Annotated in this window: 43 protein-coding genes and 1 pseudogene (1 of these 44 only partly in view); 38 read left to right on the plus strand and 6 right to left on the minus strand. The window is 41.5% G+C overall.

The features are described from left to right. From H7T97_RS02960 to H7T97_RS02975, 4 genes are all read left to right on the plus strand, one after another. Positions 1-207, plus strand: the final stretch of a protein-coding gene (locus tag H7T97_RS02960) for a DUF4767 domain-containing protein (RefSeq protein ID WP_201089341.1). The gene continues 912 nt to the left of window position 1, outside the view; only the last 207 of its 1,119 coding nucleotides appear in the window; its start codon lies beyond the left edge, outside the window; it ends in the stop codon at positions 205-207. A gap of 213 nt (positions 208-420) precedes the next feature. Continuing rightward, on the plus strand, positions 421-984 hold the full coding sequence (locus tag H7T97_RS02965; protein ID WP_201089343.1) for a hypothetical protein: 564 nt from the start codon (positions 421-423) through the stop codon (positions 982-984). Between the two features lie 176 nt (positions 985-1,160). Beyond that, positions 1,161-1,928 (plus strand): ABC transporter ATP-binding protein, encoded by a 768-nt coding sequence (locus tag H7T97_RS02970; protein WP_031576714.1) that lies wholly within the window; start codon positions 1,161-1,163, stop codon positions 1,926-1,928. Continuing rightward, positions 1,921-3,924, plus strand: coding sequence for an FtsX-like permease family protein (locus tag H7T97_RS02975; protein WP_201089345.1), 2,004 nt, complete (start codon positions 1,921-1,923; stop codon positions 3,922-3,924). Before H7T97_RS02970 ends, H7T97_RS02975 begins: the two co-directional genes overlap by 8 nt. Positions 3,925-4,256: 332 nt before the next feature. On the opposite strand, the gene H7T97_RS02980 is transcribed toward H7T97_RS02975, so the two are convergent. Next, positions 4,257-6,221: a peptide ABC transporter substrate-binding protein gene (locus tag H7T97_RS02980; protein WP_201089347.1), complete on the minus strand. Its 1,965-nt coding sequence runs from the start codon at positions 6,219-6,221 to the stop codon at positions 4,257-4,259. A 260-nt stretch (positions 6,222-6,481) separates the two neighbouring features. Here H7T97_RS02980 and H7T97_RS02985 point away from each other — a divergent pair, with 260 nt between their 5' ends. The 17 genes from H7T97_RS02985 (at position 6,482) to H7T97_RS03065 (ending at position 20,750) form a co-directional block, all read left to right on the plus strand. Beyond that, the gene (locus tag H7T97_RS02985) at positions 6,482-6,811 is read left to right on the plus strand and encodes a PadR family transcriptional regulator (RefSeq protein ID WP_201089349.1); all 330 of its coding nucleotides are present in this window, start codon (positions 6,482-6,484) and stop codon (positions 6,809-6,811) included. Then, entirely contained in the window at positions 6,805-7,605 is an 801-nt protein-coding gene (locus H7T97_RS02990; protein ID WP_201089351.1) for a hypothetical protein, read from the plus strand. The genes H7T97_RS02985 and H7T97_RS02990 overlap by 7 nt, the downstream gene beginning before the upstream one ends. Continuing rightward, positions 7,602-8,432: a hypothetical protein gene (locus H7T97_RS02995; RefSeq protein WP_201089353.1), complete on the plus strand. Its 831-nt coding sequence runs from the start codon at positions 7,602-7,604 to the stop codon at positions 8,430-8,432. The genes H7T97_RS02990 and H7T97_RS02995 overlap by 4 nt, the downstream gene beginning before the upstream one ends. A gap of 284 nt (positions 8,433-8,716) precedes the next feature. Further along, positions 8,717-10,108: an APC family permease gene (locus tag H7T97_RS03000; protein WP_201089355.1), complete on the plus strand. Its 1,392-nt coding sequence runs from the start codon at positions 8,717-8,719 to the stop codon at positions 10,106-10,108. Between the two features lie 104 nt (positions 10,109-10,212). Continuing rightward, positions 10,213-10,449, plus strand: a complete 237-nt coding sequence (locus H7T97_RS03005) for a DUF2829 domain-containing protein (protein WP_000141913.1) — start codon at positions 10,213-10,215, stop codon at positions 10,447-10,449. Next, on the plus strand, positions 10,442-11,140 hold the full coding sequence (locus tag H7T97_RS03010) for a 3-oxoacyl-ACP reductase (RefSeq protein ID WP_201089357.1): 699 nt from the start codon (positions 10,442-10,444) through the stop codon (positions 11,138-11,140). The genes H7T97_RS03005 and H7T97_RS03010 overlap by 8 nt, the downstream gene beginning before the upstream one ends. 381 nt (positions 11,141-11,521) lie before the next feature. After that, complete coding sequence (locus H7T97_RS03015) at positions 11,522-11,839, plus strand: ATP-binding cassette domain-containing protein (RefSeq protein WP_260314054.1); 318 nt, start codon at positions 11,522-11,524, stop codon at positions 11,837-11,839. Between the two features lie 4 nt (positions 11,840-11,843). Then, positions 11,844-13,046, plus strand: coding sequence for an ABC transporter permease (locus H7T97_RS03020; protein WP_201089359.1), 1,203 nt, complete (start codon positions 11,844-11,846; stop codon positions 13,044-13,046). A gap of 98 nt (positions 13,047-13,144) precedes the next feature. Further along, the gene (locus tag H7T97_RS03025) at positions 13,145-13,642 is read left to right on the plus strand and encodes an NUDIX hydrolase (protein WP_201089361.1); all 498 of its coding nucleotides are present in this window, start codon (positions 13,145-13,147) and stop codon (positions 13,640-13,642) included. After that, positions 13,639-14,079, plus strand: a complete 441-nt coding sequence (locus tag H7T97_RS03030; protein ID WP_070505843.1) for an ASCH domain-containing protein — start codon at positions 13,639-13,641, stop codon at positions 14,077-14,079. The genes H7T97_RS03025 and H7T97_RS03030 overlap by 4 nt, the downstream gene beginning before the upstream one ends. Before the next feature lie 379 nt (positions 14,080-14,458). Further along, positions 14,459-15,838 (plus strand): bifunctional UDP-N-acetylglucosamine diphosphorylase/glucosamine-1-phosphate N-acetyltransferase GlmU, encoded by a 1,380-nt coding sequence (glmU, locus tag H7T97_RS03035; RefSeq protein WP_049491613.1) that lies wholly within the window; start codon positions 14,459-14,461, stop codon positions 15,836-15,838. Between the two features lie 9 nt (positions 15,839-15,847). Further along, the gene (locus tag H7T97_RS03040; RefSeq protein WP_003006238.1) at positions 15,848-16,393 is read left to right on the plus strand and encodes an NUDIX hydrolase; all 546 of its coding nucleotides are present in this window, start codon (positions 15,848-15,850) and stop codon (positions 16,391-16,393) included. Positions 16,394-16,404: 11 nt separating this feature from the next. Beyond that, a complete protein-coding gene (gene macP, locus H7T97_RS03045) occupies positions 16,405-16,740 on the plus strand; it encodes a cell wall synthase accessory phosphoprotein MacP (RefSeq protein WP_023917587.1) in 336 nt (111 codons plus the stop codon). A 24-nt stretch (positions 16,741-16,764) separates the two neighbouring features. After that, positions 16,765-17,457 carry a 5'-methylthioadenosine/adenosylhomocysteine nucleosidase gene (locus tag H7T97_RS03050; protein ID WP_201089363.1) on the plus strand — a complete coding sequence of 231 codons (693 nt, stop codon included), beginning with the start codon at positions 16,765-16,767 and terminating at the stop codon, positions 17,455-17,457. Positions 17,458-17,479: 22 nt separating this feature from the next. Further along, the gene (locus tag H7T97_RS03055) at positions 17,480-17,788 is read left to right on the plus strand and encodes a YjgN family protein (protein ID WP_049483430.1); all 309 of its coding nucleotides are present in this window, start codon (positions 17,480-17,482) and stop codon (positions 17,786-17,788) included. A gap of 104 nt (positions 17,789-17,892) precedes the next feature. Next, complete coding sequence (nth, locus tag H7T97_RS03060) at positions 17,893-18,516, plus strand: endonuclease III (protein ID WP_003006251.1); 624 nt, start codon at positions 17,893-17,895, stop codon at positions 18,514-18,516. A gap of 266 nt (positions 18,517-18,782) precedes the next feature. Continuing rightward, on the plus strand, positions 18,783-20,750 hold the full coding sequence (locus H7T97_RS03065) for a peptide ABC transporter substrate-binding protein (protein WP_070450444.1): 1,968 nt from the start codon (positions 18,783-18,785) through the stop codon (positions 20,748-20,750). A 205-nt stretch (positions 20,751-20,955) separates the two neighbouring features. On the opposite strand, the pseudogene H7T97_RS03070 reads toward H7T97_RS03065, so the two are convergent. After that, positions 20,956-21,048 (minus strand): annotated as a pseudogene (locus H7T97_RS03070) (bleomycin resistance protein); the annotation flags it as partial. 100 nt (positions 21,049-21,148) lie between these two features. Between H7T97_RS03070 and H7T97_RS03075 the strand changes: the two are divergent. Continuing rightward, on the plus strand, positions 21,149-21,802 hold the full coding sequence (locus H7T97_RS03075; protein WP_201089365.1) for a hypothetical protein: 654 nt from the start codon (positions 21,149-21,151) through the stop codon (positions 21,800-21,802). A gap of 84 nt (positions 21,803-21,886) precedes the next feature. Here the strand turns inward: H7T97_RS03075 and H7T97_RS03080 are convergent, their stop codons facing one another. Beyond that, positions 21,887-22,273, minus strand: coding sequence for a bleomycin resistance protein (locus H7T97_RS03080; protein WP_201089367.1), 387 nt, complete (start codon positions 22,271-22,273; stop codon positions 21,887-21,889). Positions 22,274-22,284: 11 nt separating this feature from the next. Further along, positions 22,285-23,112 (minus strand): exodeoxyribonuclease III, encoded by an 828-nt coding sequence (locus tag H7T97_RS03085; RefSeq protein WP_201089369.1) that lies wholly within the window; start codon positions 23,110-23,112, stop codon positions 22,285-22,287. 135 nt (positions 23,113-23,247) lie between these two features. On the opposite strand from H7T97_RS03085, the gene H7T97_RS03090 reads away from it, so the two are divergent. The 16 genes from H7T97_RS03090 (at position 23,248) to H7T97_RS03165 (ending at position 41,490) form a co-directional block, all read left to right on the plus strand. Next, entirely contained in the window at positions 23,248-23,700 is a 453-nt protein-coding gene (locus H7T97_RS03090; RefSeq protein ID WP_009732501.1) for a DUF3290 family protein, read from the plus strand. Continuing rightward, positions 23,697-24,329: a DUF421 domain-containing protein gene (locus tag H7T97_RS03095; RefSeq protein WP_201089371.1), complete on the plus strand. Its 633-nt coding sequence runs from the start codon at positions 23,697-23,699 to the stop codon at positions 24,327-24,329. Before H7T97_RS03090 ends, H7T97_RS03095 begins: the two co-directional genes overlap by 4 nt. A 421-nt stretch (positions 24,330-24,750) precedes the next feature. Next, positions 24,751-26,802, plus strand: a complete 2,052-nt coding sequence (gene pbp2b / locus H7T97_RS03100; protein ID WP_201089373.1) for a penicillin-binding protein PBP2B — start codon at positions 24,751-24,753, stop codon at positions 26,800-26,802. A gap of 10 nt (positions 26,803-26,812) precedes the next feature. Continuing rightward, entirely contained in the window at positions 26,813-27,409 is a 597-nt protein-coding gene (gene recR / locus H7T97_RS03105) for a recombination mediator RecR (protein WP_021152853.1), read from the plus strand. 76 nt (positions 27,410-27,485) lie between these two features. Then, on the plus strand, positions 27,486-28,532 hold the full coding sequence (locus H7T97_RS03110) for a D-alanine--D-alanine ligase (RefSeq protein WP_201089376.1): 1,047 nt from the start codon (positions 27,486-27,488) through the stop codon (positions 28,530-28,532). 115 nt (positions 28,533-28,647) lie between these two features. After that, entirely contained in the window at positions 28,648-30,018 is a 1,371-nt protein-coding gene (locus H7T97_RS03115; RefSeq protein ID WP_201089377.1) for a UDP-N-acetylmuramoyl-tripeptide--D-alanyl-D-alanine ligase, read from the plus strand. Beyond that, entirely contained in the window at positions 30,008-30,619 is a 612-nt protein-coding gene (locus H7T97_RS03120) for an NUDIX hydrolase (RefSeq protein WP_201089379.1), read from the plus strand. Before H7T97_RS03115 ends, H7T97_RS03120 begins: the two co-directional genes overlap by 11 nt. A 30-nt stretch (positions 30,620-30,649) precedes the next feature. Next, positions 30,650-31,351, plus strand: a complete 702-nt coding sequence (locus H7T97_RS03125; RefSeq protein WP_201089381.1) for a YwaF family protein — start codon at positions 30,650-30,652, stop codon at positions 31,349-31,351. Positions 31,352-31,375: 24 nt separating this feature from the next. Next, entirely contained in the window at positions 31,376-32,062 is a 687-nt protein-coding gene (locus tag H7T97_RS03130) for a YwaF family protein (protein ID WP_201089383.1), read from the plus strand. Between the two features lie 13 nt (positions 32,063-32,075). Further along, complete coding sequence (locus tag H7T97_RS03135) at positions 32,076-32,756, plus strand: YwaF family protein (RefSeq protein ID WP_195529399.1); 681 nt, start codon at positions 32,076-32,078, stop codon at positions 32,754-32,756. 58 nt (positions 32,757-32,814) lie between these two features. Next, the gene (locus H7T97_RS03140) at positions 32,815-34,740 is read left to right on the plus strand and encodes a DUF2207 domain-containing protein (protein WP_195529400.1); all 1,926 of its coding nucleotides are present in this window, start codon (positions 32,815-32,817) and stop codon (positions 34,738-34,740) included. A 185-nt stretch (positions 34,741-34,925) separates the two neighbouring features. Further along, entirely contained in the window at positions 34,926-36,473 is a 1,548-nt protein-coding gene (locus H7T97_RS03145; protein ID WP_023917622.1) for a peptide chain release factor 3, read from the plus strand. A 78-nt stretch (positions 36,474-36,551) separates the two neighbouring features. Next, positions 36,552-36,932, plus strand: a complete 381-nt coding sequence (locus tag H7T97_RS03150; protein ID WP_004219989.1) for a PH domain-containing protein — start codon at positions 36,552-36,554, stop codon at positions 36,930-36,932. A 41-nt stretch (positions 36,933-36,973) separates the two neighbouring features. Continuing rightward, positions 36,974-37,882 carry a magnesium transporter CorA family protein gene (locus tag H7T97_RS03155; RefSeq protein ID WP_003006305.1) on the plus strand — a complete coding sequence of 303 codons (909 nt, stop codon included), beginning with the start codon at positions 36,974-36,976 and terminating at the stop codon, positions 37,880-37,882. 788 nt (positions 37,883-38,670) lie between these two features. Next, entirely contained in the window at positions 38,671-40,242 is a 1,572-nt protein-coding gene (locus H7T97_RS03160) for a DEAD/DEAH box helicase (protein WP_201089385.1), read from the plus strand. A 354-nt stretch (positions 40,243-40,596) separates the two neighbouring features. Next, positions 40,597-41,490, plus strand: coding sequence for an aldose 1-epimerase family protein (locus H7T97_RS03165; protein WP_155199424.1), 894 nt, complete (start codon positions 40,597-40,599; stop codon positions 41,488-41,490). Between the two features lie 16 nt (positions 41,491-41,506). Here H7T97_RS03165 and H7T97_RS03170 read toward each other — a convergent pair whose 3' ends face one another. Continuing rightward, on the minus strand, positions 41,507-41,770 hold the full coding sequence (locus tag H7T97_RS03170) for a GIY-YIG nuclease family protein (RefSeq protein ID WP_045759230.1): 264 nt from the start codon (positions 41,768-41,770) through the stop codon (positions 41,507-41,509). Then, positions 41,760-42,506 carry a tRNA1(Val) (adenine(37)-N6)-methyltransferase gene (locus H7T97_RS03175; RefSeq protein WP_045759231.1) on the minus strand — a complete coding sequence of 249 codons (747 nt, stop codon included), beginning with the start codon at positions 42,504-42,506 and terminating at the stop codon, positions 41,760-41,762. Before H7T97_RS03175 ends, H7T97_RS03170 begins: the two co-directional genes overlap by 11 nt. Positions 42,507-42,686: the final 180 nt, after the last annotated feature.

A 42,686-nucleotide genomic window follows, 5' to 3' on the forward strand; every position in this document is an offset into this window, starting at 1 on the left:
GGTCAAGGAAATGCAAAATACCGCATCGTGGAACGCTATAGCAATTGGGACAAGTATCCAGATGTGCATAGTTATTTCTTTGCCATTACAGATACAGGAGAAGGCATTGTCTTTCATTCTCCAACGACTAATGGTGGAAAGATGTATCTAAAACCAACGGACAACAAGGAACTTCAAGAAGAATTTACGCAGTTGCTTCATCAATAAAAAGAAGAATAAACCAGAAAAGGACTGTTTTTCTGGTTTTGTTTATTCAAAGAATGAATAAAAACACAATAAAAGAAATAATTTTTAGGATATAAAATATGTTAAAAGCTAGTGATAATTAGCAGTATATAGGCATTTAAAAACAGAAAATGTTTGACAATTGAAGGAAAATCATTTAAAATATATTCATTCTTTATTTATAGGAGAAAAAATATGAAAAAACTTCTTACAGCCGGTGTGGCTCTCTTGTCAGTTGCAACGTTAGCAGCTTGTTCTGGTAAAACTGCTTCAGAATCATCAAGCAAAGATGCAAAAGCTTCTTCTAGCAAAGTAGAAAAATCATCTACTTCAGAAAGCAAATCAAAAAGCTCATCTAAATCATCTAAATCAGCAACCTCTTCTGTTAAAATTCCAGAAATTGTCTTGTTGACTGATGAAGAAATCGATAACGCCAAAACAATTGGTGATATGAAAACTCTTTATAGTAAATTAGTGGATAACTATAAAAAATATGCTCAAGATCTTGGCGATCAAATTCCAGAATCACATAGATCTATATATACTCAACAAGTAGAGCCAGCTCTCAAGACATTGGACGAATCAAAAACTCAATTTGATACAGCACTTTCAACTGGTGGTTCAGATGATACGGTTGTTCCTGAACAAGGGCGTACTGTTTTTGTACAACAATTGAAATCTGGACGTGACACTATGAAACAAGCTCTTGAAAGTGCATATAAATCAATTGCGCCATTGCTCTCTTCATCAGCTGAATAATCAATGAAAAAAATAGGGTAGGACCTCAAGTCCTAGCCTATTTTTGCTTTCTTACAAAAATGTAAGAAATAAAGGGTAAAATGTAAGGTTATGTTATGGTGAAAGCGTTTCAGTTTTAGTACAATAGATTTGTAAAAAACGATTGAAGCTTTTATCGAGCTAGAAAGGAATGGACCATGACCCTACTAGACGTTCAACATATCAAAAAAATTTACAAAACCCGCTTTCAAGGAACGCAGGTTGAAGCCTTAAAGGATATTCACTTCACCGTGGAAAAGGGTGAGTACGTGGCTATCATGGGGGAATCAGGATCCGGGAAATCCACCCTCCTCAATATCCTAGCCATGCTGGATCAGCCGACGGAAGGGCGGGTCTACCTCAATGGCACCGATACCTCAACCATCAAAAACAAGGACGCCTCCAGCTTCCGCCGGGAAAAACTAGGCTTTGTCTTTCAAGATTTCAACCTGCTCGACACCTTATCTGTCAAGGACAATATCCTCCTGCCCTTGGTCCTTTCCCGCAGACCAATCAAGGAAATGATGAGTAAGGTCGATAGCGTGAGTCGGGAGTTGGGCATTCACCAGCTCTTAGAAAAATACCCTTACGAAATCTCTGGTGGACAAAAGCAACGGGTAGCCGTAGCACGGGCCATCATCACCTCACCTGAAATCCTTCTTGCGGATGAGCCAACAGGGGCGCTGGATTCCAAGTCTTCGGCAGCTTTGCTAGATGTCTTTGAAGATATCAATACCATGGGGCAAACCATTCTCATGGTGACCCACTCAACCGCAGCAGCAGCTCGGGCCAAGCGCGTGCTCTTTATCAAGGACGGGATTCTTTACAACCAGATCTTTCGTGGGGAAAAGACAGAGCGTCAGATGTTCCAAGAAATCTCAGATACTCTGACGGTCATGGCGGGAAAGGAGGATCCTGATGTTTAAATTAACAAGTAAATTAGCACTTTCCAACCTCAAACAAAATCGCAAGTTGTATTATCCTTTCGCTATAGCTGTCATTTTAACGACCATGATCCTTTATAGTTTTATCGCCTTGTCATTGACCCCTCATTTAGAGGATTCTTACGGAGGGGGATCGGCGAGAACTGTTCTTGGTTTTGGCAGTTTCGTCGTCCAGCTGGTCGTCATCATTTTGGTGGCTTATGCCAATGGCTACGTCATGAAAAATCGTTCCAAAGAACTGGGACTCTACAGTGTTCTGGGAATGGAGAAGAAGCATCTCCTCATCATGACCTTATGGGAATTGCTCTTCTTCTATGTTCTCACAGTTGGAGTAGGACTGGGTTTGGGACTCTTGTTTGATCGCTTGATTTTCGCCTTGCTCCTAAAATGTATGGGGCTACCAGTCGTCATTCAATCAACCTTCCAGCTAGGAGCTGTCATTGACACTTTACTTGGGTTAGCCTTAGCTTTTGGCCTCATTCTCTTGTTGAATTCTTTCCGCCTCTTGCGCTACAGTTCCCTCCACCTCATGCAACAGAAAAAAGCAGGAGAGAAGAAGGGACGCTTCTTGCTGGTCCAAACTCTTTTAGGACTTGGGCTCTTAGGAATTGCGTTTTATATAGCGCTAACCGTTGAGCGTCCGGTAGCTGCTGTTCAAGGATTCTTTATTGCTGTCATTTTGGTCATTCTGGCGACTTATCTCTTATTCAACGCAGGCTCCATTACCTTCTTAAGATTTCTCAAAGGTAGGAAATCCTACTATTACAAGCCAGAGAATTTTATATCCGTCTCTAACTTAATCGCTCGGATGCGAAAAAATGCAGCGGGCCTTGCGACCATTAGTATTCTTTCCACCATGGTCTTGGTAACCTTAACCGGGTCGCTCAATATCTTTATTGGAGGGCAGAACTACCTAGATACTGTTTACCCTTCTGATTACATGATTAGTGTGGGGCATATGCCTTCAGATGCTGAGACAGAACCGGTTATCAAGGATGTTCAAGCTCAAATTAAGAAAACAGCCGATGCGACAAATCTATCAGATTATCAGGTGGCACAGACAACATACTGGTCGGCTGAAATTCGAAAGATTGATGGAAAGGTCTTAGAGGTGTATGAGCAGTCCACTCCATCAACTGGTCAGGAGTTGAAGTCAGAAGGAACAGTCTACTTTTTTGATCAGGCGACTTATGAGCAACTGACCGGGCAAAAAGTTGAGCTTGGTGAAAATGAAATCTTAGCCTATGGATATCAGTATCCTGGAAGATTAGACGCACAATTAGAAATCAATGGGAAGACCTTCACGATTAAAGAAAAGCTAAACTCCAATTTTATCCAAGGGAAACTCCCTCAATCCGACCTGTTTCAACACCAAATGGGCTTGTACCTGGTCCTCCCTGACTTGAACCAACTGGGACTAAAAGTTGATAAAAATTTGGAATTCTCTATTACTGCTAAAAATAAAGATAACCAAGATTTTATTTCTGGCTTGATCAAAGAGCTGTATTCGACAGACAAAATCAGTCAATATGATGCGACTTATTTTGGTGGATTTGATCGATACAGTATAGAGAAAGATTGGCGTGAAACAGCAGGGACTCTTCTATTTATCGGGATTTTTCTATCGGTGATCTTTCTATTAGCTACGGTTCTCGTGATTTACTACAAACAGATTTCAGAAGGCTATGAGGACCGGGAAAATTTTGTGATCTTGCAACAAGTAGGATTGGACCAAAAGCAAACGGCCACCACCATTCGCAAACAAATTCTCACCGTCTTTTTCCTCCCATTATTCTTCTCCTTCTTGTACCTAGGAGTAGCCTACAAGATGATCGCAAAAATCGTTGCCATCTTAGGAGCAACCAATACGGGCTTGGTTCTTCAAACGACTCTTTCTGTCTGCGCTGTCTTTTTCATCTCTTATGTTCTCGTCTTTCTTCTGACTTCTAGAAGTTATCGAAAGATTGTCGTGAGATAGCGTTCGAGTCTATAAAAGATTGGGAAATGAAAAAGCCGATAAGTAGACAAACTGTTTTTTTCATAGAACAAGCTAAGTGTTGCGGAAAGAATTATAATAATGTATGTTTTAAAGCTTATTTAAACAAATACTGAAACTTTCCGCCGTGAGAAAAGTGCTAGAAATAAAGTATTTCTAGCATTCGGGAGTTTTGAAACTTTAGGTTCAAAACTAAGTTATGGAACTTCGGAGAAGTTCGCTAACGTCCGTACTCACCTAAGGAAAGTTTCAAAGATAGTTTTATCCTTAACCAAAAACACCGAGGATTATATCCTCGGTGTTTTTTATCGCGATTATTTCACGTGTTTTGCAAGTTCTTCTTGCGCTTTTTTGTTTGATTCTTCTTTTTCTTTCAACCAATTCTTATAAGCTTTTTCATGTTCGGCAGTTGTAACTGTCTTATCTTGAAGTTTTTGGTATTTGAAGAAGGTTGTTTCACCTTTAATACCAATTGCAGAATTTGCTGCTGAGAATGGTGTTACCTTCGTGATAGATGGTACTCCACCCTTAGAGTAGATTGGAAGAACCATTGCGTTTTCAGTCAACCAAGCTTGGGCATCAGCGTATTTTTCATAACGTGCATTGGTATCCAATTTTTCAGCATTGGCAGCATCTAGCAATTCTTTGTATTGATTCAAACCAATTTTCTCGATGAGCGCTTGGTCTTTCTTAGGATCAAGTCCCATACCAGTCAAGGTTGAACCATCTGTTGGGTTCAAGATATTCAAGTAAGTAGATGGGTCTTGGAAGTCAGGTCCCCAACCAGTGATATCCATGTCAAAGTCTTTTTGATCTGGTGATTGGGCAAAGTAAGTAGCGTTGTCTGCATCATCTGTAGACAATTTTTGAACATCGATCACGACATTGTCTTTACCAAGAGCTGTTTCAATAGAGCTCTTCATAGAGTCTGCTTGTTGGACAAGAGCATTAGAAGATTGGTCTACAACATAGTCGATATGGATTGGGAATTGAACACCTTGTGATTGCAATTCAGATTTTGCTTTTTCAAGTTCTGCTTTTGCTTTATCCACATTGTGCAAGCTATCTTGAGCATCAGCAAAGCTCACACCTTTCCACTCATCTCCTGTTGCGGCAAGTTTTTCTTCAACGAGCGTACCGAAGTCTTTCCCGTCTGCTTGCACAAATGTCGGTGGAACTAGAAGGGTACGTAGAGTTTTTGATGCTCCGTCTTTCCCATTCACTTGAGCGCTGTAGGAAGTTCTATCCAAAGCGAAGTTCAAAGCTTGACGGAAGTTTTTGTTTTGAAGGGCTGTCTTCGTGCTGTTCTTTTGCTCATCAGATGTCTTCTTCGTATGGCCGTAATTTTGACGGTTGACGTTGAAGTAAGCGTAGTAAACAGTAGAATCTTGTGGGGAATAAACGATGTTATCCTTGAATTTCTTCTCAATCGTACTGTAAGTTGAGCTTGTTGGGAAGAGACGAGCAGTAGATAGGTTCCCATCTGAGAAGTTACGAGCAAGATAGTCTTGGTCAGATCCATCGAAGTAAGTCAATTTAACCGTATCGATGTGAACATTTTTCTTGTCGTAGTAATCAGGGTTTTTATCCAACTCGATTTGTGATTTTGAAGTGAAGGATTTCAAAATGTATGGACCATTGTAGAGGATACCATTTGGTTTCACGCTACCAAAGTCTTTCCCAGCTGATTCCAAGAATTTTTCATTAACTGGCATCATGGTAGCAGTCGTCAATTTAGAATTCCAGAAAGATTCTGGTTGGTTCAAAGTGTATTGAAGAGTGTGATCATCAACAGCTTTTACCCCAACGGTTGAGAAGTCTTTGGTTTTCCCGTTTACATAGTCATCCAAGCCTTTGACTGAGTTTTGAACCAAGTAAAGAGCATCCGATTTTTTATCTGCTACGTATTTTAGAGATGTCACGAAATCTTGTGCAGTGACGTCAGCGTATTCATTTCCTTCTGAATCATACCACTTCGCATCTTTTCGAAGCTTGTAAGTATAAGTCAGACCATCTTTTGAAACGGACCAGTCCTCAGCAAGAGCAGGCACTAAGTTACCGTATTGATCGTTTTCAAACAAACCATCGACCAAGTTGGTTGTAATGTCGCTTGTAGTTGAACGATTTGAAGTCAAATAGTTCAAGGAATCAGGGTCTGTACCATACACGTAGTTGTAAGTAGTCCCTTTTGACGCATTAGAAGATGAGCCACATGCTGCAAGGAAAAGCGTTGAAGCCGCGGCGACACCTGCTAAAAGAGCAAGCTTCGATTTTTTCATATTCGTGTCTCCTTTTGAATAATTTTAATTATTATACTCCAATCAATCTATAAAATAAAGTGTTTTTTGAACTTTTTTTGTATATTTACACACCAGCATACAGTAAAACCCTTGATTTTAAGGGATTTTTAAGGAATAAAAATTTTTTAAAAAAAATTACTATTATGCTTTACATACTAGTAAAGAAAGAGTATACTGATAGTGAGCAAACTAGTATGTAAAACAAACTAGTGAAAAATGTGAAGAAAGAGGTGAGAAGGATGAAAGAGTCCCAATTACTAAAGGGAGTCTTGGAGGGCTGTGTGCTTGAGATTATTTCCAAAAAGGCTATCTATGGCTATGAATTGATCCAAAGTCTCAAAGAGATGGGATTTGATAAGATTGTCGCTGGGACCATTTATCCCCTCCTGCAAAAATTAGAAAAACAAGGGGTTATTCATGGGGAAATGAGGCCGTCTCCAGATGGTCCCGATCGTAAGTATTTTTCACTCAGTGATGCTGGAAAAGAGCGTTTAGGGGAATTTTGGGACCAGTGGCAGGAGCTAGTCACAAAAGTAGAACGTATCAAGAAGGAGGGGGACGAATGGTAGAAAGTTATACAGAAAAAATGTCAGATGAGTTGATTCATTTAAATAAAGAGGATCAAGCCTATGTGAAAAAAATGGTGGCCTATATTGGGGCTAAGTCCTATTTTTATGATGATGAAGCACTCGGTGAACAACTCTACAATATGGTTTGCGACCTGAAAGTTGCTGAGAAAGAAGGCATTCGGGCAGTAGATTATTTTGGAAAGGATCCACGGGCTATGGTGGACCAAGTTCTTTCAGATTTGCCTAAACGCTCTCTAGGATCTTATGTGGGACTCGTCTTCCTACTTGGAGTGATCTTAGTTGGCATGCGTTATTTAATGGATTTTACCTGGATGACGCCACTGAAAATCGAACCCCTGACCTATGTTGTCATTCTACTCAATTTCTTGGTGTTTAGCCAGTTCATCACGTGGCTTTGGTCCAAACAGAGCTATGGTGAAATGAAGTGGTCTTGGGCTATTTTTATCAGTGTGATCAGCCTGATGGTATTTCTGAACATTGTACGACTATGTTCGATCTATTTTGGCCACATTGGGAGTCTCTTCTTATCAGATGGTTGGGGGATTGTTCTTGCTGTCTTAGTCCTACTTGGGTTTACGGTCATGGCTTTTAGAAGCAAGGATCGTCTGATGACGAGTTTACTAGTCCTGGGCTTGACTTTCTTAGTTACTGGATGTTGGATTCGTCTTGTGAATCAGGAAACTGCTCATTTAATAGGCTGGCTACTTCCTCTCATAGGACTAGTCCTGACCCTTATTGTATTTTTTCTCCAAAGAAAGAAGGAAGAAGCATGAAATCAGCAATGTATTTTGAAGAAACGCAGGCCTTGATGCAAACCTTTAGCCAGGAGGACCAAGCTTATTTCCAAGATCTCTGGGATTATTTCAATCTTGCAGGTTTCTTATATGAGGAGAAAGCCTTAAGAGAGCAGGTCTATAATCTAGCGCTAGATTTTTCGCAAGCAGGAGCGGATGGCTTAACGGCCAAGGATTATTTTGGTCTCGATCCAAAGGGAATGGCAGACCAAATCATCGAAAATATGCCTAAAGAATCGACGCGGTCTGTACTAAAATATGGGGCTATCTTTTCAGGTATTGTGATTTTTTATCGCCTCTTAAGTGATTTTGCTTCCCAAGCGGTCCTTGTGCTCAAGCCTCTAGTCTATTTGACAGACATCATTTTGGGACTCCTAGCTGTAGGGATCATCTTTTATCTCCTTCGTCGTCTCATTTTTGCAGAGGAAAAAACGAAAAAAGCAATTTATGTAGCATTTGTTCTGGTATTAGGGATCTATTTTTTTAGTGAAATAGTGGGAGTTCGCTTCTTGCCTGCTTTTGCTTGGTTAGCGGTTCCTAGTCCTCGGGATACTCTTCTCATGACAGGGGCTAGCGGGGCTCTCATTCTTTGGCAATGGAAAGAAGAGTTTGGACGAGCTTTCATCTTTCCTATCATCGCCTTTTTAGTGGTTGGATTCTTACATCGCTGGACCTTGGCACAAGGAGTTCAGAATCTTGGTATGACGGTTCTTCTGCCCACAGTGATCATCGTTTTTGGGCTAGTTATTTATTATTGGTTTACGATTCGTGCTTTGAAAAAGAATAGGACGGAAAGTGATAAATAGAGAGGAAAGGGGGGCTGGGACAAAAGTCCTAGCCTCTCAATTGTTTTTGGATTGTCGAGCAAGACGCAGTGGTTGAGTGCTCAAAGCACTGCTTTGAGGTGGTAGATAGGACTTGCTAAGCAAGTTTCCTAAGTAGTTGTTCGCTTTTCAAGTTCCAAAGATGCCCTACTCAACTGTGCGGAGGTGGGACGACGAAATCGAATTCTGACGAATTACCGATTTCTGTCCCACTCTCTTTCTTGTTCAAGTATGATAGAATAAACTCATTAGATGGGAGAATAGATATGAATTTATTTCGAAAAAAGGGACTTGGGCAAGTACACCCCGGTCTAAATCGCCATTTACGTTTATGGGATTTGATTATTTTAGGAATTGGTGCCATGGTGGGGACAGGGATCTTCACGATTACAGGGACTGTAGCCGCGAATTTAGCTGGTCCAGCCCTCATTATTTCGATTGTGATTGCGGCTTTTTGCGTCGGCTTATCTGCCCTTTTCTTTGCTGAATTTGCGTCTCGCATCCCTTCAACTGGTGGGGCCTATAGTTACCTCTATGCCATCTTTGGAGAGTTTCCAGCCTGGATTGCCGGTTGGTTGACTGTGATGGAATTTATGACAGCTGTATCAGGGGTGGCTTCAGGTTGGGCTGCTTATTTCAAGGGCTTGTTGGCCAATCTTTGCTGGAGTCTGCCGACGGCTTTAAACGGGACTTTTGATCCAGCTAAGGGAACTTATGTGGATCTCTTGCCTATTTTGGTCATGGTTCTCATCACAGCCTTAGTTCTTATGAATGCAAAAGCGGTTTTACGCTTTAATTCCTTGCTGGTCTTACTCAAGTTCTCCGCTCTTGCCTTGTTTATTCTTGTCGGGATTTTTCACCTAAATCCTGGCAACTGGGCAAACTTTGCTCCGTATGGATTTGGCGAAATCTATGGTGGTCAGACAGGGATTATGGCTGGAGCTTCGCTCATGTTCTTTGCCTTTCTTGGTTTTGAGTCCATTTCAATGGCGGTCGACGAAATCAAGGAACCACAAAAGAACGTCCCTCGCGGCATTGTCCTCAGTCTCTTGATCACAACCATTCTTTATATCTTGGTCACCCTGGTTTTGACCGGTATGGTTCCTTTTAAGAACTTAAATGTAGAAGACGCGGTTGCCTTTGCCCTTCGTCAGGTCGGAGCTGGTTGGGCTGGAAATTATGTATCCTTAGTGGCTATTTTGACCTTGATTACCGTCTGCATTTCCATGACCTTTGCCCTTTCACGGATGATTTACAGTTTGGCGCGGGATGGGCTTTTGCCAAAAGCTATGAAACAGCTCGATCCAAAAACTAGAATTCCCAAAAATGCAACACTAGTAGCTGGCTCGATGGCTGCCATTGCTGGTGGAGTCTTTCCACTTGCAAGTATCGCTTCCTTCTTAAATATTTGTACCTTGGCTTACCTAGTTATGTTGGCCTTTGCCCTCTTGAAATTGCGCAAGGAACACGGGGCTCCTGGACCTGGTGAATTTAAAACACCCTTGGTTCCAGTCTTGCCAATCCTGTCGATTGTGGTCTGTCTGTCCTTTATGACCCAGTATTCCCTATCGACCTGGCTGGCCTTCGGAGTTGCTCTCCTGATCGGGGTCGGAATTTATTTCGGTTATGGGTATCGCCATTCAGAAGAAAATCAATAAAAGATGAAAGCTAGAGTAGAAGAACTCTGGCTTTTTACATAGAGAAAGCTCTTTTTTTGGTATAATAAAGGGAGAAAGTTAACTAGATAACAAAGGAGAAAAAAATGACATTTGAAGAGATTTTACCAGGCTTAAAGGCTAAGAAAAAATATGTGCGAACAGGATGGGGTGGAGCAGAAAACTACGTCCAACTCTTTGATACCATTGAGCAAAATGGGGTGGCTCTGGAAGTGACCCCTTATTTCCTCATCAACGTCTCTGGTGAGGGTGAAGGTTTCTCCATGTGGAGTCCAACTCCTTGTGATGTCTTAGCGACAGATTGGGTGGAAGTCCATGACTAAAAGTGTCTTGATTACAGGCGTGAGTTCCGGGATTGGTCTGGCTCAAGCTCGACTCTTTCTAGAAAAGGGCTACCAGGTCTATGGAGTGGACCAGGGAGCGGATCCCCAGTTAGCAGGTGATTTTCACTTCTTACAGAGGGACTTAACTCTTGATTTGACGCCGATTTTTGACTGGTGTCCTGAGGTAGAGGTTTTGTGCAATACAGCCGGAGTTTTGGATGATTACAAACCGCTTCTGGAGCAAAGCGCTCAGGAGACTCAGGAGATTTTTGAGATCAACTATGTGACCCCGGTGGAGCTGACACGGTATTATCTGACTCAAATGTTGAAGAAGAAGCAAGGGATCATCATCAATATGTGCTCCATTGCTTCTAGCCTGGCAGGAGGAGGCGGCCACGCCTATACCTCGTCCAAACATGCTCTAGCGGGCTTTACCAAGCAGTTGGCGCTTGATTATGCAGAAGCTGGAATTCAGGTCTTTGGCATCGCGCCAGGGGCTGTCAAAACAGGTATGACCGCAGCGGACTTTGAACCAGGTGGATTGGCTGACTGGGTAGCCAGTGAGACACCCATCAAGCGCTGGATTGAGCCAGAGGAAGTGGCAGAAGTCAGCCTCTTTTTGGCTAGCGGGAAGGCGTCTGCCATGCAAGGGCAGATCCTGACGATTGATGGTGGTTGGAGTTTGAAGTAGGAGGATGAAAAAGCAAGAGTTGAAATCTTGCTAAGAAATGTAATTGTTTTTTCCTTACTGAAAGAGGATCAAACCTAGGTGAACAATTAAGTTAGGACAGTGGTGAGACAGGTATTTACCTCTATGCTAAAGAAGATCTTACTGAACGAAATTAAACCTACCAGAGTGATCAGGATGAATCAGATTTCTTTATGATTGGTCACGATGGAGATCTAGCCTTTTTCACCAAAAAAAGACAGGGATAATAACAATTATGAAGATAACTGAGGGTAAGTTCAGAAGAACTTTTTGAATGGGCTACCTGAAACCTTAAGAGATTGTTTTAGAAGAAACGAATAGTACAATTGATTTGCTAAGTTATTGTGGAATGAAGGTGAAGTCATGATTAAATTAGTGAATGTTACTAAATGTTTTAGTGATGGATCGAATGTCAGATATATTTTCAAAAATTGTAATTTTGAATTTAAAAAAGGTAGCACGACTGCAATAATTGGCCGTTCTGGATTAGGAAAAACTACTCTTGTTAAATTAATATTAGGAATTACCAGTTTAAATGAGGGGGATATCTTAGTCTGTGGTAGTTCTACTTTAGATATGAAAAATTTGAGTAAGGTAAGGCGTAGGAATATTGGCTGTGTCTTCCAAAACTTTAATTTGATTTCAGGTGTTGATGGCAAAATTGAGTACGTAAGGAGATGATAAAATGAATCATTCCATATTATTCATTGCTAAAAGAGATTTAGAAGTTAACAAACGAAGATATAGATTAGTTCGACTGTCGATAGCGATCTCTGTTTTGCTAATTGTTTTAGTGATGCTCATTTCTAATTCTTTCTATAATAAAATGATTAAAGAAATGACTGTAGCAAATAAAAATGTTGTTACTGTTGCCTTTGGTAATAAAGAAAATTCTCTGAATTATAAAGCTTTGCCTTTATTTTCTAATGAAGATATTGATCGAGTAAAAAAAATAGATGAAGTAAAAAATGTTACTGGTGTAAAACTATTATTTACGGATGATATCAAATTCCAAAATGGTAAGACATCGGTTTCCAATACTATCCATTGTCTAGAAGAAAAGTATTTAAAAAACCTGAATATTAGAATTGCTGAAGGGAAATTTCCAGAGAAGGACAATGAAATATTAATCGGAGATTCCGTACACAAGGCTACATCAATGAATGTCGGAGATACGGTGACTATTAAGATTGATAATCATTATGAAAAGTTTGTAATTTCTGGCATTATAGACAAGCAAGAAGCGCAGTTATTTTCTACCTTGCCAACAGAAATAAATCAAATGATGGCAATCAATGTAAAAAGTAGTAGCGTTTCATCAAATAAGTATTACTATCTGAATGCTACTGTAAAAAATGGAACCGATTTAAATGAAGTAGCAAATAAGATAGAAAAGAATGTTTTAAAAAATGAAAATTTAAAACAATCTTTATCAGGAACAGGATTAGATGTTGTTGTAGCAACACAACAGGATGTTATCAATATGCTATCCAGATGGTTTTCCTACATCGACCTTTTTATCCTCTTAATCATAGTTCTTATCTCTATTGTAGCGATTATTAATATCATCAATATTCTTGCCATTACCATTCAGGAGAATCATAAACAGATCGCAACTTTTAAAATCATCGTTGCATCTGATCGACAGATAAAAAGAATATATTTATTTGAAAGCTTCATGATGGGAGTACGAGGTACAAGCGCGGGATTGGTGATAGGAATTGCTATTTCTTATTTGATCATCTTTTTGAGTGGATTGCCACTAGATATTGAACTTAGCAGATTGTTGTTCCCGGTATTAATAGGGATACTTACTTCAGTTTTTGCAGGATTATTGGTATCTAGAAAAATTACTAAAATAGATATTGAAAAAGTATTAAATCAATAGAGAAGAAATGATTAGTGGTAATAAGAGATGGTGTTGCAAAAAGAATAGCTATATTGATTTCACTATCGACTGATCTTTGAATGAAAGTAGAGGATTTGATGGAAATCAAAAAACACTTTGGTGTATACGGAGTCTGTCTTCAAGACGGGAAACTGCTCTGCATTGAAAAAACAAGAGGCCTCTATCAACATCGTTTTGATCTACCGGGTGGTAGTCAGGAAGTAGGGGAGGAGTTGACAGAAACCCTAAAGCGAGAAGTTCTTGAAGAGACAGGCTATACGCTTAGCAGTTTTTCAAATCCTAGAATTTACGATGTGATGGTTCAAGAAGAAGGGAAAGACTTTGCTGTACACCATATCATGGTCTTTTATGATATAGAACTTGATTTCGAAGGCCCTCAAAAACCCCTTCCTCAGGAGGTTCTTGACGGAAGCAATGATTCAGCAAAAGCAATTTGGTTGAACGTGGAAGACATTACTGCCGACAATGCTTCTCCTTTAGTATTGAAGGTGAAGGCAGAGTTAGGAGGATTTCCAGAATTAGAACTGACAAGCTATAGAAATTGGAAGGTAAAAGAAAAAAAGGAGAACCTATGACACCTCAAGAAATGTGGAATGCCTACAAGCAAATCAATCCCTCTATTGGAGATGAGATAGATGCCTGGGCCTTTGGAGTGGACCCAGACCTTTTAGCGGAACTGGTCTTTAAAGGCGAAAAAACAGCAACTGCCTCAGCTTACGATCTTTACGCAGTAGAGGACGAACCCCTTCCCCAAGAAGGAACCTTTGATGTTGTTTTAGACAGTAAGGATCAAGCTGTCTGCATTGTCGAAATTACAAAGGTTTCTGTTCAGCCTTTCCATCAAGTGTCAGCTGACCATGCCTATAAGGAAGGTGAAGGAGACAAATCTCTGGCTAATTGGCGTCAGGTTCATGAAGACTTTTTCAAAGACTGCTTTGGAGAAGCAGGTCTGACGTTTACACCTGACAGCAAGGTGGTTTTAGAAGAATTTCGCAAGGTTTATCCATTATAGAACACTCTTTTCTTTTAGAAAATCAGAAAAGAGAATAACTGTTTTCTATTAAAAAATACCTAGTGATTGTGTCAAGCTAAAAATACTGCCCAGTTCTTAGAACTATTAAAAGATTTTTTGAGACTTTCCGCTGTGAGAAAAGCGCTTGAAACCTAAAAGTTTCAAGCGCTCGGGAGTTTTGAAACTTTAGGTTCAAAACTAAATCATGGAACTTCGAAGAAGTTCGCTGATGTCCGTACTCACCCAAGGAAAGTCTCAACGAAGATTTGATCTTAATCTAACTCTCCTTCTAGGAGAGTTTTTTGGTTTGGGTCTTATTTTCCAAAAGGGCTAAAAAATGGTATAATGTAAGCGATATTGTACAGAAAAGAGAAATGTTATGCCAAATTATGCCATTATTTTAGCAGCGGGGAAAGGTACCCGTATGAAATCAGATCTGCCTAAGGTTCTTCACAAGGTTGCTGGGATCTCTATGTTGGAACATGTTTTCCGTAGTGTTGGAGCCATCTCACCTGAGAAGACTGTAACGGTTGTGGGCCACAAGGCGGAATTGGTGGAGCAAGTATTAGCTGGACAAACAGAATTTGTTAAGCAAACAGAGCAATTAGGAACTGGTCATGCGGTAATGATGGCAGAGCCAGTCTTGGAAGGTCTTGAAGGGCATACTCTTGTCATCGCAGGTGACACTCCTTTGATTACGGGTGAAAGCCTCAAACATTTGATCGACTTTCATATCAACCACAAGAATGTGGCAACGATTTTGACAGCCGAAGCAGCTAATCCATTTGGCTATGGTCGGATTGTCCGCAATGACAATGCGGAAGTGCTTCGAATTGTTGAGCAAAAAGATGCGACAGATTTTGAAAAACAAATTAAAGAAATCAATACAGGGACTTATGTCTTTGACAATGCACGCCTCTTTGAAGCTTTGAAAAATATCAACACAAACAATGCCCAAGGTGAATACTATATCACGGATGTCATCGGTATTTTCCGCGAATCTGGTGAAAAAGTCGGGGCCTATACGCTCAAAGATTTTGATGAAAGTCTTGGGGTTAACGACCGCGTGGCCCTTGCAACAGCAGAAAGCATCATGCGTCGTCGCATTAACCAAGCCCACATGGTCAATGGGGTGAGCTTTGTCAATCCGGATGCGGCCTATATCGATGTCGATGTTGAGATCGCACCAGAAGTGCAAATCGAAGCCAATGTTACCCTGAAAGGCCATACAAAAATTGGGGCTGAGACAGTTTTAACCAATGGAACCTATATTGTGGATAGTGAAATTGGGGCAGGTGCCGTTATTACCAACTCCATGATTGAAGAGAGCACGGTAGCCGATGGCGTAACGGTAGGACCATATGCTCATATTCGCCCAGGATCTAGCCTCGCCAAAGATGTCCATATTGGAAACTTTGTCGAAGTCAAAGGTTCGTCTATTGGCGAAAATACTAAAGCAGGTCATTTGACCTACATCGGCAACTGCCAAGTCGGCAGCAACGTCAACTTTGGTGCAGGAACCATCACGGTGAATTATGATGGCCAACACAAGTTTAAAACGACAATTGGAAACAATGTCTTTGTTGGCTCAAATTCGACCATCATTGCACCAGTTGAATTGGGCGACAATTCCTTAGTCGGTGCTGGATCTACCATTACCAAGGATGTTCCAGCTGACGCGATTGCGATTGGTCGTGGTCGTCAAGTGAATAAAGAAGAGTATGCCCTTCGCTTGCCACACCATCCTAAAAATAAATAGGAGATTCTCATGCAATTTGAAGAAAAAACCATTGAGCGCAAGGAGATTTATCAGGGACCGATTTTCCAAGTGGTCACTGATCAAGTAGAACTACCCGCTGGAAAAGGCCAAGCGCAGCGTGATTTAATCTTCCATAACGGAGCAGTAGCGGTTTTGCCGATCACAGAAGATGGGAAAACGATCTTGGTCAAGCAGTACCGCAAGGCGATTGAACGGACCTCGGTGGAGATTCCAGCAGGGAAGTTAGAAAAGGGAGAAAATGCAGACCCTAAAGCGGCTGCTCTGCGCGAATTGGAAGAAGAAATTGGCTACACAGCGGATCTAGAGTTGTTGTATGATTTTTATTCAGCCATTGGATTTTGTAATGAGCGGATCAAACTTTATGGTGCGACCAACTTGAAAAAGGTGGAAAATCCACGTCCACAAGATGCGGATGAGACCTTAGAGTTATTAGAAGTGACCTTGAAGGAAGCGAAAGATTTGATCCAAACTGGCGAAATCTGTGATGCCAAAACCATCATGGCCATCCAATATTGGGACTTAATCAATAAATAGAGGAGGATCCGATGGGAAAACCTTTATTAACCGATGAAATGATTGAACGAGCAAGGCGAGGTGAGGACATCACCGGTCCTAATATGGTCGATGCTGAAGAAACGAAGATTATTCGGACAGACCACAGAGGATTTGGCTACGAACGTCCTATGAGAGAGAGTCGTATGGAGCGTCCACAGGAGAGCTATTCTCAGGATACTGTGCAGATCCAAGTGGAGCCCACAGTGACCAAGAGTCGTCGCATTGAAGAACGCAAACAAAGTGTGGTCCAATCCAAACTCAATAAGATTTTGTTCTGGATCATTGTGCTCCTCATTGCCTTGATCATTGCTATTTGGCGTCTATAGGGTCGTCACAAGGAGAGAAATGACATGAAAATTGGAATTATCGCAGCCATGCCCCAGGAGTTGAAGATCTTGGTTGAAGCCCTTGAAAATGGGGAAAAGCATCTGCGTCTTGGAAAAGTCTACTATACAGGATCAATTGGACGCCATGAGGTCGTTTTGGTGGAAAGTGGTATCGGAAAAGTCATGTCTGCTATGAGTGTAGCAGTCTTGTCCAATGATTTCAAAGTGGAAGCCATTATCAATACGGGTTCTGCAGGTGCCGTTGCACCGGGAATGGCCGTTGGGGATATCGTCCTTGCAGACAAATTGGCCTATCATGATGTGGATGTGACAGCCTTTGGTTATAAGTATGGTCAAATGGCAGGTCAACCACTTTACTTTGAATCCAGTCGCTATTTCGTATCAGAAATGAAAAAAGTTCTGGAAGAAGAAGCTGCAACCACACATGTAGGCTTGATTACAACAGGAGATAGCTTTATCGCGAGTGAAGAAAAAGTCGCAGCAATTCGGGAGCATTTCTCAGAAGTCTTGGCAGTTGAGATGGAAGGGGCAGCCATTGCCCAAGCCGCTCATGCAGCTGGACGTCCCTTTATGGTTATTCGCGCCATGAGTGATACAGCAGATCACGCAGCCAATATTTCTTTTGATAAATTTATCGTAGAGGCTGGCGAACGCTCTGCTCAAACCCTGATTACTTTCTTGAAGAGATTGGTGTAGAAAAAATATAGGGAAATTGAACATGTATCGTGAATCGTATTTTGATGGAGGCCTATTTTCCTATATTGGCTATGTTTTATTAGCAACCTTCATTACAGTATTGACTTTGGGGATTTGTGCTCCTTGGGGCGTGTGCATTATGTATAACTGGAAGGTCAAGCATACCGTGATTGATGGTCGTCGTCAGTATTTTGACGGCACGGCTATGCAGTTATTTGGAAATTGGATCAAATGGTGGTTCTTTACCATCATTACATTTGGTATCTATGTGTTCTGGTTAAATATCAAGGTCACACAATGGATTACCAAGCATACTCATTTTATAGACTAATTGAAAAGGACTCGTCTAAGGACTAGTCCTTTTTTGAAGCCGAATCTTTCAGAAATAGGGAACTTTCATGCTATAATAAAGACAAGTAATGTAAAGGAGAGAATATGGTTTTATCAAAGAAACGGGCACGCCATGTGATTGAAGAAATTATCGCCCTCTTTCCAGATGCTAAACCGAGTCTGGATTTTCGTAATCATTTTGAATTACTAGTAGCAGTCATGCTCTCGGCTCAGACGACAGATGCAGCTGTTAACAAAGCGACACCAGGTTTGTTTGCGGCTTTTCCAACCCCACAAGCCATGGCAGCAGCCAGTGAAGCCGATATCGCCAAGCATATTTCTAAATTAGGTCTCTATCGAAATAAGGCCAAATTTCTCAAAAAATGTGCCCAACAATTGCTAGACAACTTTGATGGGCAAGTGCCTCAGACTCGTGAAGAGTTAGAAAGCCTAGCAGGAGTAGGGCGCAAGACAGCAAATGTTGTCATGAGTGTAGGTTTTGGTATTCCAGCTTTTGCTGTCGATACCCATGTGGAGCGGATCTGTAAGCACCATGATATTGTCAAGAAATCAGCTACGCCATTGGAAGTTGAAAAGCGGGTCATGGATGTTCTGCCAAAGAGCGAATGGCTAGCGGCCCATCAAGCCATGATTTATTTTGGAAGGGCTATCTGCCACCCCAAAAATCCTGAATGCGATCAGTACCCACAACTCTATCATTTTGATTAGGAATCAGTTCCTCTGCTCGAAAGAGCAGAGGTTCTTTTTTAGGCTGAACGTATATTTATTAAAAGGATTGAAAAGTGAACTTTTGCAAAGTTGTGGTACTAGGTGTCTAGACTCGCCTATTCAGCTTCTTTGAGATCGATTTCAAGATGCTTTTTCTTTATATCTTATTATATTCATTCAGAAAAAACGAACTTTTTTAAAATAAATTTGGTTTTTTTTTAAGAAATAGTGTATAATGGTAGAAAATCTAACATAAGGAGATAGTGATGAAAGCAAAAAAACTGTTAGCTCTTGCAGGAGTTTCTGTTGCAGGTGCCTTTCTTTTAGCAGCATGTGGCGGTGGTAGTAGCAATCAAGCAACCTACTCATTCGTCTATTCAGCAGATCCAAATACCTTGGATTACATCGCTGCAACTCGTACAACAACTTCAGATGTCACAAGTAACCTTGTAGATGGTCTTCTTGAAAACGACCGATACGGAAACTTTGTGCCAAGTCTAGCAGAAGATTGGACTGTCTCTGAAGATGGATTAACCTATACTTACAAACTTCGTAAGGATGCCAAATGGTATACGAGTGAAGGAGAAGAATATGGTGCTGTAACGGCTCAAGACTTTGTTACAGGGATCAAACACGCGGTTGAGTCTAAATCAGAAGGTCTCTTCTTGATTCAAAATTCGATCAAAGGTTTGGATGCCTACGTAAAAGGGGAAACCAAAGACTTTAACACAGTTGGAGTCAAAGCCTTAGATGACCACACCATCCAATATACTTTGGTTCGTCCAGAAAGCTTCTGGAACTCAAAAACAACCTCAGGTGTTCTTTTCCCAGTTAATGCGGATTTCTTGAAATCTCAAGGAAAAGATTTTGGTTCGTTGAAACCTAACAGCATCTTATACAATGGTCCATATTACTTGAAATCTTTGACTTCGAAATCTGAGATTGAATTGGTCAAGAACAAAGACTATTACGATGCGAAAAATGTTCATATCGATCATGTCAAATTGACCTTTAACGATGGATCAAACCCAGATTCTATCATTAAAAACTTTGAAAAAGGTCAATATTCCTTTGCATCTGTTATGCCAAACAGTTCGACGTATAAGAGCGTTAAGAAAAACTTTGGCGACAACATTGTCTACGGTTTGCAATTGGGAACATCCTACTATCTTGGATTCAACTTGGACCGTCAAAAGTATGACCACACTGCCAAAACAACGGATGAACAAAAAGCTTCTACCAAGAAAGCAATTCTGAACAAGGACTTCCGTCAAGCGGTGAACTTTGGCTTTGACCGAAAATCATATGCGGCACAAGTATCTGGATCTGATGCGGCTGAAAATACCCTTCGTAGCACTTTGGTGCCACCAACTTATGTCCAAGTCAATGGAGAAGATTTTGGTAAAGTCGTTGAAAAACAATTGGTTACCTATGGGGATCAATGGAAGGGTGTGAGCCTGGCCGATGGTCAAACTAGCCTTTACAACCCAGAAAAAGCCAAAGCTTCATTTGCGAAAGCCAAAGCTGAATTGCAAAAACAAGGCGTTCAATTCCCAATTCATTTGGACTACATTGTCAGCCAAGTGGACAACAGCATGGTCCAACAAGCTAGCTCCTTCAAACAATCTGTAGAGTCAGCGCTTGGTGCAGACAATGTCGTTGTAGACCTTCAAAAGGTTTCGGATGATGATTTCCAAAATATCACCTACTTCAGCGATACTGCTGCTGCGAGAGATTACGATATCTCAGGCGGTGGTTGGGCTCCTGACTACCAAGACCCATCGACTTACCTCGAAAGTATCAGCCCAGTAAATGGTTCTGTCTTCTACTATCTTGGTATTGATGCAGGTTCAAATAATCCAGCCATTGCAACAGTTGGTTTGGATCAATACGCTAACATGTTGAAAGATGCCGATGCTGAATTGTTGGATCAAGCAAAACGCTATGAAAAATATGCAGCAGCGCAAGCATGGTTGACAGATAGCTCGATTACGCTTCCAACTGTTTCAAATGGTGGTGCTCCAATGCTTCAACGGACCGTACCATACAGCCGTGCTGCTTCATGGGTTGGTACAAAAGGAACAGGAACCTTCTACAAATACCTTGAAATGTCCAAAGATGTTGTCACCACAAAAGACTTTAACAAGGCCAAAGAAGAATGGTTGAAGAAAAAAGCAGAATCCAATAAAAAAGCTCAAGAAGATCTCAAAGATCACATCGAAAAGAAAAAATAAATCAATCATTGTTCCATCAATGAGGATAAAAAAAGTCGGAACCTTCATGTGAGGGTTCCGGTTTTTTAGGTATCGAATGTTAGTCCATCTCGTTCTTTTAGATGAAAGATAGATCAACCACTGCATCTTGCTCGGCAATCCAAAAACAGTTAAGAGGCTAGGACTTTTGGCCCAGCCTCTTAACTATAGACGGGTGATCATCATTCTATTCACTAAATCTTAAAAAATAGCCATCTGGATCTAAAACTGCAAATTCATGAGGATAGATATAATGGTCGCCAACAAGAAATTCTCTTTTGTTGTACCCTATGCTTTTTAGCGAAAACGTTTCCTATTTAAATAAACTCTAAAAAATGATAAAATATTTGTAAGTCAACCACTTAAGGAGGTTAAGCATTGTGAAAAACAAAATCTTATTAGGTTCTATGACGCTCCTATCTGCATTTATACTATCAGCATGCGGAAATGGAGAAAAGAAAACAAACAAAACTACAGTAGCACCAACAACTGAAGTCACTAAAGAAACTACGGATGCACCAACGACAACAACTCAAACAACAACTCCTGGGTCTTCTTCTGGGGCAAAAGAAATATCCCTTGCAGATACTCAACGTATCGGAAATGAAAAATTTGGTTATATCAATATCCCTAAAGATTGGGTCGTACGCACTACTCGAAGTAGCAAAGCGCTCGAATATTTATCACCAGACAAAAACAATGCGTTAATAATGGATTCAAACACTAAAGATACTGTTAAACTTGGCCCCAACGAAACCTTTGACGCAGAGTTACTTGCGAACCGTTTATATAGCTCATTCGGAAAACACAAAAATCGAACTAGTATAGAAGGTGTAAAAGCTATATTTGCCGGTGGGGACGCTTTCTTAATAAAAGTAACAGTTAAAGATGGGAGTACTTTATACGTATGGGTATTCCAAAGAGGAGATAAAGTATACACAATCATAATCCAAGGTTCAGAAGATATGATTAAATCCTTAAGACCTGTTCTCGAGCAATCTTGGGGCCTAGATCCGAATACTCCGGGGAAATAATCCTTAAAAAACTAAAAGAGACTAATCAATGTGATTAGTCTCTTTCTTTTTTTGTTTCTTTTTCTACTCTAGTGATCTATTTTCTTATTCACTAAATCTTAAAAAATAGCCATCTGGATCCAGAATTGCAAATTCATGAGGATAGATATAATGGTCGTCAACACGAAATTTTCTTTTAATTAATGGGCGATGAATAGGATAGTTGGCTTCTAACAATTTCTGATAGAGCCTAGGGACATCCTCTATACCAAAGGAGATGTTAATTCCTTGGCCAAATGGGTAGGTTAGTTCAGCTAATTCTTCAACTGTCCCCTCCTCTAGCATGAGCTGGCAATCTTCAAGAGACAGGAAGAGAAATTTTTCTTCTGGGCGCTGGTATTCGATGGTGAAACCCAGTAAATCACAGTAAAAGGAACGGGACTGTTCTATATTCGATACCATAAACTCGGGAATTACTGCATTGTAGTTCATAAAGAAAATCCTTATAATTTAATCTCCAAGACAATGGGTGTGTGGTCTTGGCGTGCGCCTGAGTCAATCATGTCTGACTTGGTAACCTTGTCTGCTACACGGTTACTTGTGAGCCAATAGTCGATTCTCCAGCCTGTATTGTTGATTTTTGAGGTTTTACTGCGTTGTGCCCACCAAGTGTAACGCTCCGGTACTTCACCGTGGAGGTGGCGGAAGGTATCTGTAAAGCCTGCTGCTAAAAGGTTGGTAAAGCCTGCACGTTCTTCGTCTGTGAAACCTGGTGAACGACGGTTGCTGGCAGGGTTGGCAAGGTCGATTTCCTTGTGAGCAACGTTGTAGTCTCCAGTAGCAAGGACAGGTTTTTCTTTGTCTAAGTCAGCCAAATATTCAGCATATTTGACATCCCAGACTTGACGTTCTGCTAAACGTTTGAGGCCATCACCGGCATTAGGAGTATAGACTTGTGTTACAAAGAAGCCATCAAATTCCAGGGTAATGATCCGGCCTTCCAAATCCATGGTTGAAGGAGCTCCAATTTCAGGGAAATTCACAATTGGAGTGAGCTCTTTTTTATAGAGGAACATGGTTCCAGCATAGCCTTTGCGAGCTGGCTCTTGAGAAGAACGCCAGGTATTTTCGTAGCCAGGAAAGAGTTCCTCAAGAATTTCGAGGTGTTTTTTGGTTGGACCTTTAGCGGATAGCTTGGTTTCTTGAATAGCGATGATATCAGCATCTTCAGCTACCAAGGTTTGAAGGACTTCTTGAGAGAGTTTAGCACGTGCTGAATCGCTGGTCAATGCAGCATTAAGCGAGTCGATATTCCATGAAATGAGTTTCATTGTGTTTCCTTTTCTTGACATAATTGATAGTTTTATTATAACAAAATTTTAATGATTTTCTGATCACAATGCCTTGAAATCTCTTGTGAAATCTATTATAATAGCTTGAATTCATTTGGAAAAAGGGAGTTGTTTATGAAATTTTACTCTTATAACTATGTGTTGGGTCAGATCAGCCAGCAAAACTGGGTGACCATTGGGATATCTGGCTTGCTTGTTCTTCTGACTGGTTTTTTTGCGGTGAAAGCCTATCGGGAGAAGCACGATAGCAAATTCCGCGAATTATCTATTATCTCCATTTTAACTCTGGTGGCAGTGGTCTTGATCAGTATCAGCAATTTCCAAAATAGCCAAAGTAATAATGATCAGTTCCAACGCTCACTCCATTTTATTGAGGTCATCTCAAAGGAGTTGGATGTCAAAAAAGAAGATGTCTATGTCAATACTTCAGCAGCCACAGATGGGGCGATCCTGAAGGTTGGAGAGGTTTATTACCGAGCTATCGCAGGATCTGACCCAGATAGCTACCTATTAGAAAAGATGGATCTGTATAAAACAGACGTGGAACTTGTGGAGGTGAACAAATGACAGTAGATTTTTTAGCCATTTTGATTAAATTAGCTCTCGGCTTGATTTCCTTGGTATTTGTAATCAATGTGACCGGGAAAGGAAACTTAGCACCAAGTTCTGCAGTAGACCAGATACAGAACTTTGTTCTTGGGGGAATTATTGGTGGGGTCATCTACAATAGCTCCATTACCATTCTTCAATACATTGTGATTCTCTTGATGTGGACTATTTTGATCTTACTCTTAAAATGGCTCAATACCAATGTCCGTTTTATGAAGCACTTGATCGATGGCAAACCAACTGTCATTATCAAAAATGGGAAGCTTGATCCGGAAGCTTGTCGATCCAAGGGACTTTCTGCTTCAGATGTTGCCTTGAAATTGCGTTCACAAGGAATTTTCCAATTAAAAGATGTGAAGCGCGCTGTTATTGAACAAAATGGTCAATTGATTATTGTCCGTGCGGGGGATGAAAATCCTAAATATCCGATCATTACGGATGGAGTGGTTCAGCTTGAAATTTTGGAAACAATTGGAAAAAGCGAAGAGTGGTTGCTGGCTGAATTGGAAAAAGAAGGCTATGACAACGTTTTGGATATTTTCATTGCTGAGTATGACAAAGGAAAAATCAATGTTGTGACTTATTAGAAAAAAAGATTGGGCGAGCATGTCCAATCTCAAATTGAAGACAAAATAGTCTTAAAAACTTTCCTTAGGTGAGTACGGACGTCAGCGAACTTCTACGAAGTTCCATGACTTAGTTTTGAACCTAAAGTTTCAAAACTCCCGAGTTCCTGAAACAATTGTGTTTCAGGAACTTTTCTCACGGCGGAAAGTTTCGACATATGCTTGAATAAGCTTAAAAATTAAAAATCAATATTTTTTCAACCACCTCACATAAGGTTGTACATGTAAAAAAGTTTGTGTTAATTTCAAGATTGGACGAGCCTGTCCAATCTTTTTTCTTTATAAAATTCCAGGAAAGGGCTCTTCCTTTTCTTGAGATACTCTGGGAAAAATAGTAAAATGGAAGGTAAGTGTTCATTAGAAAAGAAGGATAGAAAATTTCATGAAGAAGAAAATACGGAAGTTTGAGAATCATTCGATTACACGCAGACTCTACCTGCTGTTTAGTTTGATTTGCCTTCTTTTTTTGGTGCTGATTGCCCGACTTGGCTATATGCAGATCACTCACCAAGCCTACTATACGGATAAATTGGCAAAAGCTACGAAAAAGACGGTCAAACAAGGGAGTGTGCGAGGGCAAATCTATGATGCTTCTGGTAAGCCCTTGGTGGAAAATGTGGGCAAACAGGTCCTGACTTTTACGCGCGATCGCAAAATGACGGCCCAAGAAATGCGAGAGACAGCTGGGAAACTCTTACAGTATGTCGACGTAGAAAATCCTCAGGTAACCGAACGGCAAGAAGTGGATTACTATCTAGCCAATACCAAAGTATACCAAGAGGTCGTAGAGCACCTGCCTGAGAAAAAGAAATTTGATACCGATGGCAATCGTCTACCAGAAGCTAAAATCTATCAAGCAGCAGCGGACAGCATTGACCCTTCAAAACTCGGTTACACGGATGATGAGAAAAAGATTATCTATCTTTATAGCCAGATGAATGCTGTGGAGAATTTTGCGACGGGGATTATTTCGACGCAAGCACTAGGAGCTGAGCAGATTGCGACCATCGCGGCTGACAGTCAGGACCTTCCTGGAATTGCGATCACGACCAGCTGGGACCGCAAGGTTTTGGATACTCCTTTAGCTTCTATCATCGGAACGGTTTCGACTGAGCAGGCAGGACTTCCAGCAGAAGAGGTTGAGGACTATGTCAAAAAAGGTTATGCCCTCAATGACCGGGTTGGAACCTCTTATCTCGAAAAGGAATACGAAAACGTCCTTCAAGGAAAACGCAGTGAAAAAGAAATTCTCCTGGATAAAAATGGCAATATGGATAAAGTGGTAGACATTTCAAAAGGAGCTAAGGGGGAAAACCTCAAGCTCTCGATTGACTTGGATTTCCAAAAAGGGGTGGAAGATATTCTCCGCTCTGCCTTTAGCGCAGAGTTGCAAGCTGGAAATGCGACCTACTCCGAAGGTGTCTATGCTGTAGCCCTTGAGCCTGATACAGGGAAAGTCCTTGCCATGGCAGGGATCAAACACCAGGCTGGTAGTCAAGATTTATCAACCGATGCTTTGGGAACAGTCACCAATGTTTTCGTCCCAGGATCGGTCGTTAAAGGAGCAACCTTGACTTCAGGATGGGAAAATGGTGCCATTTCCGGCAATCAAGTACTGACCGATCAGCCCATTGTTTTTGCAGGATCAACGCCGATTAACTCTTGGTTTACCCAATATGGCAGTCGCTCCATCAATGCAGTAGAAGCTTTGGAATATTCTTCCAATACCTACATGGTTCAAATTGCTCTTAAGATGATGGGGCAACCCTACACTCCAAATATGACCTTACAAGTAGATCAAGTGGACCCTGCTATGAAAAAACTCCGTTCTACTTTTGCAGAGTACGGTCTTGGAACGTCAACGGGGATTGACCTTCCCAATGAATCGACCGGTTTTATCCCGAAAGAGTATACAGTCGGTAATTATTTGACCAATGCCTTTGGCCAGTTTGACAACTACACCCCTATGCAATTGGCTCAGTATGCGGCAACCGTTGCAAATGATGGGAAGCGGGTGAGTCCTCATGTCGTCGAAGGCATCTATGACAATAATGATCAAGGTGGCCTCGGTCAGTTGAAAAAAGCGATCGAAGCCAAGGAGCTCAATCAAGTCCATATCTCAGCGGAGAACATGGCTTTGATCAAGCAAGGGTTTTACCAAGTGGCCAATGGTACGAGTGGGTTGACGACAGGAAAAACCGTTGGTCGTGGGGCCAGTGTGCCCATCAGTGCAAAGACTGGTACAGCTGAAACCACTGTCGATGGGGGCAAACAAGCCATTAATACTAATGTGGTGGCGTATGCACCATCGAATAATCCAAAGATTGCGGTAGCGGTGGTCTTTCCACATAATACCAATCTACAGGCGACAGTTAGTCATTCCATTACGCGTGACATTATTAACTTATACAATCAGAAACACCCCATGAATTAGAAAGGAAACTATGCTTTATCCAGCACCTATTGCAAAATTAATTGACAGCTATTCCAAGTTGCCAGGAATTGGGATCAAAACAGCGACCCGTCTTGCTTTTTACACTATTGGCATGTCAGATGATGATGTTAATGAATTTGCCAAGAACTTACTAAATGCCAAGCGTGAGCTAGGGTATTGCAGTATTTGTGGCAATTTGACTGATGAAGAAACCTGCGAGATTTGTCGAGATGAAACGCGGGATCCATCCCTCATTCTTGTTGTAGAAGATAGCCGGGATGTCTCTGCTATGGAAAATATCCAGGAATACCACGGTCGCTATCATGTCTTGCATGGCTTGATCTCACCCATGAATGGCGTGGGACCCGATGATATCAATCTCAAGAGTTTGCTCAGTCGCTTGATGGATGGAACAGTTACTGAGGTCATTGTTGCGACCAATGCGACGGCAGACGGGGAAGCGACTTCTATGTATATCTCACGCGTGCTCAAACCAGCAGGCATCAAAGTGACCCGTTTGGCACGGGGGCTAGCAGTTGGAGCCGATATCGAGTATGCGGACGAAGTGACCCTTCTTCGCGCGATCGAAAATCGGACAGAATTATAAGAGAAGTTCTTTCGAAAGGGCTATCATTGTGGTATACTATCAAGTAAGAAATCAAGGGAACAATTAGGGAGAAACTATGAGTAAACAAGACTTAATCCTGTTATATGGTGGACGTAGTGCAGAACGTGAAGTATCTGTTCTTTCAGCAGAAAGCGTGATGCGCGCGATTGATTACCAAGCATTTTCGGTTCAAACCTATTTTATTACGCAGTCAGGAGATTTCATCCAGACGCAAGCTTTTGAAGAGAAGCCAGCGGATGATGAGAAATTGATGACCAACGATACAGTGGACTGGTCTAAAAAAGTCGCACCATCAGCGATTTACAAGGAAGGAGCAGTGGTCTTTCCAGTGCTTCATGGACCGATGGGAGAAGATGGTTCCATCCAAGGCTTCTTAGAAGTCTTGAAAATGCCTTATGTCGGCTGTGGCATCTTGGCTTCTAGTGTCGCGATGGACAAGATCACGACCAAACGGGTCTTGGAGTCTGCAGGGATTCCACAAGTTCCTTATGTAGCTGTAGTGGAAGGCGATGACGTGGATGAGAAAATTGCTGCAATTGAAGCTACTCTCTCTTATCCTGTCTTTACTAAACCATCCAATATGGGTTCTAGCGTAGGGATTTCAAAATCTGAAAACCAAACTGAACTTCGGACTGCTCTTGAATTGGCCTTCAAATACGATAGCCGTGTCTTGGTAGAACAAGGGGTCAATGCGCGTGAGATCGAAGTTGGGCTCCTTGGAAACTATGATGTGAAAAGTACCTTTCCAGGTGAAGTTGTCAAAGATGTGGCCTTCTATGATTACGATGCCAAATACATCGATAACAAAATTACCATGGCGATTCCAGCTCAATTGGACCCTGAGGTTGTGAAAATCATGCAAACCAACGCAGAAAAAGCCTTTCGTGCGATCGGTGGACTTGGCTTGGCGCGTTGTGATTTCTTCTATACGGATAAAGGAGAGATCTTCTTAAATGAGCTCAATACCATGCCAGGATTTACCCAATGGTCTATGTATCCCTTGCTTTGGGACAATATGGCACTCAACTATACAGATTTGATCACCAAGTTAGTAGAGCTTGGAAAAGAAGTCTTCCAAAAACACGAAGCGCATTTGTTGTAAGAAAGAGGCCACCGCTGGGTGGCTTTTTTTGTGATCGAGAATATGGTATAATGAGAAGAATTTGATAGGAGCGTCCAAATCTTAGAGGACGTTACGGAGAACTGAGGAGTCGGATATGAATCTCACATTACATGAAGTTGCTCATCTAGTACATGCAAAAAATGATATCAGCCAATTTGAAGATGTGGCCCTCGTCAGGCCTGAATTTGACAGCCGTTTGATTGGGCCTGGAGACCTTTTTGTTCCGTTAAAGGGAGCGCGTGATGGTCATGATTTCATCGAGACCGCTTTTGAAAATGGAGCCGTAGCCACTTTTTCAGAGAAAGTGATTGAAGGCCACCCTTATATTTTGGTGGAAGATGTTTTGAGCGCATTTCAAATATTGGCTGCAGCCTATCTTCAAAAGACAAAAGTGGATGTTTTTGCAGTAACGGGGTCAAATGGTAAAACAACCACAAAAGATATGTTGGCACAGCTTTTGTCCACTACCTACCTGACCTATAAAACACAGGGAAACTATAATAATGAAATTGGTCTTCCTTATACAGTTCTCCATATGCCAGAAGGGACAGACAAACTGGTCCTTGAAATGGGGCAAGACCATCTAGGAGATATCCATCTCTTGTCAGAGCTGGCGCATCCAAAAGCTGCTATTGTCACCTTGATTGGGGAAGCCCATTTGGAATTCTTCAAAGATCGAAGTGAGATCGCAAAAGGAAAACTGCAGATTGCGGACGGGATGGCAGAAGGTGGCCTTCTGGTAGTTCCGGCTGATCCAATCGTCGATGCCTACCTTCCTGAAAAGCAAACAGTCGTCCGCTTTGGTCCAGACGAGGAGATTTTTATTACCGAGTTAATCGAGCGAAAGGATAGCTTAACCTTCCGAGCGAATTTCTTAGAAGAAGCGATTGATCTTCCGGTAACAGGAAAATACAATGCGACCAATGCTATGATTGCAGCTTATGTTGCCTTGAAAGAAGGAGTGAGTGAAGCTGCGATTCGTGATAGTTTTGAAACCTTGCAATTAACGCGCAACCGCACAGAATGGAAGAAGGCCAGTAACGGAGCGGATATCCTATCCGATGTCTACAATGCCAATCCAACGGCTATGCGCCTAATCTTAGAAACTTTCTCGACTATTCCTGCTAATCTAAATGGTCGAAAATTAGCCGTCCTGGCAGATATGAAAGAACTAGGGGAGCAATCTATTGATCTGCACAACCAAATGATTCTCAGCCTCTCGCCAGATGTCTTGGATACGGTTATTTTCTACGGCCAAGACATTGCGGGATTGGCTCAGTTAGCGAGTCAGATGTTCCCACTCGGACATGTCTATTATTTCAAGAAGACCGCTGAGGAAGATCAGTTTGAGGACATGGTCAAACAAGTCAAGGAAAGCTTGAAAGAGCAAGACCAAATCCTTATCAAGGGAAGCAATTCCATGAATTTGGCAAAATTGGTAGAGGAATTGGAGAATGGTAAGTAATAATGTACTGAAGGACATTCAGCGCTTGATTTCAATCACCAATACAGGCTTAGCATTCTCAAAAGATCCATTTGATCAAGAGCGCTACCAGGATATTCGTGAAATTTTACAGGATCTTGTGAGAGAAACGACTGATCTGAATTCACAAGAATTATCGGATTTGTTTCGACCGACAAACTATTATGACACCCCCTTAATTGATGTTAGGGCTTGGATTGTCAAAGATAGAAAACTTTGTCTGGTGAAAGGTCAGGGAGAAGAGACCTGGGCTTTGCCGGGTGGTTTTGGTGAGGTTGGCTATTCTCCGACGGAAAACATTTTAAAGGAAATCCAAGAAGAAACGGGCTATTTAGCACGTGTCAATCGCTTGTTGGCAGTATTTGATACCAATCGCTACCAATTGCAAAGCCGCCAATATGTGAAATTGGTATTTGAATGTGAATTGCTGGATGGAAGTTTTCAACAGAATCAGGAAATTTCTGATCTTGCATTTTTTGAGAGAGAAAAAATACCTGCTCTTTCTACCAAGCGCAATACAGAAGAACAATTGAACTTCCTTTGGGAGGTCTATGATGGGAAACGAGATTTGTATTGTGATTAAAAACGATCTATAAATTAAAGGAATGTGAAAATGACACTTTGGGATTTATTGTTTACGAACCAAAAATCAGCCCCGCCTGAGTTTGGACTCTGGTATTTTTTCCTACCAGCTTCCTTGTTGGTGGTTGGCTACTTTTCTATCAAATATGCACAGTCTAAAAGCTACCAGCGCTTTTGGTATTGGGCACAGTTGATCCAAGTTTTGACCATCAATGCTTGGTATATTCTCGCCCACATGCCTTTGACAGATAATTTGCCTTTTTATCATTGTCGCTTGGCCATGCTTGCGATCCTCTTTGCACCTAGAGGGACCTATATCAAGCAATATTTTGCCTTATTGGGAGTTCTAGGATCCATTGCCGCCTTGGTGTATCCGGCCTTTGATCCCTTCCCATTCCCCCATATCACCGTACTCAATCTGATTTTTAGTCACTGGGCCTTGTTTGCCAATAGTTTGATTTACCTGCAGGATTTTTATCAGTCGGAAAAACAAGACAGCCTACGAATTGTTAAGATCACTTTTGGAATGAATGCAGTCATCTTTTTGGTCAACCTTTTGACCAGTGGAGATTACGGCTTCTTAAAGCGTCCACCAATCATTGGAGACCACGGTGCTCTTTTGAACTACCTCTTGGTCAGCATCGTGATGGTAGCTGGTATTTGCTTGGTCAATCAACGCTATAAATACAAATACAAGATGGTCGAAGAGAGTATTGTTTCGCGTTCAGAATAAAAAAGCAGATAAGGGAAAGAAATCATGGCACTTTGGGACTTATTTTTCACTAGTCAACCAACGGCTCCTCCTCAATTGGGGGTCTGGTATTTCTTATTGCCGACTTCTTTGGTAGTGGTGGGAGTTCTGTCCGTTCGATTTGCTCACTCTAAAGGCTATCAAAACTTTTGGTATTGGGGGCAATTGATTCAGTTGCTCATTATCAACTCTTGGTATCTAGCAGCTCGCTTGCCTTTTTCAGAGAGTCTTCCCTTCTATCATAGCCGGATGGCCATGTGGATTATCCTTTTGGCCCCCAAGGGAAGCTTCAAGCAATATTTTGCCCTCGTGGGAGTCTTTGGTTCCATTATGGCCTTGGTTCATCCTGTATTTTATCCCTACCCTTTTCCTCATGTTTCCTCGATCAACAATGTCTTTGGTCACTGGGCTCTCTTGGCCAACTGTTTGATCTATCTGGTTCAATCCTACCAGGTGGAAGAAGGGGCTGTTTGGAAAATCTGTCAGATGACGTTTGGGATCAATGCCATTATTCAGCTTGCGAATCTCGCAACAGGTGGAAACTACGGCTTTATGCGTCGGCCTCCTGTGATCGGTGACCATGGCCTTGTGCTCAACTATTTCATCGTGACAGTTCTCATGACGGGGACACTGATTTTCATCAATACGATCGTTCAGTACAGTAAGAAAAGAAGAATACCTAAATCTGTTTAAATAAGGAGATTTTATGCATCATTTTTTCACTACAGAATCAACAGCACCACCAGCAATCTCAGCACTTTGGTATAGTGTGATGGTCTTGTTCGTTGTGACAGCGATTATGATGTCACTTCGCTATTATCAGAATGAGCAATTTCGCAAATGCTTTCAATACTTACAAGGCTTCCAGTTAATTTGCTTGTATCTTTGGTATTTTGCCTACCACATTCCTTGGTCCAATAGCTTACCATTTTATCATTGCCGTTTGGCCATGTTTGCGGTCTTGTTTTTACCAGACCGCTGGAAAAGTAAACAGTTCTTTGCCTTGATGGGAGTGAGTGGAGCCATCTTTGCCTTGGGTTATCCAGTCTTTGATCCCTATACTTTCCCTCATATTACAAGCTTTTCTTTCCTCCTCGGACATTACTGTCTTTTAATCAATTCCTTGATTTATCTCTTGAGATGGTATGATCGAAACCTCTTAAAAAATAGACAGATTGTTCTCTATACCTTTGCCTTAGATTTATTCCTGGTTGGAGTCAATCAATTGACGGGAGGAAATTATGGCTTGATGGCCCGCCCTCCGATTATGAGAGGGGATAAGGTGTGGCTCAACTATCTGGTTGTATCCAGTATTTTAGCTCTTGCTTTATTACTCTTTAATCAGTTCTTCAGTCGCAGAAGTGAGCGGGTGAAAGTGAGAAAATAACAAGTAGGAAGGTTGGGACATCTCGGTCTCAACCCTGTTTTATATTAAAGGAGAATATATGAAGCGTTTCTTGCTAATGATTTCCCTCATTTGGAGTTTAGTTTGTACAATCACGATCGCACATGCAGATGATGAAGTTCGCTATTCTATTGAATCCTATGAAGGACACCTCCAATTGCAGGAAGATAGCCAAGCAACATTTACACAAGAGATTACCTATCAGTTTCAGACAGGCTATCATGGTCAATATGTGACCCTAGGAAGCGCAGATCCTCTTCCAAAAGGGTTTAAGATTCATCGTCATCCTGAGGTGGAAGCCTATGTGGATGGGGAAAAACGTGAGATTCGTGTAGAGGAGACAGACCTGGAAGATGGTCGGCAATTAAAAATATACAATGCCCGTATCGTCGGAGGAACGGTCAAGATCAAAGTAAAATGGAAGATTGATCATCTCTTGACTTTCTACAAGGATATTGCAGAACTGAATTGGTTTCCTATTTCAGATGGAGATGAGAAAGTCGCGAAATTAGATTTTTATGTAGATGGCTTGGATGCCAAGCAGGGAAAACTGTATGCCCATACTGGTTACTTTAATCCACCAGCCCAAGTCGAACGGACTGCAACTGGTTATCATATTTGGACAAAGGATTTTCCAAAAAATGGAAAGCTCGAACTACATGCCTATTGGCCAATGACAGATGCCTTACGACAGTCCCAATCGAGTCATATTCAAAAAGAAAATAGAAAAGATGCATTTCTCAAAAAAGAAAAATCCATTGAACAAAAAACATTCTTTTATCGGACCCTTCTACTCAAGGTTGTTCCAATTGTATCGATTCTTTTATTTATCTTAGCTTTCATTCCCTGGATCCGGTATTTTATCAGTACCAGAACTCGTCGGATTGCAAAAGGAGTACGATTATACGAACCACCACAGAATTTACCTCCTCTTGTCCTAGCTAAGGCACTGTATCAACTTGATTTTGAACGGATGGTGATGTCTAGAGAGAAGGGGCAACTAAAATTTAATCATCTCATCCAGGCAACCATGTTAGATCTTATTGATCGAGGAAATCTTCGGTTGACTAGGGATGAAAATGGGGAAACCTTGACCTGTCTCCATTATGAAGGCTTGGCTGATTTTGAATTGAAGTTTATTGAAATGATCTTTGATCAAGAATCTCAAATCAATATCAGTGAAGTATTTTCAAGGTATAAAATCGACAAAGTAGCCCTAAAAAAAGACTTTCGAGCTGCTAAATCAGACACCCAACGAGACCGTATTCGAAAGGTCGGAAATGACGTTCAATCACTGTTAAAAAAAGATGCCCAGCAATTGTCAAAAGGGGTAGAGAAGGAGATTGCGAAATTAGGATTGCCTTCTTATTTTAGAGACTTATCTGAAAAAGAAGAAGCTTTTTCAAAAACAGGCTGTGCCTTACATTTTTGGCTCTTACTGATCTTATTTGTGAGCATGTGTTTCTTATCTTTTGGATTTGGTTCCCACCTATCTTCCTTCTATTTTTGGGTGATTGTATTGTTGGTCGTTCTCTTCATTCCATTTTATATTCTTGTGAAAATTCGCGAAGAACATCTCCAATCCTTAGAAAACTTGGATTCACAATTCCAATGGATGGCCTTTCGAAATATGATCGAAAGTATTCCAAATTTCAACCAAGCAGAACTTGAGAGTGTCATCCTATGGAATCGTATCCTAGTCTATGCAACTATGTATGGTCAAGCTAAAAAAGTGAGTCAGGTACTCAAAAATCATCAGATTTCCTTACCATATGAGGATTGGGATGCTGTTGTTTGGATAACGACCTCTTCAAATTCCTTCCTAGACGGCTCTACCTTGATGAGTTATGCAGATGATTCCTATAGCGTTTCAAGCTTCTCTACTAACTCCTCAGATGGCAGTGGCGGTTTTGACGGCGGTGGCTTTTCTGATGGTGGCGGTGGCGGAGGATTTGGTGCCTTTTGATAGCCGTGAAAAGAAGACTAGAATCTACGGATTTCGGTCTTTCTTTTTGCTCTCAAAGAAGAATCATCGTTGAAAAAAGTGCCTATTTTCGCTATAATAGGACAGATAGAGAAATTGAGGAGAAATCCGATGTAGAGATGAATTTGTAAATTTATCAGAAAATAAAAAGAGAAAGAATTAGGAACATGAACGTACAAGAAGAAATTAAAAAACGCCGTACCTTTGCCATCATCTCCCACCCGGATGCTGGTAAAACGACGATTACAGAGCAGTTGCTCTACTTTGGGGGAGAGATTCGGGAAGCCGGTACTGTAAAAGGAAAGAAAACAGGAAACTTTGCTAAATCTGACTGGATGGATATCGAGAAGCAACGTGGGATTTCAGTAACCTCATCTGTTATGCAGTTCGACTATGATGGCAAACGGGTCAATATCCTTGATACGCCAGGGCACGAGGACTTCTCTGAAGATACTTATCGGACTTTGATGGCGGTGGATGCTGCGGTCATGGTAGTAGACTCTGCCAAGGGGATTGAGGCTCAAACCAAGAAATTGTTTGAGGTTGTCAAACACCGTGGCATTCCAGTCTTTACTTTTATGAACAAGCTGGATCGGGATGGACGTGAGCCACTGGATCTCTTGCAAGAATTAGAAGAAGTCTTAGGCATCGCCAGTTACCCGATGAACTGGCCGATTGGGATGGGGAAAGCCTTTGAGGGACTCTATGACCTTTATAACCAACGTTTGGAACTCTACAAAGGTGATGAGCGTTTTGCTAGTCTAGAAGATGGAGACAAGCTTTTTGCTAACAACCCTTTCTACGAGCAAGTAAAAGACGATATCGAACTCTTGCAAGAAGCTGGAAATGAATTCTCAGAAGAAGCCATCCTTGCAGGTGAATTGACTCCCGTCTTCTTCGGATCCGCTTTGACGAACTTTGGGGTGCAGACTTTCTTGGAAACCTTCCTCAAGTTTGCTCCGGAGCCACACGGCCACAAGAAGACAGATGGAGAACTTGTCGATCCTTATGACAAGGATTTCTCAGGCTTTGTCTTTAAAATCCAAGCCAATATGGATCCTCGTCACCGCGACCGGATCGCCTTTGTGCGGATCGTATCTGGCGAATTTGAGCGTGGGATGAGTGTCAACCTGCCTCGTACTGGTAAGGGTGCTAAGTTATCTAACGTGACTCAATTTATGGCCGAAAGCCGTGAAAATGTCAGCAATGCTGTAGCAGGAGACATCATCGGGGTTTACGATACCGGGACTTATCAGGTTGGAGATACTTTGACAGTGGGCAAAAACAAGTTTGAATTTGAACCACTGCCAACCTTTACGCCTGAAATCTTCATGAAAGTGTCAGCTAAGAACGTCATGAAGCAAAAATCCTTCCACAAAGGGATTGAGCAATTGGTGCAAGAAGGGGCTATTCAGCTCTATACCAACTACCAAACAGGTGAATACATGCTTGGTGCTGTTGGTCAACTTCAGTTTGAAGTCTTTAAGCACCGGATGGAAAATGAATACAATGCCGAAGTGGTCATGAGCCCAATGGGTAAAAAGACCGTTCGCTGGATCAAACCAGAAGACTTAGATGAGCGCATGTCTTCAAGCCGAAATATCTTGGCGAAGGACCGCTTTGACCAACCTGTCTTCCTCTTTGAAAACGACTTTGCCCTCCGCTGGTTTGCGGATAAGTATCCAGACGTTGAGCTGGAAGAAAAGATGGGGTAAGGAACTTTTCAAAACTGATCCATAACAAAAAAATAAGAAAACGAAAATCTATCCGTTTTCGCTTTTAAAGGAGAAATGATGGGATTATTAAGTGGTTTGATGGGCAATGCCTCTCAAAAAAATGTTGATAAAGTAGAAAGAGATCTGGAAGATATCTTGGTGCCGGGAGAGCAAGTCACACTTGCTTTTAGCTTGATTCGTGATTTAATCGTCTTTACAGAGTTTCGTTTGATCTTGGTGGATAAGCAAGGAGTAACAGGAAAGAAAACGTCCTACAAATCCCTTCCTTATCGCTCGATCTCTCGATTTTCAGTCGAAACTTCCGGTCATTTTGATTTGGATGCCGAATTAAAAATCTGGGTCTCTTCTGCAGTCGAGCCTTCAGAAGTTTTACAATTCAAGAGTGACAGCAGCGTCATTGAAATCCAGCAAGCATTAGCCAGTGCAGTTTTTAAATAAAAATATCATTTTGATAGAGAACAGTTGAGAAAGGAGACGGAATGTTTATCGAAAAACAATTGGGTCAAGATCGGAAATGGATCAATATCGACTCGGATATGATTGCTGAAAACTCATATCTTTATAAAAAATACGAGATTGACAAAGAAACCATTGAGTACGCGATGGATAAGAACGAACGTGCCCATATGGATTATAATCGAGAAAACGGTACGATCACATTTATCTACAATGTATTGGATTTAGAAAAGGACAAGGAATACTACGAAACCATCCCTATGACCTTTATCGTTCAAGATACGCGACTCGTGACCATCAGTAACCAGGACAATGCCTATATCATTGAACAAATGGTTCGCTATTTGGAAAGCCATGGGGAGTTGTCGATCTATAAGTTGCTTTTTGCAGGTCTTGAAATGATCAGTAATGCTTATTATCCGATTATTGATCGCTTAGATAAGCACAAGGATGAACTCAATCGTTTGCTTCGAAAGACAACGACGACCAAGAATCTTTATGCCCTGTCTGACCTTGAGACCGGTATGGTGTATCTGGTCGCAGCAGCCAAGCAAAATCGGATGTTGCTAGAACATATTAAAGCGCATGCCATTTATCGCAGGATGAATGATGTTGAAAAAGAGCAGTTTGATGATGCCATGATCGAAGCGCGTCAGTTGGCTTCGATGACTGAGTTGATTTCCAATGTCTTGCAACAGTTGTCAGGATCTTACAACAATATCCTAAACAACAACTTGAATGACAACTTGACAACCCTAACCATCTTTGAAGCCTTGTTGGCGGTTTTAGCCGTTATCACCGGTTTCTTTGGAATGAATATCCCTCTTCCTATGACAAAGGATCCCAATGCTTGGATTTATGTATCCGTATGTAGCTTTATATTATGGCTCATTTTGGGAAAGGTTATGCGGTGGATTGTGAAACAAAGATAAAAAAGAGGCTTGGAGAAATCCGAGCCTCTTCGTATCTAGAATAATCTGAGAAATAGGAACCATCTAGACACCTGCCCTCCTCTCCAAAGAAGGGGCAGTGTGAATAGTTCATTGACTGTACAAAATCTTCTTGGAAATAGTAGGAGTAGATTTAATAGTACTGAGTGGTTCTAAATAAATCAGAACGTAGAATAAATCGTTGAATCAGATAAAATGATCCTATTTCTTTATACAGAAATATTTTAGATACTAACTGTATTATACATATTTATTTGTAAAAACGCAAGAACTACCAAAAAAAGTTTTTCCGAAGTTTTTATACTCCTATTTAAAGGGATTCTTGAACGGTGTCAGAAGAAAGTCAGCTAAATCTAGGGGAAACTGCCCTCTTGACTATTTTCAAGTTTTTAAAAATTTTTCCTAAAAAATAAAATTATTCTCCTTTGACTATCATTTGGTCGTCCATTGTGTTATACTAGATAAGTTGCAAACTTGTATGAGAGAAATGCTGGTGAGATGGAACAATTAGAAAAGGAATGTTGGTCAATCTCCCACAAGGAGGATCTTGGTGTCTTTTCGTTTGGAAAACGACTTTAATCAACCAAATCCGCTAGTGCGAAAACATTTTTCGCAGAAGGGAATTCCATAAAAAAACGATTGGGTTTTCCTTTAGATGAGTCTTGCGACAGGTAACCGGGAAGGAGACTTCCTATGCAATCAGTGCGTTTTCGCATTGAAAAGAAGTGTGATAAAGTGGCTTCGCACCACTTTTTAGAAAGAAGAAAGAATTGAAATTCAATGAATTTAACTTATCTGCTGAATTATTAGCAGAAATTGAAAAAGCTGGCTTTGTAGAAGCGAGCCCGATCCAGGAACAAACCATTCCTTTAGCCCTTGAAGGCAAAGATGTTATAGGTCAAGCGCAAACAGGGACCGGTAAAACGGCTGCTTTCGGTCTTCCAACTTTGGAGAAGATTGATGTCGATAACACAGTAATTCAAGCCCTTGTTATTGCCCCAACGCGTGAATTGGCGGTTCAAAGTCAGGAAGAACTCTTCCGCTTTGGACGTAGTAAGGGTGTCAAAGTTCGCTCTGTCTATGGTGGATCGAGCATTGAAAAGCAAATCAAAGCCTTGAAGTCAGGCGCTCACATCGTTGTGGGAACACCTGGCCGTTTGCTTGATTTGATCAAGCGCAAGGCCTTGAAACTCGATCATATTGAAACCTTGATCTTGGATGAAGCAGATGAAATGCTCAACATGGGCTTTTTGGAAGATATCGAAGCTATCATTAGCCGTGTTCCAGAAACACGTCAAACCTTGCTCTTTTCAGCAACGATGCCAGAAGCCATCAAACGCATTGGTGTTCAGTTTATGCAAGAGCCCGAACACGTTAAGATCGCAGCCAAAGAATTGACTACCGACTTGGTCGATCAATACTATATTCGTGTCAAAGAAGGCGAAAAGTTTGATACCATGACTCGATTGATGGATGTCGAGCAACCGGAGCTTGCCATTGTCTTTGGTCGGACTAAACGCCGGGTCGATGAATTGACGCGTGGCTTGAAGATCCGTGGTTTCCGAGCAGAAGGGATTCACGGAGATTTGGATCAAAACAAACGTCTTCGTGTACTTCGTGACTTTAAAAATGGGAACTTGGACGTCTTGGTGGCAACGGACGTTGCGGCGCGTGGTTTGGACATTTCAGGTGTGACCCATGTCTACAACTACGATATTCCACAAGATCCAGAAAGCTATGTTCACCGGATCGGACGGACAGGTCGTGCTGGGAAAACAGGGCAATCCATTACCTTTGTTTCGCCAAATGAAATGGGCTATTTGCAAATCATTGAGAACTTGACTAAAAAGCGGATGAAGGGAATGAAACCTGCAACAGCAGCAGAAGCCTTCCAAGCGAAAAAACAAGTAGCGCTGAAGAAAATTGAGCGAGACTTTGAGGATGAAAAAATCCGAACTAACTTCGAGAAGTTTGGTAAGGATGCTCGCAAATTGGCTGCAGAATTCACTCCTGAAGAATTGGCTATGTATATCTTAAGCTTGACCGTTCAAGATCCAGATAGTCTTCCAGAAGTTGAAATTGCGCGTGAAAAACCATTGCCATTTAAACCATCCGGTGGTGGCTTTGGTGGGAAAGGCAAAGGGGGCCGTGGAAATGGCCGTCGTGGAGACCAACGCCGTGATCGAAATCGCAGAGATGACCGTGAAGGTGGACGCCGTGATTTCAAACGAAAGTCCAATAAAAATAGCCGAGACTTTGAGGGCAAAGGTAATAAACGTCCTCATCGCACTTCCAATGAAAAGAAAAATGGCTTTGTCATCCGCAATAAAGGGGATAAATAAGTCCGAAGGAACGGTCTATTGCTAGACCGTTTTTTTATATGAAAAATAAAAAATACAAGGGTTAACCAGCTGTTAACCCTTGTATATTTATAAGGAGACCTAAATGATAACTGACTCTTTTAGAAAAAATGTATCATGATAAGGAGCATCCAAAAAAGTCAGACAACAGAAAGAATGGATTCCTAAAATGGGATATTTCTGTTAACATATTAAGTCTACAATTATTTCCAAGCCTTGTCAAGGATTTTTTCTTATTTTTTTAAAATTTTTGACTAGAAAAATAAAAATTGACAATCTCTTCTAAAAGGTTATAATGAATATAATAACTATACTAATTAAAAAGAGGTGTCGCCCATGGTGATTGCATTAAAAAATGATGATCTAGAAGTACAATTTAAGACATTTGGTGGGGAATTGAGCTCCATTCGAAGTAAGGAAGGCATAGAATATCTCTGGCAGGGGGATCCAGAGTATTGGTCAGGACAAGCGCCGGTTCTGTTTCCGATTTGCGGGAGTGTTCGTAATGGCCAAGTACAGTATCATCTAAAAGATGGAGTGAAGACAGGCCAGCTTCCAAGACACGGCCTCATTCGCAAGAGAGAGTTTGAACTCAAAGAACAAACAGACCATCGTCTTGTCTTTGAAATCACCTCTAACGACGAGAGCTTACAAAATTATCCCTACCATTTTCGAGTGGAAATCGATTATGAATTGAAAGGGAAAGAGATCACCATCACGTATCGCGTGCAAAATTTAGAGTCAGATCAAGTCATGCCTTATTTCATTGGAGGGCATCCAGCCTTTCGTTGTCCCCTTTTAGCAGATGAAGACTATGAAGACTACGAGTTGATTTTTGAAAAAGAAGAAAGCTGTAGCGTTCCTCTCTTGTTCACAGAAACCGGTTTGGTTGATCGCCTGCAGCGGACGCCATTTTTAGACCATAGCCGTAGCCTACCTTTGCGCCATGAACTGTTTGAAAAAGACGCCATTATTTTAGATCAGTTAGCCTCTAAATCTGTGCAGCTCCTCTCGAAAAAATCTGGTAAAGGTTTGGAATTTGCCTTTGCAGATTTTGAGAATCTCGTCCTTTGGTCTACCAATAACAAGGGGCCTTTCATTGCCTTGGAGCCTTGGACGGGTATTTCCACATCTGCAGAAGAGGGCGATTTCTTCGAAGATAAAAAAGGTGTGATCCAGTTGGCTCCTCAAGAAACACGGAGTCACCAGTACCGTATCACCATTTTGTAAATGAAAAACCGTTGGACTATGGAGTCCGACGGTTCTTTTTGATATAGTTTAGCTTTGCTTGGCGCGATTTCTTTTTAAAGAGAGACTCGGCAGACATAGCAGAGGGTTTATCTGGATAGGATTCTTGGTAAAGAAGTTTAACGGGGAGGCGAGCCCGTGTGTATTTGGCGCCTTTTCCAGCATTGTGAGTCTTTAGGCGTTTTTCGACATCTGTGGTGTAGCCAGTGTAGAGGGAGCCATCCGCACACTCTAGGACATACATGTAAGCCTTAGTTTCCATAGTAGATCTCATGAATCTCGTCTGTATAGCTGCCGTCTTCATTGTGAATAAAGAGGGGAGGCAGAATTTTTAAACCATCCAGTGAGCCATCTTTGATCGCCTCAATCAATAACATATTCGCCTCTTTGGTCACTTTGGGATAGACAAACTGGATCCGCTTAGGTGCAAGATTGTAACGCTTCATGGTTTCGATGATATCTAAAAAGCGATCTGGACGATGGACCATCGCTAAGCGACCATTTGATTTGAGAACTCGCTGGGCCACATGGCAAATCTCATCTAAATTGGTGGTAATTTCATGCCGAGCTAAGAGGTAGTGTTCACTCTCATTGAGATTGGAATGCTCATCTACCTTGAAATAAGGAGGATTGCAGAGGATAATATCCACCTTACTCCCCCCGATATGTTGAGGCAAATGCTTGAGGTCATCGGTGATCATGGACATTTGCTGGTTCAAGCCATTGAGATCAATGGAGCGGGTTGCCATATCCGCTAGACGTTCCTGTATTTCGACACCAATGATCTGGGACTCTGTACGAGTACTCGCAAAAAGTCCCACGGCCCCATTTCCAGCGCAGAGATCTACGATCAAGCCCCGCTTGGGCAATTTTGGAAAGCGCGAGAGCAGGACGCTATCCACGGAGTAACTAAAGACTTCCCGATTTTGTATGATTTTCACATCACTTGAAAAGAGTTGATTGACGCGCTCGCCGTCTTTTAATTCGATATCTGTCATGGCTCTATTATAGCATGAAAAGAAGCTTGGGGAAAGATCGATAAAACATAAAAAGAGGCTGGAACAAAAGTCCTAGCCTCTCAATTATTTTTGGATTGTCGATCAAGACGCAGTGGTTGAGTGGGCTCTACTACGCTGATTTCATCAGCTTTTACAGCCCTACTCAACTGTGCGGAGGTG

It is taken from the genome of Streptococcus parasanguinis, from assembly GCF_016648925.1.
Classification (GTDB): domain Bacteria; phylum Bacillota; class Bacilli; order Lactobacillales; family Streptococcaceae; genus Streptococcus.

What these genes read in the sequence shown, in the direction of transcription:
- H7T97_RS03005 (WP_000141913.1), top strand. Translation starts at nt 10,213, where the DNA reads ATGACATTTGAAGAGATTTTACCAGGCTTAAAGGCTAAGAAAAAATAT.
- H7T97_RS03090 (WP_009732501.1), top strand. Translation starts at nt 23,248, where the DNA reads ATGAAATTTTACTCTTATAACTATGTGTTGGGTCAGATCAGCCAGCAA.
- H7T97_RS03175 (WP_045759231.1), bottom strand. Translation starts at nt 42,506, where the DNA reads ATGACAGATATCGAATTAAAAGACGGCGAGCGCGTCAATCAACTCTTT.
- H7T97_RS03010 (WP_201089357.1), top strand. Translation starts at nt 10,442, where the DNA reads ATGACTAAAAGTGTCTTGATTACAGGCGTGAGTTCCGGGATTGGTCTG.
- H7T97_RS02990 (WP_201089351.1), top strand. Translation starts at nt 6,805, where the DNA reads ATGGTAGAAAGTTATACAGAAAAAATGTCAGATGAGTTGATTCATTTA.
- H7T97_RS02980 (WP_201089347.1), bottom strand. Translation starts at nt 6,221, where the DNA reads ATGAAAAAATCGAAGCTTGCTCTTTTAGCAGGTGTCGCCGCGGCTTCA.
- H7T97_RS03140 (WP_195529400.1), top strand. Translation starts at nt 32,815, where the DNA reads ATGAAGCGTTTCTTGCTAATGATTTCCCTCATTTGGAGTTTAGTTTGT.
- H7T97_RS03170 (WP_045759230.1), bottom strand. Translation starts at nt 41,770, where the DNA reads ATGGAAACTAAGGCTTACATGTATGTCCTAGAGTGTGCGGATGGCTCC.
- H7T97_RS03155 (WP_003006305.1), top strand. Translation starts at nt 36,974, where the DNA reads ATGTTTATCGAAAAACAATTGGGTCAAGATCGGAAATGGATCAATATC.
- H7T97_RS03030 (WP_070505843.1), top strand. Translation starts at nt 13,639, where the DNA reads ATGACACCTCAAGAAATGTGGAATGCCTACAAGCAAATCAATCCCTCT.
- H7T97_RS03095 (WP_201089371.1), top strand. Translation starts at nt 23,697, where the DNA reads ATGACAGTAGATTTTTTAGCCATTTTGATTAAATTAGCTCTCGGCTTG.
- H7T97_RS03085 (WP_201089369.1), bottom strand. Translation starts at nt 23,112, where the DNA reads ATGAAACTCATTTCATGGAATATCGACTCGCTTAATGCTGCATTGACC.
- H7T97_RS03015 (WP_260314054.1), top strand. Translation starts at nt 11,522, where the DNA reads ATGATTAAATTAGTGAATGTTACTAAATGTTTTAGTGATGGATCGAAT.
- macP (WP_023917587.1), top strand. Translation starts at nt 16,405, where the DNA reads ATGGGAAAACCTTTATTAACCGATGAAATGATTGAACGAGCAAGGCGA.
- H7T97_RS02970 (WP_031576714.1), top strand. Translation starts at nt 1,161, where the DNA reads ATGACCCTACTAGACGTTCAACATATCAAAAAAATTTACAAAACCCGC.
- recR (WP_021152853.1), top strand. Translation starts at nt 26,813, where the DNA reads ATGCTTTATCCAGCACCTATTGCAAAATTAATTGACAGCTATTCCAAG.
- H7T97_RS03110 (WP_201089376.1), top strand. Translation starts at nt 27,486, where the DNA reads ATGAGTAAACAAGACTTAATCCTGTTATATGGTGGACGTAGTGCAGAA.
- H7T97_RS03125 (WP_201089381.1), top strand. Translation starts at nt 30,650, where the DNA reads ATGACACTTTGGGATTTATTGTTTACGAACCAAAAATCAGCCCCGCCT.
- H7T97_RS03040 (WP_003006238.1), top strand. Translation starts at nt 15,848, where the DNA reads ATGCAATTTGAAGAAAAAACCATTGAGCGCAAGGAGATTTATCAGGGA.
- H7T97_RS03000 (WP_201089355.1), top strand. Translation starts at nt 8,717, where the DNA reads ATGAATTTATTTCGAAAAAAGGGACTTGGGCAAGTACACCCCGGTCTA.
- H7T97_RS02965 (WP_201089343.1), top strand. Translation starts at nt 421, where the DNA reads ATGAAAAAACTTCTTACAGCCGGTGTGGCTCTCTTGTCAGTTGCAACG.
- H7T97_RS03150 (WP_004219989.1), top strand. Translation starts at nt 36,552, where the DNA reads ATGGGATTATTAAGTGGTTTGATGGGCAATGCCTCTCAAAAAAATGTT.
- H7T97_RS03025 (WP_201089361.1), top strand. Translation starts at nt 13,145, where the DNA reads ATGGAAATCAAAAAACACTTTGGTGTATACGGAGTCTGTCTTCAAGAC.
- H7T97_RS03115 (WP_201089377.1), top strand. Translation starts at nt 28,648, where the DNA reads ATGAATCTCACATTACATGAAGTTGCTCATCTAGTACATGCAAAAAAT.
- nth (WP_003006251.1), top strand. Translation starts at nt 17,893, where the DNA reads ATGGTTTTATCAAAGAAACGGGCACGCCATGTGATTGAAGAAATTATC.
- H7T97_RS03055 (WP_049483430.1), top strand. Translation starts at nt 17,480, where the DNA reads ATGTATCGTGAATCGTATTTTGATGGAGGCCTATTTTCCTATATTGGC.
- H7T97_RS03135 (WP_195529399.1), top strand. Translation starts at nt 32,076, where the DNA reads ATGCATCATTTTTTCACTACAGAATCAACAGCACCACCAGCAATCTCA.
- glmU (WP_049491613.1), top strand. Translation starts at nt 14,459, where the DNA reads ATGCCAAATTATGCCATTATTTTAGCAGCGGGGAAAGGTACCCGTATG.
- H7T97_RS03120 (WP_201089379.1), top strand. Translation starts at nt 30,008, where the DNA reads ATGGTAAGTAATAATGTACTGAAGGACATTCAGCGCTTGATTTCAATC.
- H7T97_RS02995 (WP_201089353.1), top strand. Translation starts at nt 7,602, where the DNA reads ATGAAATCAGCAATGTATTTTGAAGAAACGCAGGCCTTGATGCAAACC.
- H7T97_RS03080 (WP_201089367.1), bottom strand. Translation starts at nt 22,273, where the DNA reads ATGAACTACAATGCAGTAATTCCCGAGTTTATGGTATCGAATATAGAA.
- H7T97_RS03020 (WP_201089359.1), top strand. Translation starts at nt 11,844, where the DNA reads ATGAATCATTCCATATTATTCATTGCTAAAAGAGATTTAGAAGTTAAC.
- H7T97_RS02975 (WP_201089345.1), top strand. Translation starts at nt 1,921, where the DNA reads ATGTTTAAATTAACAAGTAAATTAGCACTTTCCAACCTCAAACAAAAT.
- H7T97_RS03130 (WP_201089383.1), top strand. Translation starts at nt 31,376, where the DNA reads ATGGCACTTTGGGACTTATTTTTCACTAGTCAACCAACGGCTCCTCCT.
- pbp2b (WP_201089373.1), top strand. Translation starts at nt 24,751, where the DNA reads ATGAAGAAGAAAATACGGAAGTTTGAGAATCATTCGATTACACGCAGA.
- H7T97_RS03165 (WP_155199424.1), top strand. Translation starts at nt 40,597, where the DNA reads ATGGTGATTGCATTAAAAAATGATGATCTAGAAGTACAATTTAAGACA.
- H7T97_RS03050 (WP_201089363.1), top strand. Translation starts at nt 16,765, where the DNA reads ATGAAAATTGGAATTATCGCAGCCATGCCCCAGGAGTTGAAGATCTTG.
- H7T97_RS02985 (WP_201089349.1), top strand. Translation starts at nt 6,482, where the DNA reads ATGAAAGAGTCCCAATTACTAAAGGGAGTCTTGGAGGGCTGTGTGCTT.
- H7T97_RS03065 (WP_070450444.1), top strand. Translation starts at nt 18,783, where the DNA reads ATGAAAGCAAAAAAACTGTTAGCTCTTGCAGGAGTTTCTGTTGCAGGT.
- H7T97_RS03145 (WP_023917622.1), top strand. Translation starts at nt 34,926, where the DNA reads ATGAACGTACAAGAAGAAATTAAAAAACGCCGTACCTTTGCCATCATC.